Annotated in this window: 34 protein-coding genes and 1 pseudogene (2 of these 35 running past the window's edge); 22 read left to right on the top strand and 13 right to left on the bottom strand. The window is 51.9% G+C overall.

What is annotated here, in order from left to right:
* Positions 1-769, top strand: the end of a protein-coding gene (locus tag BMW84_RS09995; protein ID WP_091067274.1) for a DEAD/DEAH box helicase. It extends 1,109 nt beyond the left edge of the window; only the last 769 of its 1,878 coding nucleotides appear in the window; its start codon lies off the left edge, out of view; it ends in the stop codon at positions 767-769.
* A gap of 13 nt (positions 770-782) precedes the next feature.
* Positions 783-1,118 carry a hypothetical protein gene (locus BMW84_RS09990; RefSeq protein ID WP_091067272.1) on the top strand — a complete coding sequence of 112 codons (336 nt, stop codon included), beginning with the start codon at positions 783-785 and terminating at the stop codon, positions 1,116-1,118.
* A gap of 530 nt (positions 1,119-1,648) precedes the next feature.
* Here the strand turns inward: BMW84_RS09990 and BMW84_RS09980 are convergent.
* On the bottom strand, positions 1,649-1,858 hold the full coding sequence (locus tag BMW84_RS09980) for a hypothetical protein (RefSeq protein ID WP_091067269.1): 210 nt from the start codon (positions 1,856-1,858) through the stop codon (positions 1,649-1,651).
* A gap of 363 nt (positions 1,859-2,221) precedes the next feature.
* Here BMW84_RS09980 and BMW84_RS09975 point away from each other — a divergent pair, with 363 nt between their 5' ends.
* Entirely contained in the window at positions 2,222-2,437 is a 216-nt protein-coding gene (locus BMW84_RS09975) for a helix-turn-helix domain-containing protein (protein WP_091067267.1), read from the top strand.
* Positions 2,438-2,514: 77 nt separating this feature from the next.
* Here the strand turns inward: BMW84_RS09975 and BMW84_RS09970 are convergent.
* Positions 2,515-3,296, bottom strand: a pseudogene (locus tag BMW84_RS09970) (ATP-dependent DNA ligase).
* A gap of 67 nt (positions 3,297-3,363) precedes the next feature.
* Complete coding sequence (locus BMW84_RS24750) at positions 3,364-4,206, bottom strand: hypothetical protein (protein ID WP_175498722.1); 843 nt, start codon at positions 4,204-4,206, stop codon at positions 3,364-3,366.
* 296 nt (positions 4,207-4,502) lie between these two features.
* Between BMW84_RS24750 and BMW84_RS09955 the strand changes: the two genes are divergently transcribed.
* Positions 4,503-4,862: a YhjD family protein gene (locus BMW84_RS09955; RefSeq protein WP_139209607.1), complete on the top strand. Its 360-nt coding sequence runs from the start codon at positions 4,503-4,505 to the stop codon at positions 4,860-4,862.
* Positions 4,863-4,877: 15 nt separating this feature from the next.
* On the opposite strand, the gene BMW84_RS09950 is transcribed toward BMW84_RS09955, so the two are convergent.
* Complete coding sequence (locus BMW84_RS09950; protein WP_091067257.1) at positions 4,878-5,297, bottom strand: zinc-ribbon domain-containing protein; 420 nt, start codon at positions 5,295-5,297, stop codon at positions 4,878-4,880.
* Between the two features lie 496 nt (positions 5,298-5,793).
* Between BMW84_RS09950 and BMW84_RS24480 the strand changes: the two genes are divergently transcribed.
* Positions 5,794-5,997, top strand: coding sequence for a hypothetical protein (locus tag BMW84_RS24480; RefSeq protein WP_139209606.1), 204 nt, complete (start codon positions 5,794-5,796; stop codon positions 5,995-5,997).
* Between the two features lie 361 nt (positions 5,998-6,358).
* On the opposite strand, the gene BMW84_RS09940 is transcribed toward BMW84_RS24480, so the two are convergent.
* From BMW84_RS09940 to BMW84_RS09930, 3 genes are read right to left on the bottom strand one after another with little or no spacing between them, the layout of a single operon-like run.
* A complete protein-coding gene (locus tag BMW84_RS09940) occupies positions 6,359-7,471 on the bottom strand; it encodes a GerAB/ArcD/ProY family transporter (protein WP_091067252.1) in 1,113 nt (370 codons plus the stop codon).
* A gap of 31 nt (positions 7,472-7,502) precedes the next feature.
* On the bottom strand, positions 7,503-8,735 hold the full coding sequence (locus tag BMW84_RS09935; protein WP_091067250.1) for a Ger(x)C family spore germination protein: 1,233 nt from the start codon (positions 8,733-8,735) through the stop codon (positions 7,503-7,505).
* A gap of 2 nt (positions 8,736-8,737) precedes the next feature.
* The gene (locus tag BMW84_RS09930; protein ID WP_091067248.1) at positions 8,738-10,375 is read right to left on the bottom strand and encodes a spore germination protein; all 1,638 of its coding nucleotides are present in this window, start codon (positions 10,373-10,375) and stop codon (positions 8,738-8,740) included.
* A gap of 456 nt (positions 10,376-10,831) precedes the next feature.
* Here BMW84_RS09930 and BMW84_RS09925 point away from each other — a divergent pair, with 456 nt between their 5' ends.
* From BMW84_RS09925 to BMW84_RS09900, 6 genes are all read left to right on the top strand, one after another.
* Positions 10,832-12,073 (top strand): sugar ABC transporter substrate-binding protein, encoded by a 1,242-nt coding sequence (locus BMW84_RS09925; RefSeq protein WP_091067246.1) that lies wholly within the window; start codon positions 10,832-10,834, stop codon positions 12,071-12,073.
* A 108-nt stretch (positions 12,074-12,181) separates the two neighbouring features.
* Entirely contained in the window at positions 12,182-13,081 is a 900-nt protein-coding gene (locus BMW84_RS09920) for a carbohydrate ABC transporter permease (protein ID WP_091067243.1), read from the top strand.
* 41 nt (positions 13,082-13,122) lie between these two features.
* Entirely contained in the window at positions 13,123-13,947 is an 825-nt protein-coding gene (locus BMW84_RS09915) for a carbohydrate ABC transporter permease (protein WP_175498721.1), read from the top strand.
* 42 nt (positions 13,948-13,989) lie between these two features.
* Entirely contained in the window at positions 13,990-14,982 is a 993-nt protein-coding gene (locus BMW84_RS09910) for a LacI family DNA-binding transcriptional regulator (RefSeq protein WP_091067240.1), read from the top strand.
* Positions 14,983-15,230: 248 nt separating this feature from the next.
* A complete protein-coding gene (locus tag BMW84_RS09905; protein WP_091067239.1) occupies positions 15,231-17,396 on the top strand; it encodes a glycoside hydrolase family 3 N-terminal domain-containing protein in 2,166 nt (721 codons plus the stop codon).
* 63 nt (positions 17,397-17,459) lie between these two features.
* Complete coding sequence (locus BMW84_RS09900; protein ID WP_091067236.1) at positions 17,460-20,843, top strand: GH36-type glycosyl hydrolase domain-containing protein; 3,384 nt, start codon at positions 17,460-17,462, stop codon at positions 20,841-20,843.
* Between the two features lie 138 nt (positions 20,844-20,981).
* Here the strand turns inward: BMW84_RS09900 and BMW84_RS25215 are convergent, their stop codons facing one another.
* A complete protein-coding gene (locus tag BMW84_RS25215) occupies positions 20,982-21,296 on the bottom strand; it encodes a DUF5060 domain-containing protein (RefSeq protein WP_091067234.1) in 315 nt (104 codons plus the stop codon).
* A 213-nt stretch (positions 21,297-21,509) separates the two neighbouring features.
* The gene (locus tag BMW84_RS09890; RefSeq protein WP_091067232.1) at positions 21,510-22,445 is read right to left on the bottom strand and encodes a hypothetical protein; all 936 of its coding nucleotides are present in this window, start codon (positions 22,443-22,445) and stop codon (positions 21,510-21,512) included.
* A 187-nt stretch (positions 22,446-22,632) separates the two neighbouring features.
* Between BMW84_RS09890 and BMW84_RS09885 the strand changes: the two genes are divergently transcribed.
* Complete coding sequence (locus BMW84_RS09885) at positions 22,633-24,324, top strand: M3 family oligoendopeptidase (protein ID WP_091067229.1); 1,692 nt, start codon at positions 22,633-22,635, stop codon at positions 24,322-24,324.
* A gap of 120 nt (positions 24,325-24,444) precedes the next feature.
* Here BMW84_RS09885 and BMW84_RS09880 read toward each other — a convergent pair whose 3' ends face one another.
* Positions 24,445-25,158, bottom strand: coding sequence for a glycosyltransferase family 2 protein (locus tag BMW84_RS09880; RefSeq protein ID WP_254772913.1), 714 nt, complete (start codon positions 25,156-25,158; stop codon positions 24,445-24,447).
* A 172-nt stretch (positions 25,159-25,330) separates the two neighbouring features.
* Between BMW84_RS09880 and BMW84_RS09875 the strand changes: the two genes are divergently transcribed.
* The 9 genes from BMW84_RS09875 (at position 25,331) to BMW84_RS09835 (ending at position 42,108) form a co-directional block, all read left to right on the top strand.
* Complete coding sequence (locus BMW84_RS09875) at positions 25,331-26,299, top strand: LacI family DNA-binding transcriptional regulator (RefSeq protein WP_091067225.1); 969 nt, start codon at positions 25,331-25,333, stop codon at positions 26,297-26,299.
* A gap of 190 nt (positions 26,300-26,489) precedes the next feature.
* Positions 26,490-27,422 (top strand): ABC transporter permease, encoded by a 933-nt coding sequence (locus BMW84_RS09870; protein ID WP_091067223.1) that lies wholly within the window; start codon positions 26,490-26,492, stop codon positions 27,420-27,422.
* A 13-nt stretch (positions 27,423-27,435) separates the two neighbouring features.
* Complete coding sequence (locus BMW84_RS09865) at positions 27,436-28,332, top strand: carbohydrate ABC transporter permease (protein WP_091067221.1); 897 nt, start codon at positions 27,436-27,438, stop codon at positions 28,330-28,332.
* A gap of 126 nt (positions 28,333-28,458) precedes the next feature.
* A complete protein-coding gene (locus tag BMW84_RS09860; RefSeq protein WP_091067218.1) occupies positions 28,459-30,093 on the top strand; it encodes an ABC transporter substrate-binding protein in 1,635 nt (544 codons plus the stop codon).
* Between the two features lie 24 nt (positions 30,094-30,117).
* A complete protein-coding gene (locus BMW84_RS09855) occupies positions 30,118-32,562 on the top strand; it encodes a PfkB family carbohydrate kinase (protein WP_091067216.1) in 2,445 nt (814 codons plus the stop codon).
* Positions 32,559-34,832, top strand: a complete 2,274-nt coding sequence (locus BMW84_RS09850) for a GH32 C-terminal domain-containing protein (RefSeq protein ID WP_091067214.1) — start codon at positions 32,559-32,561, stop codon at positions 34,830-34,832. The genes BMW84_RS09855 and BMW84_RS09850 overlap by 4 nt, the downstream gene beginning before the upstream one ends.
* Before the next feature lie 106 nt (positions 34,833-34,938).
* Positions 34,939-40,323 carry a GH32 C-terminal domain-containing protein gene (locus BMW84_RS25030; RefSeq protein WP_254772912.1) on the top strand — a complete coding sequence of 1,795 codons (5,385 nt, stop codon included), beginning with the start codon at positions 34,939-34,941 and terminating at the stop codon, positions 40,321-40,323.
* Positions 40,236-40,577 carry an S-layer homology domain-containing protein gene (locus BMW84_RS09840; protein ID WP_091067209.1) on the top strand — a complete coding sequence of 114 codons (342 nt, stop codon included), beginning with the start codon at positions 40,236-40,238 and terminating at the stop codon, positions 40,575-40,577. The genes BMW84_RS25030 and BMW84_RS09840 overlap by 88 nt, the downstream gene beginning before the upstream one ends.
* 109 nt (positions 40,578-40,686) lie before the next feature.
* The gene (locus BMW84_RS09835; RefSeq protein WP_091067206.1) at positions 40,687-42,108 is read left to right on the top strand and encodes a glycoside hydrolase family 32 protein; all 1,422 of its coding nucleotides are present in this window, start codon (positions 40,687-40,689) and stop codon (positions 42,106-42,108) included.
* 474 nt (positions 42,109-42,582) lie between these two features.
* Here BMW84_RS09835 and BMW84_RS09830 read toward each other — a convergent pair whose 3' ends face one another.
* Complete coding sequence (locus tag BMW84_RS09830; RefSeq protein ID WP_175498720.1) at positions 42,583-46,902, bottom strand: S8 family serine peptidase; 4,320 nt, start codon at positions 46,900-46,902, stop codon at positions 42,583-42,585.
* A gap of 39 nt (positions 46,903-46,941) precedes the next feature.
* On the bottom strand, positions 46,942-50,166 hold the full coding sequence (locus BMW84_RS09825; RefSeq protein WP_175498719.1) for a S8 family serine peptidase: 3,225 nt from the start codon (positions 50,164-50,166) through the stop codon (positions 46,942-46,944).
* Positions 50,167-50,527: 361 nt separating this feature from the next.
* Here BMW84_RS09825 and BMW84_RS09820 point away from each other — a divergent pair, with 361 nt between their 5' ends.
* The gene (locus tag BMW84_RS09820) at positions 50,528-53,275 is read left to right on the top strand and encodes an AfsR/SARP family transcriptional regulator (RefSeq protein WP_175498718.1); all 2,748 of its coding nucleotides are present in this window, start codon (positions 50,528-50,530) and stop codon (positions 53,273-53,275) included.
* 105 nt (positions 53,276-53,380) lie between these two features.
* Here the strand turns inward: BMW84_RS09820 and BMW84_RS09815 are convergent, their stop codons facing one another.
* On the bottom strand, positions 53,381-57,671 hold the 3' portion of the coding sequence (locus BMW84_RS09815; protein ID WP_091067194.1) for an S-layer homology domain-containing protein. The gene runs 776 nt beyond the window's last position; 4,291 of the gene's 5,067 nt are visible here — the last part of the coding sequence; its start codon lies beyond the right edge, outside the window; its stop codon occupies positions 53,381-53,383.

Genomic DNA, 57,671 nt, shown 5'->3' with positions numbered 1-57,671 from the left:
CGCTCCGTACTCGCAGTTTATTGGACGGATATTAAGATTTATTGATAGCCCAGATGCAGTAAAACCCTCTGATAATATTGGTACAGTTATTGCTCATCGAGACTTAGGGCTGGAACCGCTTTGGAAAGAATATCAAAGGGAACTTAAGATAAGTGAAGTAATTCGAAAAGTTAAAGAGCAAGAAAAAGCCGAAAAAAATCTAACAAAGCAATTGGACGTAAAAACCTACGATAAAAGCGTTGCTGAGGTAGAACTATTAGGTGAATTGGATACAGAGTCGGAATATTATTTGACTACTGCCCTGACTGAAGAAAACGAAAAATTTGAAGCTGAATTAAGAAATAAAATAGACTCATTCAAAAACTTGCTTCCTAATACTGCTGAGGAGGAGATTAGAAAATTTATTATTTCGCAGGAAAAGCCCAAGGAAGAAAATCCTTTATTAAAGTCTCCTAAAAAATATCGAATGTTTATTCGTAAAGAATTCCATGAAAATGTTTATGCTAATATTCCTGCAAGGCTCATTAGCGAATTCGGGGTTGAAAAGGAAGGGAGGGAATTTGCAAAGGCTTTACCAGCGAAGTATTTTTACTTGAAGAATGATTTGAAATTGGATAATGCTGCGCTGGTCACGAGATACTTAAATGAGAAGCTGAAAGAAGAATTTGGTTCAAGGGATGTTTGGGCTCTTGATGATTATTTTAGGGCACAAGAGTATTTAGGAGATCTTGTTAAGCATTTAGCTGAGATGATACAATCCTCATTATGAAGGAGTGAGCGAGATGAAGAACATTACAAATGAATTATATGATTTGGTTTACAAAAACTCAGTTTGGCCACAAGATTTGTTGGATAACCTCAAGGATCCAGATTACTTAAGTGTGAAGTTTGACGCTTATTTAAAAGGAACTATGGCGGAAGTTATTTTTATGGATGAAGGTAAAAAAATTGTTGCGAATTATTACTTTAACAGTAAAGGACTCGTTCAAAAAATAGAAATGATCGAAGATGAGAAGGTGTTTGTTATTTACAGTCGCATTGATGAAATTGCAAAGGTACTGTTAGAAACAAACAACATGAAGTATTTTGAACAAATATATGAACTGATTGCAGCTTAGAGATGCTGCCTTTAGTTTAGAGCAATCTATCTAAAACGAAACCCGCCAAGCACTAGCCTGACGGGTTTCGTTAATTTAAGGGTGAATTTTGGTTTGGGTAAGAAGAACAATGAGTAATTTAGCATAGATCTGAGGTGATAATGTTGAGCGTATACAAAGTGCTAAAAACAGATGATGAATTCCTCACAGCTGCCCTCGATCAGAAGCGTGTCACGGTCTTTGAATAGCGCGGCGATTTGGCTGGCTGCATTGTTGACTACGGTGGGCCTGTTGAAAGGTACACACCGGTAAGCATAAAGATTGCCGGAGCACATTACTTCCGTGGCGAGTATGAATTCAGAATGATTCTGGCATAACATACATAAACAAAAAGCCTCTGCGCGCGCAGGGGCTTTTTTGCGTTTCGAGGATTATACGGTATTTGGCCGCATTCCCCGGCGGCCACGGACGTCATCAGCGTTTCCGAGCTTTCAGCAGCGCGGCTACAGACACGATAGCCGCAACCCCGATTACGATCCAGGTAATGATATTCAGCATGGCGATCCCTCCTGAGTTTCTGCGGTACGAATCTCGACACGATGCTTCCAGTATTCTTCAGCTTTATCTGAACCGTTCGGCTTAATGAATACACATCTACGTGATCCTTCTTCGTAAATCCCGCCCATCCACTCACCGATGTGACCTTCCCATCCGCCGACTTTGCGGAATTCAACATCCTGCCCTTTTTTGAACTCAACCATCGTTATACCTCCGCGTAAGCCCGCCGGCAGATTGTATCGGTAAATCCTTTATGTTAAGATTGGGAAGAAGAAAGGGGCTGCAACCCCTCTCTCTCCTAGGTACTGTTAACGAAGCCGCCGCCAGCGTATTCGATCAGTGCCTTTTTCTTTTTCACGGCGGAGGTTAATCCAAGCGGTGTAAAGATTTATGATCGCCGTGAGCAGTAGGACCCAATCCTTCATGTTCCCTCTCCTTTCAGGAAGCAGTTTGTATCAACTTCCTGATATAAAAACACCACTTCCTAATCGTAAAGTCAACACAAAATATTAGTTAGTTGATACTTTTGATTATTTAGTTTATATTTTTATGTGGAGGTGAAAGGATTGATTAAAAATAACCTTAGCGAGATAATGGGACGCAAGCGCCTCAAGGTTCGTGACGTGGTTCGCGGAACAGGGCTTGCTATAAATACCGTATCCGGCCTATATCACGACACTTCTAAGCGAGTGGATATAGATACGTTGGACAAACTTTGTACTTTCCTTGATGTAAGTACGGGAGAGTTACTGGAGCATGTAAAAGAGCCACCGCAGGAATAATTCTCGGTGGCTCTTATTTATTAAACGATGAACTCCGTAAACACTGGGCTCCGCAGCATGCCGGACTTGGTCCAGTTTCACATTCTGACCTGCGCGCGCAGCCGGGGCTCCAGCCGGTCACAAGCTGCCCGGCCACCCCGCGGAACGCCTGTTTATGCAGCGGGCTTGCTCCCAGTTCGATGATCCCCGCCGGGCGCAGCCTGCCAGACGGATCGGGCACGGCCGCCAACCACCCAAACTCCTGTTTGCGAAATCCAGTAATGTACACCTCGGCATACACCCAGTTAATGACCTTTTGCCATGCGTGGCTGCGGCGGCCGGTTTCGTACAGGCTGTGCTTTCGTTTGCCGACAACGCCCTCCATGCCCCGCGCCTCAATCTGTGCAAACAGCGCCTCGCCAGCGCCTTCCACATGCGACACAATGACAAAGCTTGCAGAAGGTAGGGATAACCCCGCGAGTACCTCTTTGCGGCGCATAAGCGGCAATCCGCGCATGTCCTGCCCCTTATAATGCAGCACGTCAAAGATTGCGTAATAAGCCGGCAGCGTGGCTGCGAGCTGCTTCACCTTGTCGGCCCGCCGCGCCTGGAAGCGGCTCATGACCGACTCAAAATCAGACACTCCGGTCACTGGATCGACGCAGGCGACCTCACCGTCCAAGATAATGTCATCGTCAAACGGTAGCTGAAGCTCGGGGTACTGCCGGGTGCAGTCGTTATTGTGCCGGGTATACAGCCGGACGTTTCCGCCCTGTTGAGAGTAAATCAACCGGTGCCCGTCGACCTTAGGCTCATATATAAAATCACTGTGCGAAAACGGACCTGGAGCCGTCTGCAGTAGCATAGGGGATATAAACATAACAAACCTCCTCAATCCAATTATAGCGCTGTGCCATAATGGAATGAGGAGGTAAGTATTGGATTGCTTATTCGGTTACATTATACTCGCTTACTTCGAAGTTGAGGATTTTGTCATGGATGACATATTCGGTCCGCTTGCTGAACGGCCCTTTGTTGTTGTAGTGCTTATCGATGCCATATCGTGCAGTTCCGGTAGCCGAGTCGTACCAGGTCATGAACGCGTTGACTTCAGTCATTGGCAGGTCAAATTCTTTATCTTCACCGGAAGTCAGCTTAATCGTCAGAATTGCACGATCACCCGAAGGAATTTCAGGGGTCGCGGAAGGTGATGGCTCAGGTGTTGCGGTTGGTACTGGCGTCGCTGTTGGTGTTGGTACTGGCGTCGCTGTTGGTGTTGGTACTGGCGTTGCAGATGGTGTTACTGTTGGACTTGTACTCTGAGAGAACACATCTATTTCATAAAGGGAATAGACTGAAGCGGTAGTATTTGCAAATTCTATGTATCGAACATTTGATATTGGCGAATCTAAAGTGGTTAAAGTATTAGTGCTGACGGGACTTACAATTGCTTTTAATAAGTTATTTGAAGAATCGTAGAAACGTAAAGTACCTGCATCTTTACTCGCATAAATTTGATATTGACTTATGGTTTGATCAGTTGGGAATTTATAATATACATTATATCCAGCGGAAAATGCTACTGCAGTTGAAGTATTGTTATCTGTAGCATTTGGGGCAGTGTTCCCACCGGTTAGTGTTCCGGCTGGGCTCATGAGCATAGTCTTTCCATTAAGTAATCCGCCCGTGTAAGCATAAGCGGATTGTGACCGGAAGGTTGAATAAAGTAGAGATGAAGTAAGTAGAACTGCAAGAAATGAGAGAATAATAACTTTTGACTTTTTTGACACTAGAATATTCCACCTTTTATAGAAGTTTATGATGGAATTTTATTCTTTTTGGAGAAAAGTGTCTAAACATTAATTCTTAATTATGGGATATATAGTTGATGTTCAAATAACGTACATAAAATGGGTCTCGTGGAATATGCTTGTGATTGATTGGGGAACATTAGTTTGGTTATAATACAAACAAATGTTCTTGTTTTTTTATGGAGGCGCAGCGATGACAAAACTGGAAGGCAACGAGCGTTGGAAGACGAAGATGATCACGCCGGAATTTGCGGATACATACGAGGCCGCACATATTGCCGCACCTGGTGACGATGCTGGGCAAGACCATTAAGGATGTGGAGCAATCGGGCAATCTGCTTTCTCGGGCTTATTCGATAGCTGGCCGATTTATCGAAAAAAGAGTATCGGCTGATCTGTATCAGCTGCGGCGGGATCTGCAGCAGCGCAGCATCAGGATCGCGCCGGATGCGGAGGAGGATTCGATACCTCAATATAAGATATTCTATAGAGGACAGCAGGAGAGAATGGGCTTAACCCGGGAGGCGATCCGGGTGGAGATATCCCGGCGGCTGACGCAATACCACTTGGAACTCGCCGAATTAATGAAAGAAAATATGAAATGGGACAAAACCCCTGCCGGCCGCAATGGCTGACAGGGGTTTTTCTCCTCAGTTTTTTTTCTTTGTAATCATGCCTCCTACAATGCCGCCTGTCAAAGCTCCTAATAGACTGAGAGTAAATAATGACCCTCTACCCTGTCTTAATGCATCGGCTATGTGGCTATTACTGTCTTTGGTCGTCACTAATTCATATGCAACAGTATCATAATAGGTACCTTTAATGAGGTCGATTACTGATGGTTTTTCTCCACGTCCTTTACTTTCAGGAGCAAGGCTATAACCTAATGCCCCTCCAAAGAATAAACCGGCAGCGAGGCAGAAAATAATTATCAACCGTTTGTCGATTTTTAAGGTCGTTGCTTCACTAGCAGTGGAAGTCTCTTTAATTTGAGAGGATATTTTAGTGCCGCAACCCGAACAAAATAGATCATTTTGTTCATGTTCTTTTCCGCAGTTTGGACAGTGCATCTGAACGGACCCCCAGTAGAAGTTGTATTTAAATATTATAAAGGAACAATTTTACAGGGGATAATGACATAGTTCACAGATTCACCAATATCTGCGCAGCAAAAATAAGGCTTCTTAACTCACTCGCTTGATGGTGGTATAACTTACATAATGTGTAAAAGTCATATTCTTAGTCTTCCGTTATAGTCTTTTAGGTGAATATAACTAGGAGGGAAGGTATTTTGAAATATTTCAAAAAATAGCATTATTGATGCTGATTGTTGTGATGTCCCTGAGCTTTATGGGTTCTGCATCAGCAAAGGTTTATGTTCACGGCTATACTAAAAAGAACGGTACTCATGTTGCTCCGCATTACCGATCCAATCCAGATCATAGTTTTAAGAATAACTGGAGTACAAAAGGGAACACAAATCCTATAACGGGTAAAAAAGGCTATAAGACGCATCCATAAATAACAAGCCCCTGCTGGCCTTAATGGCTGACAGGGGCATTACTTATGTTATACGTCGTATTCGGCCCAACCGGGCAAGAGTGGATCGTCTGGCGCCGGCTCCAGGTGCTCCGGCAGCTCGCTGATCAGCAGCGGCTCACAGATGTCGATAACAGCTTTGCCATCCTTCATATGCCGGATGAATCCAGTGCGACCAGCCCAGTGGCCGGCAGTGATGCGGACACGCATACCAAGTGTGATCTCGTTTAGGTTCATTCGATCGCTCCTTTATTCTGGGGACGAATTGGGGACGCAATCCTCTCGTGAGCACCAATATTCATAAAGATTGACACGTGAATATTTATGAAATTCTCTTATATATCAGCAGATTCACAAATATACGTGGACGTATTCGGACACTTCAGCATGACTTAAAATCCTGCGATGGGTGACCATCGTACGGGTTCGACCCCCGTCCTCGGCATCCTTTATAAGTTTTCGTCAGCGATGTTGTGTATTCGCGGCTAGAGCCCTCTTTTGAGCTATCTGTTCACAGAACAGGTAACGAAATGGAGGGCTTTTTTCATGGATTCGCCAACGAATACAGAGGTGTCGCATATTTTGCTGAAGGTTAGGTTTTTTGGCGGCCAGTACCCATTCTAATGGATTTGCGTATGAGTATTACCATCAAAAGAAGAACGGGAAGGGCGACTTGAAAAATGGGCCACCAGTACTTTACGGCAATTTCTCTGCCCACTTTAATGAATTCCGTATAGGTAGGCGAAAGGAAACCCAAAAAATAGATACCTGCGCCAATAAGAGCAGCGGATTTTTTGTGCTTTATTCCTGTAATTCTGCTAGTACCGATCGCTGCCCCGTTGAAGAAGGTGGCCATTTTGATCCCTAGACTCAGAAACAGAATAATCGTAAATAGGGGATCAATTCTCTCCAATACCTCCGTCATCTGGATCAACTGTACGGTTTGAAGCAGAGGAAGCGCGCTGTTGGATGCAAGAACGGGACCAAGAACCAATACATTGATCTGGTTAATGAATATTAAAAAAAGGGAGATCCCGCAGTAGGTCCATATCATCTTCCTGCCCATCTGGCGTCTGGAAGCCGTTAAGGGGTAAAAGACCAGAAAAACGACGATTTGCCCAAAAGGAAAAGAAAGGATACCCGGGATTGCCGCTTTCAGTATAGGGATCCATCCGTGTTCAAGCACAGGCAGCATAAAATGGAAATGGATGAGACCGTTTGCGGCAAGCAGAATGACGATGATCAGATACCCTGTGGTAATCAATGGGAAGAGTACAATGCACATTAAGAACAGAGTCTCTGGACCGTAGCGAATCGTATTGCTCACCACAAGAATGATGATCAGCATCACCGACCAGAGCGGAGTTTCGGGCAGCAGGGTCAATATGGTGACTTCAGCGATATCACGCAGGTTTCTGGATGCCTCTAACATGAAATAGCCGACGAAGCCCAGACTAAGCAAGCCGCCTATGGATTTCCCTGTATAGCTCTGAAAAATCTGAAACAGATCAAGGCGTGGCTCGATCCGGTGTATCGTTAGATGTATTAGAAGGAGCAGGAACCCCGCCAAAGCTCCGATCAGCATGGCAAGCCATGCATCCTGCTTAACATCCCCGCCGATAAGAAACAGGCTTGTACTTCCTATCTCAAACAAAGCAAACGTAATGGCGAGTTCGGAGACTCGGACATGGGATTGGTTATACATCGTCTGCTCCTTTCTAATCCAAGGAATTTGGTTATTGCTCTGTCTGCTTTAACAAATGCTTGAAGGAGTCAAGGAACATGCGGGTTCGGACCACTTTCATCTTGACCTCTGCCTGCAGCTCCATCTGAGCCAATTCTTGATCCCAATCGGATTTGAGCCTATTCCATTCCTTCGGATTCCGTTCATGAATCCGGTTGCCAATTCCCAGAATGTCCACCTTCATTGCTTTTGCAGCTTCCCACCCTACCTGCATTTGCTCCAAGATGATCTTTTCAATGGAACGTTCCAGTTTATGTATGCCAGCTGTATCCGTCAGATCCTCCTGTGTTGTGGTTTCAGCGAGTTCCCCGCGGACCTCAGCTTTCAATTTGATGGTATAATGCGTGGACTCTTTAACGGGAGTAATCTTGACTTTGGCCTTAAATACTCTCACAGCAGACTGATTTGGCTCTTCAGATGAATCGGGATTAGGGAATGAAAGCATGGTGCCTTTAACGCGGTTGGTTAACCATGCCAAGCCCAAGCTTTCTTTTAGATTCATTTTTCCTACGACGCGGTCTCCTTTAAAAATGACAAGTCCCGTCATTCTTACTTTGGCATCCTGTGATGTTTTTGTCATAGCATCGGCAGTCTCCAGCGATTTCGGGTTTTCCCCGGATATACCGATTTCAGGTACGCTGGCGACTTGAGATTCCGAGGTGATCCCTAATGCCAGTTGGAATACAGAGGTGGCTGGGTAAAAGGAAACCAGAATCTGTTCCTTATCAACAATTTCAGCGATTGCCCGTCCAGGCAGCTTCTCCGGAGGGATGTTTTTGGTTAAAATATCCCGGGCTTTTCCGTCAGTCACCATGACATCAACCATTTCTCGGGATTCGGGATTACGAAAATAGGAATCCAGGACGGTACTGATTCCCGATTCCGCCGTTTCTTTGCTGATAATCAGTACATTATTATGGGCGAAATAAAGCCGGCGCGGATGTTCCACCGCACTCATGAATATGGTATCCCTGATTGTTTTACCCGTCGTCGAAAAGACATGGACCCCGCTTTGGGAAGACCCTCCCGATGCACCTCCAGCTGCTGACGCATTAGCCGAGGCAACGCTGACCTGGTAAGTAACTGTGTAGTTTCCCTCTTTGCCGTCTATACCTGATCCGGTCACGATACTAAGTTCGTTCAACTCGTTAGCCCTTCCGCAGCCATTTAACAGCAGGGTTGTGGCAATAAACATACAGCTTATACGAAGCAGTGTGGCTGACATGGTTAATTCTCCTTAGGTTGCTGCTTATCCTCGGCTTGCCAAACTCCGGCTTCATCTGAACTGGTAGGATATTGATTCGGTGCTTGTCTGAATTTGTTCGGTCCTGCTTTCCGGTTTGGTCGGGTCTTCATGGCCCACCAGGGCACCCGCAAAAGTAAGTCTTTCAGGTTGGATTTAAAATAAGGAGCGTAAGGCATAAAATAATTGATCCCAAAGGATCGCAACGAAACCAGGTGAGCAAGCAAGGGGATGAGGCCTGCCAAAATACCGAATAACCCAAAAGTGCCGGCAAGGATCATCAGGATAAAGCGCACCAGACGTACGGCCGAAGCCATATTGATGGATGGAATCACAAAGTTGGCAATAGCGGTAAATGAAACCACGATTACCATTGCGCCGGATACAAGGCCCGCCTGAACGGCAGCCTGACCAAGCACCAGCGCTCCGACTATTGAAATTGCTGGCCCGATAACCCGCGGCATGCGGACGCCCGCTTCCCGTATCACTTCAAAAATCAATTCCATGGCCAAAGCTTCATACAGAGCGGGAAGAGGCGTACCCTCTCTTTGGCCTGCCAGCGTAATCAGCAAGGTGGTAGGTATCATCTCCTGCTGAAAGGTGGTTATGGCGATATAAAGCGAAGGCAGGAGCAAGGCTACAAAAAAAGACATTAGACGTATCGCGCGCAGGAATGTCGAGATGTCATAGCGCTGATAATAATCTTCACTGGACTGAAAGAAGTTGAAAAAGGTGACGGGCGCGATCAATACGAAGGGGGTACCGTCTACCAAAATACCAACCATTCCGTCCAACAGACTTCCTGCCAAGGTGTCGGGGCGTTCCGTATTCAGCATCGTGGGAAAGGGCGTAATCGCAGCATCCTGTATAAATTCTTCAATATATCCGCTCTCGAGGATGCTGTCTGTATCAATCGCCATCAGGCGTGCGTTCACTTCTTTTACAACTTCGGGCCTTACAATACCATCCAGGTAGGCAACGACGACACGGGTTTGGGTATAGGTCCCGATGATATGCTGTTCAAACTTTAGGTCGGGGGTCTTTAACCTACGCCGAAGAAGTGCAAGATTCACGGATATGTCTTCGGTAAAGCCCTCCTTAGGTCCGCGGATGACGGTTTGCGAGGTCGGTTCTTCCACGGAGCGGCGAACTCCGCCGGCGATAGACGCACCCAATATACAGTTGTCGTTCTTCAAAAGGATTAACGCGCCGCCGGCCAGAAGGGTACGAACGGCTTCCTCTTCCGAATACAGAGGCTTAACATGCCCAGTCGGGATTTTTGATTTTAAATTGGCTGCGCTTATGTTTTTTTCGGTAGAGAGTGCCGCGATCACGGCTTCCATTAAATCGGTAAGTAAAGCATTGTCAATAATACTGTCAATACAGCAGACGACAGCGGGTAAAGCATGATCGTCATCCGTTTTTAATTCATTGATTACAAAATCAGGACTTTTTCCAAATATCGCACGTAAGGTTGAAAGATTGCTATCCAAAGAAGAGGATAAAGGGACAAATGCCGATTTTTGATGTTCTTCGGTTGTTTTCTTAGGTTTATGCTTATTTTGGCCGTTTTCTGAATTTCGTGCAGGCGCGAATACTTTTTTTAGCCGGTTGAACAACAATCCTCGGCCTCCTTCCTCAAATATCCAATAAGTTGTCCGGTTTTTCCAAAAGTTATGTATGACAAACCGGGCAGCCTTTAGCTAGATCAAACCCAACGCAATGAGGAGGGAGGGTACAGCACCATCTGCTGGCGTTTAAGAAAACTTTTTAGTGCCTCCCCCTTGAAATCGCTAACACTTCGTCTTATAATAGGCCTATCGAAACGATTCGAATGATTGATTCGATAAACAAGTAAAAACGTTCAGATTTCCGCTTCTTCAACACGATAAACATCTATGGAAGCCGTTTCAACCCAGTTAGTAGAGGTTAATAATACCTGTATTCGCTAGAAAGACGGCTAAAGCGTAGGCGAGGATTCGAATTTTTTTTCGATAAAAATCGAAACGTTTCGATGTAAGGGCTTTATTCATAGCTATTTCAAGTTTGGCTCACACTAAAACAGGGGTGAAGGAAGAATGAAAAAGAAAACCGGATTTACGATTGCAGCACTTTTAATGAGCTTTTCCTTGGTCGCAGCCGGCTGCGGCAACTCTGGCAATTCAGCATCTGGAGACAACAAGACGTTGAAGGTATGGTTCATGGGTACAGCGGACACCGTTCAGCCGATTGCGGATATGTACGAAGCCGAGAACCCTGGGGTTAAAGTCGAGGTTCAAGCAATTCCATGGGATACCGCACATGATAAGCTGCTGACGGCTGTGGCTTCGAAGAGCGGTCCGGACGTGGTTCAGATGGGAACGACCTGGGTTCCTGAATTTGCGGCTGCCGGCGCTTTGAAGGACATGGCTCCATATATCGAAAAATATCCAAGCATGAAAGCGGAGAACTTCTTCGACGGTGCCGTGCAAACGACGCAATATGAAGGCAAAACCGTAGGCATCCCGTTCTATGTGGAGACGCGCGCCATGTTCTACCGAACGGATCTGCTCAGCGATGTCGGTTATCCGGAAGGTCCGAAGACCTGGGATGAGCTGAAGGATGCCAGCAAAAAGCTGGTAGCCAAAGGCGGAGCCGGCCATTACGCCTTGCCGATCGAAGGCAAAGACTCCATTTTCCCTGTCATCTTTGCTTGGCAGAACGGAAGCGACATCATCGACGCGAACCGTCAGCCGCAGTTCAATCAGCCGGCTTATGTCGATACGGTCAACTTCCTGAAGAGCTTCTACGATGAAGGCCTGTCGCCAAAAGGCACGGACCTGGATACGGTAGCCGCATTTAAAGACGGCAAGATGGCCATGTTCATCAGCGGTCCTTGGATGATCCAGACCGTTAAAGATAAAGCTCCCGAGATCGACGGCAAATGGTCCGTAACCACGCTGCCGGCAAAAGAAACCAACACCTCCTCCATCGGCGGCGCGGATCTGTCCATCTTTGAATACGCCAAGAACCCTGACGAAGCTGCGAAGTTCATCTCCTTCATGGCGGAACAAAAAGCGCAGCTGAAATACTACGAGACTTCCAACTCGATGCCGGCGCTGAAAGCAGCCTGGTCCGACCCGGCGCTTAGCGATCCGATGATTGCCGCATTCGGTAAACAGCTGGAGAATTCCCGTCCTGCACCAACCGTTAAAGAGTATGAAGAAATCGCCCAAGCCGCTATGGCTGCGTTCGAACAGATTACCATCGGCGGCGCGGACACGCAGACCGAACTGGATAAACTGAACGATAAGGCCAACGAACTGCTCGGCAATAAATAATTGCAATTCTTCTTCAGGCGGACTGCCGGAATCTCTCTCCACTGAGGTTCCGGCAGTAGGCTTGTTCCTTCCAAATGGAAGAAAAGAAAGTGAAAGGGTGTGAGGCAAGTGAGTTCATTTGTGAAGCAATGGAACAAGCATAAATATCCGTATATGTTTATCGCTCCGGCAGTGATTCTGTTAACGCTGTTCTCTATTATCCCGATTATTATTGCGCTGGTTATCAGCTTTACGGATATGGATTTGGTGGGCCTTGCGAATTACTCGAATATTCATGGGGTCAGAATCAGCAACTATCTCGATATTTTCAAGGATCCTGTTTTTTTGAAATCGATGTACAACACGATGGTTTACGTTGTGATCGGCGTTCCGCTTGTCGTGGTTGTGTCCATGGCCGTAGCGATGCTGCTGAATTACGGGACCGGCTGGCTGTTCAAAAGCTTCCGGGTCATCTATTATATGCCTTCCATCACCAATATTGTGGCCGTTGCCGTGGTATGGGGCTACTTGTATAACGGTACTTACGGATTATTTAACTACGTACTCTCCTGGTTTGACATCCCGGCGCAGCAGTGGCTTCAGGACCCCGTTCTGGCTAAATTATCGCTGATTCTGCTGGCGTTCTGGAAATCGATCGGTCTAAATATGATCATTTTCTTGGCGGCGCTTCAAGGCATTCCGCGTTCCTACTACGAGGCGGCGGAAATTGACGGGGCGACCGGCTGGAAAAAGATTCGCTTCATCACGGTTCCTCTGCTCGGATTCGCTACTTTCTTTGTGACCATTACGACGTTGATCGGCTGGATTCAATTCTTCGAAGAACCGCTGGTCATGACCAAGGGCGGACCGCTGAATTCGACGATGTCCATGGCGCTCTTCATTTATAACAACGGGTTCCAGCTCAGCAAATTCGGTTATGCGGCTGCGGGTTCGTTCGTGCTGTTCATTATCATCATTATCGCCACACTGATTCAATTCGCGGTCAAAAAGAAAGAAGTGGAATATTAAGGTTCAGCGGCTGCTGAAGGCTGAAGTAGGAGGGAACTGGCATGGCACTGAGAATGAAAACACTAGAAAAAGGATTGATGATCGCGCTGCTCGTTATCGGAGGACTTCTGATGATGGTGCCGTTCATCTGGATGATCGGCTCGTCGTTTAAGCCGGAAAATGAATTTACGGTAATTCCGCCGGCGCTTTTTCCGAGTCACCCTACGCTGGACAATTACCGCGATTTGTTCGTGAAAATGAACTTTTTGATCTATTTGAAAAACACGCTGATTATCGTGCTCTGCTCTTTCGTCGGGTTGTTCCTGAATGCGATGGCGGGCTACGCGTTTGCCAAGTTTGATTTTCCGGGGAAAAATAAATTCTTCTATGTCATTCTGGCAACGATGATGATCCCGGGTCAGGTCACCATGATTCCGACGTATCTGATTATCAATAAAATGCATCTGGTCAATACGATGGGCGGGATTGTGCTTCCGGGTCTGGTCGGGGCGTTTGCGATCTTCCTGTTCCGCCAGTTTATGACGACGATTCCGATGGATCTGCTGGAGGCGGCAAGGCTGGACGGAGCGGGCGAGCTGCGGATCTTTTTTCAGCTGATGGTGCCAATCGTGAAGCCGGTGTTTGCGGTACAGGGAATTCTGACGTTCATCGGAGCCTGGAACAGCTTCCTGTGGCCGCTGATTATCGCCAATGACGAGCGGCTCTACACGTTGTCCGTCGGACTGTCGCTGCTGAAAGGCCAATACGGTACAGAGTTCGGCCTGCAGATGGCCGGGGCTGCCTTTATGGTTATTCCTATTATTATTATATTTATCTTCTTCCAGAAGCATATCATAGAAGGATATACGATCTCTGGCATAAAATAGTATAAAGTAACTAATGCACGGCTTAAGGAAGGGTTGAAAAAGATGGCAACGATCAAGGATGTGGCCAAGCTGGCAGGGGTGGCGCTGTCGACGGCCTCGTATGCGATGAGCGGGGACAGCAAAGTCAGCGCAAAAACAAGGGAAAAGGTGCTGGAAGCCGCAAGGCAGCTCAATTACCAGAAGAACGGGTTTGCCATGGATTTGAAGCGCAGCCGGACCAATACCATCGCTCTAATTGTAAGAGACCTGTCGGGTCCCTATTACTCGGAATTAATCCGCAGCATTCAGGATGTGGCCTTATCCAATTCCTATGATCTGATTGCCTGCAGTTCCATGGGGGGCAAGGATTCAACGGCTGTCCGGTATTTGCTGGAAAAGCGGGTGGACGGCGCCATCGTGCTCGCCCACAACATTACGGATGAAATTCTGCATCTCGCCGCCGGTCCGCGATTCCCGATCGTGGTGATGGACCGTCTGATCGCCGGTGAAGGCTTGATTAATGTCGTGGTTGACGGGGAACAGGGAGGCTATGACGCCACCCGGCATCTGATCGACAACGGTCACCGTTCGATTGCTTATATCAGCGGGCCGCCGGATTCCTACGATAATGCCTTGCGCTACCAGGGATTTCTGCGGGCCATGCGCGAAGCCGGGCTTAGCGAGAAGGCGAAATGGAAGCTGAGCGGCAATTTTATCCGCGAAGGCGGTTATAAGGCGACCAAAATGATGCTGATGCAGGGCGAGCTGCCTTCGGCGGTCTTCTACGCCAACGATGAGATGGCCGTCGGCGGAATGAAGGCGTTCGAAGAAGCCAAAGTTTCGGTTCCGGACGATATTTCGGTCATCGGGTTCGACGATATTCAACTTGCGGAATATATCCAGCCCTCGCTGACAACGATCCGCCAGCCGATGTACGAATCCGGCTCGCTGGCCGGGCATCTGTTGTTCCAGATGCTGAACGGCGACCTTGTGAACGATTTTTATAAGCTTAAGATTGAACTGATGGAACGGAAATCCGTGTCGTCCCGAAGTTGACCGGAGATGAATCATCATGAGCCCGGCGGGCATGAATGGGACAGCTGGGACAGGCAGGCCAAAGAGATGCTGGACTGCCTGTCGCTATAATACGACGTACCGGTTAGCGGACGTTCGTGGAACTTCTATCGAAACTAATTGAAACGTTTATGAATAAAATAACAAAGACTATAAATAAAACCTTATAAATAAAGGGATATGGAGAAAGAAACGATTCGAGATTTCGATTCGATGGAGGGATTACAGCGATGTCTGAGCATTTGTATCATAAATACGTACAGCATATGACGCTTGAAGAAAAGATAGCCCAGCTTCTGCAGCTCGCAGCGCCGTTCTACGATGAGCCGGGCGACGACTCGGAGATTACGGGTCCCTTGGAAGAGCTGGGCATCGGCAGCGATACGGTGCGCAATGCCGGTTCTGTGCTTGGCGTAGCCGGCGCGGAGAAGGTAATGGCCGTTCAGAAGAAACATCTGGAGAACAGCCGGCTCGGCATTCCGCTGCTGTTCATGGCCGATATTGTTCATGGGTTCAAGACGATTTTTCCGATCCCGCTGGCGATCGGCAGCTCCTGGAATCCGGAGCTGGCCGAGCAAAGCGCGGCCATAGCGGCAAGGGAAGCAGCGGTTTCCGGCCTGCATGTCACGTTTGCCCCGATGCTCGATCTGGTCCGCGACCCCCGCTGGGGACGTGTCATGGAATCCACCGGGGAGGATCCTTATCTGAACAGTGTCTTTGCGAAGGCATTTGTGGAAGGGTTCCAAGGAAAAAATTTGACCCAAGATATGTCCCGCGTGGCTGCTTGCGTCAAGCATTTTGCCGCCTACGGCGCGGCTGAAGGCGGCCGGGATTACAATACGGTCGACCTGTCGGAGCGCCAATTGCGCGAGTATTATCTGCCTGCATATAAAGCGGCTTTGGACGCCGGCGCGGAGATGGTGATGACCTCGTTCAATGTCGTGGACGGCATCCCGGCCACCGGCAACCGCAAGCTGCTGCGCGGCATCCTGCGCGCGGAATGGGGCTTCGACGGCGTAGTCATCTCCGACTGGGCTTCGATTAAGGAAATGGTGGCCCACGGGGCGGCGGAAGACGATAAGGAAGCTGCGCTAAAAGCCATTTGGGCCGGGGTCGATATCGACATGATGACGGTAAGCTACCTGAATCATCTGCCGGAGCTGGTGGAAGTAGGACTGGTCGATGAAGCGCTGATCGACGAAGCGGTGCTGCGCATCCTGCAGCTTAAAGAGAAGCTCGGATTGTTCGAGAACCCAATGCGCGGCGCGGACCCGGCGCTGGAGAAGGAAATTGTATTCAGCGCGGAACACCGCCGGGCGGCGCGCAAGCTGGCCGAGAAATCAAGCGTGCTTCTGAAGAATGAAGGCGTGCTTCCGCTGAACATCGAGCAGCGCGTGGCGCTGATCGGCCCGTTCGCGGACAGCGGGGACATTCTCGGCTGGTGGTCCTGGACCGGTTCCAAGGAGCAAGTAGCGAAGCTTAGCGGAGCAATGCGGTCGCTGGCCGGCAATGCCGGGCTAGTCACTGTTGCCGAAGGCTCCGGCATTCATACCATCACTGCCGTACAGAAGGAAGCCGCTTTGAAAGCCGCAGCGGCTGCGGATGTGATTGTCCTTGCCGTCGGCGAAGCCTCCGAGATGAGCGGCGAGGGCGGCAGCCGCACCAACATTAAGCTGCCGGATGCGCAGCTGGAATTGATCCGGCTGATGAAGGGGCTGGGCAAGCCGCTGGCCGTCGTGCTATTCAACGGACGTCCGCTCGATCTGCACGGCGTATACGATCAGGCGGACGCGGTGCTCGAAGCCTGGTTCCCGGGCAGCGAAGGCGGAGCGGCCCTCGCGGATCTGCTCTACGGCAAGGTGAACCCTTCCGGCCGTCTGAGCGTATCTTTTCCGGATTCCGTCGGTCAGGTTCCGGTCTACTATAATGCATTCAGCACCGGCCGTCCGAAGCCGCAGGTCGAAGACGGGAACCGGTATATCTCCAAATACATCGATGCACCTAACGAGCCGCTCTTGCCATTCGGATTCGGCCTTAGCTATACCTCCTTTACCTATGAAGGCTTGACGTTGTCTTCGGGTATTTTGAAGGACGATCAGCCGGTTGAGGTTAAAGTGAAGGTGATCAACACAGGCAGCCTGGCGGGTACGGAAACCGTACAGCTGTATCTCCGCGACCGGTCGGGAGAGGTGGTCCGTCCGGTCAAAGAACTGAAGGCCTTCAAGCAGGTCGACCTGGCGCCCGGCGAAAGCGCCGAGATGATTTTCGCCATCGAAGAACGCCAGCTCCGTTATCACCACAGCGACTTGACGGTGTCGAGCGATCCCGGATGGTTCGATGTTTACGTGGGCGGCAACAGCCGTGATGTACTCGCCGCGGAGTTCCGGCTAATCTAATGCCGAAATCGCAAGGATAGATAAAAGCGGCATATGCCGCAGCAGATAAGGAAGTGAAGAGAAATGGCAACGATAGACAACTCCAAACTGTCGCTTCAGCAAGATGAACTTCAATTTACATTCCTCGGCACAGGCGATCTCTATCAGGCCATCGGCGGCCAGATGATGATCAACCAGTTGCTCTCCAACGGCGTGGACGGTGCGCCGGGCAATCTTTATCTCCGCCTGCATACACCGGAAGGGATTCAAGCCTGGCCGCTGCTTGGCGTACAATCGGGCAGCCGGTTCAGTCAAGAAGGCAAGCGGCTTCTCTGGCAGGGTGAAATACGTGCAGGCTCCGGCGCGGGCGAGCGGGGAGGCCAGCTTCGTTATCAGGTCGCATTCACGCTGGAAGAAGGCAATGTTTGGTTCTGGCATGTGACCATGGAGGGCCGGGCAGCCGGTCTGGATGTCATTTATACCCAGGATGTCGGCATTGCTTCGCCGGGTGCGGTGACAAGCAATGAAGCCTACCTGTCCCAATATATCGACCATACCGTGTTTCAGGATCAGGGGGGCAGATATGTTGTCTGCTCCCGCCAGAACCAGCCGCAGGGCGGGAAGTTCCCGTACCTGCAGCAGGGGCTGCTTGAAGGAGCTGCCGGTTATTCCACCGACGGCTTCCAGTTCTTCGGGTTGTCCTACAAGGAGACCGACAGACCGGAAGCTCTCTACCGTGAAAAGCTTGCCAGCGAAGTGTATCAATACGAATTCGCATATACGGCGCTGCAATCGGCCTTAATCGATCTAGACGGCAAAGCTTCCTTCACGTTCTACGGATTGTTCCGCGAGGATCATCCGGCGGCCATCACCGAACTGGAATTCGCCGATGCCTTGCAGCTCGCTTGGAGCAAAGCCCGGGGCAGCCTTGCGGCTCCGGCGCCGGGCGAATGGGTGGAACGTACGGCTGCTTCGCCTATGATCGGCGCGCCGCTGCAGACGGAGGAATTGTCCGATGAAGAGCTGGATGCGCTGTATCCGCAGCGATTCCAGGAGGAATGGGACAACGGAGAGCTGCTGGCCTTTTTCACGGATACTTACGAGCATGTCGTGCTGAAACGCAAAGAGCTGCTGGTGGAACGGCCGCACGGGCATATTCTGATGAGCGGAGACAATGCCCGGCTGAACGCCGAGGTGATGACGACCACTTCGTACATGTACGGGATTTTTAATTCCCAGGTAGTGGTCGGCAATACCAATTTCAATAAAATGCTCTCGAACGCACGCAATGCGCTTAACGTATACAAGACCTCAGGCCAGCGTATTTACGTAGAGATGGACGGGCAGTTCCGTCTCTTGACGATGCCTTCGCTGTTTGAAATCGGCTTTAACTACGTCCGTTGGCACTATAAGACGGCGGAAGATACATTGATCATTACCAACTACACCGCTGCGTACGCGCCGGAGATCCGGCTGCATGTTCGTTCGGCATCCGGTAAAGCGTACCGCTTCCTGGTCAGTAACCAGGTAACCATGAATGTCGCGGAATACGAGATTCCGTTCCACATGTCCCGGGACGAGGACGGAGCGCTGAGCTTCCGGGCTGACAAGTCCGGTATGAGCGCAGACGTTTATCCGGAGCTTACCTATAAAATAATGGTAGACGGCGCGGACTACCGGCTGGGGGATGAATCGCTTCTGGCAGCCGGAGCGGCGGCGGGCAGCGCCTCGCTCGCCGTGCTGGAGCTTGCGGCCAGCGCCGAATGGACGCTGACCTTCCAGGGGCTGCTTGATGGACAAGCGCGCCCGTACGGCGGAACAACCTTTGAAGCCGAGAAGGCGAACTACCGCGATTTTTTTACCGGGGTGATGAACGGGTTCAAGCTGACCGGAGCTGACGGCGGAGAAGACGGACTGTTCAAAGTGAACGCACTCGCCTGGTGGTACACCCATAACATGCTCGTTCACTATTCGGTGCCGCACGGACTGGAGCAATACGGCGGAGCAGCCTGGGGGACGCGCGATGTATGCCAGGGGCCGGTGGAGTATTTCCTGGCCACCCATAAGTACGGACAGGTGCGCGAAATTTTGCTGACGGTATTTGCTCACCAGTATGAGGATGACGGCAACTGGCCGCAATGGTTCATGTTCGACAAATATACAGCCGTGCAGCAAGAAGAGAGCCATGGCGACATTATCGTCTGGCCGCTTAAAGTGCTGGGCGACTACCTGCGGGCAACCGGGGATTATGCCGTTCTGGACGAGTTGCTTCCTTACACCCGCAAACACAGCTTCGACTTTACGGAAGACGTTTATCCGCTCAGGGCGCATGTGCTGAAGGAGCTGGATTACATCAAGACCCATTTCCTGCATGATACGTTCCTCTCCGCATACGGCGACGGCGACTGGGATGATACGCTGCAGCCGGCGAATGCCCAGCTGAAGCAGTATATGGTCAGCAGCTGGACCGTGGCGCTGACGTATCAGACCGTTCGGGGGCTGGCTGGCGTCCTGCGGGATCAGGATGCCGGCTGGTCGGCTGAGCTGCTTAACATGGCGGAGGGAATCAAAGGCGATTTCAACCGATACATGCTGGGCACCGAGGTCATTCCCGGCTTCCTGTATTTCGAAGATCCGGAGCATGCCAAACTGATGCTGCATCCACAGGACAAAGAAACGGGCATTCAATACCGCCTCTTGCCGATGACCCGCAGCATGATCGGGGAGCTGCTGACTCCGGAGCAGATGGAGGCGCATTATAAGCTGATTCAGGAGCAGTTTCTCTGCCCTGACGGCGTGCGGCTGATGAACCATCCGGCGCAATATGCCGGCGGCGTCAGCACCCACTTCAAACGTGCGGAGCAGGCGGCCAACTTCGGCCGGGAGATCGGCCTGCAGTACGTGCATGCCCATATCCGCTTCGTCGAAGCGATGGCGAAGATCGGCAAACGCGATCAGGTCTGGAAGGGCCTCGCGACCATCAATCCGATCGGCATCCGCGACGCCGTGCCGAATGCCGAGTTGCGCCAGAGCAATGCTTATTTCAGCAGCTCCGACGGCAAATTCGCCAACCGCTATGAAGCGCAGGAGCGGTTCTCCGAGCTGCGCACCGGTTCGGTACAGGTCAAAGGCGGCTGGAGAATCTATTCCAGCGGTCCGGGGATCTATATGAACCAGCTGATCTCCAACGTGCTGGGCATCCGCGAGGAAGGCAGCGATCTGATCATTGATCCGGTCCTGCCGGATGAACTGGACGGCACGCGCTTCGACTTCGAATACGGCGGAGCGCCGGTCACCTTCAAGTATCACTGCGGAGAGGGAGGCCTGCGCCGCGTTGCGGTGAACGGACAGGACGTGCAGGCAGAGCGGCTGGCCAATCCGTACCGGCTGGGTGGGCTGCGGATTGCCGGCGAGGACATTAAGCGGCTTAGCGGCACGGAGCACGTGGTCATCGATATTTATATGTAATAAGCAGCTTGATCGTATTAAAGCCGGACTGACGAATCGTCTGTCCGGCTTTTAAATTGCAGGAATATTCGTACGCAGCTGTGGAACAGCTACGCGGATTTCAACCCCCGCGTCTATTTGCACCGCATAAACCACCGGTTAAGATGCACTCGGCACCGTACACCGGAACAACCCCACCACATTGTTGAGCGAAGCTGAATTGCTCCTCGTGCAGTATGTCCAAATCCCTTCGCAGTCGGGATAGATTCGAATTTCAAATGTACCGTCGCCCAGATAACAGCCTTTGATTCGGTGTTGCTTCAAATTGCTGAGGCAAATGAATTCCGCTATTGAGCAAAGGTTCATCTTACGATTCGACGGTTCGGAGTCTTTGAGAATCAGTTTGAATTCTCCGAACTTTTCGACGTTAATCAGATCGTGTTCATCATAAAATGTATCTCCGAGATACAACATGACCACCCCCCTTGATTTCCGATGTTAAGGCTTAGAGCTTACTGTAAGTCAACAGTTTTTTGCCTTTAACCGGGTACAAGCCGGAAGCGAATCTATATTACGGAAAACATAGGCCATGTATGGCCCGAACCCGTGCTGCGCAGTCTTAATCTAGCAGTTGGCCAAACTCTAGCAAAAATCAAACAATAGCGTCTTTTTTTCGTAATGTCAAAACTAGCTTTTATACAGAATCACGTAATCAATCCCCTGACCGTCTTTGGCATTAATCATATAGAAATCATAAGAATCCCCGGCGTCAAACCGCTGCATGTAATATTCCCCGTTTCCATAGTATCCTCCGTCGGGATGATCCTCCTGGAAGATATCATAGAAGTCTTGAGCCGTTTGACTGCCCCCAAGGTACGTGAAAATACCGCTTACCACACCGTCATTCAGCAGGTACGCCACATCCATGTATGTAATGACGTCATCAAAGCCCAGAAAAGAGATGTCATGTTCAGCGGTGATATCCGCTTGGGACCTGCCTAATGCGTTTTCGATTTCTGTGGCAGGGGTCCCGATGCCAAATTCGATCCCGCTAAGTTTACCTTTCGCAGCAAGAGTAGCGTAATCGCTGTTCCCAGCACTCAACGAATCTTCCGAGGCCTCCGTGGGTTCCGGGGTTGCCGAGGGTTCCGGGGTTGCCGCGGATTGCGGAGACGCCTGCGATCCAGTGGCCGGCACCTGGCTTAAAAATTCAGCCGTATCGGTTTTTGCCATTGCAATGGATTCAAGAAATTCTTCGTCCTGCAAGTCGCCACTGAGATCAACCGCATTAAAAGCATTGAGATAATCCGTCAACACCAGATTATAGGCCAGCACCGTATAACTCGGGTTATCCAGAAACCCGTCCCGGTCTTTCTCCTGCAATGTGGACTGGAGTCCTACGGCTGCCGCTTCCTGGCCGGCTTTCAAGGCATCGACATGTTTACCCAGTTCATTCAAAAATGCAGCGCCGTTGGCAATAACATAGGCCTCCAGTTGCTGATGCTCGGGCGTAGGAGTATGGGCGGCGAAGCCGATCTCGGCTGCCGGAGTGTCGGTTTCCTTATTTCCCCCGCATCCAGTCAAAACGAATACCAACACCACAGTAACCATTAAATATTTCATTACGTGTAGTCCCCCCGCTGTAATGGATATGATTACAAGATTCCAGTTTATCATCAATCGCCCAAGTAGGGAATCCAGAAAAAGGAGAAAGATATTGCCGCGGTTCTCTCTTTCGATGTCAAGTTTTGGTTTTCTCTTCCATATAGTATAATCAATTCATCTGGTAGAGAAAGGATGTTGAACTTTCATGAAATTTACGGAGTATCCCTATGAACGTCCTGATGTGGACAAGCTGAAACTGGAATTTAAGGCGCTGCTCAAGGGCTTCGAAGCAGACACAGCCGAGGAGCAAAAGGCGGCCGTCGTTGCGATAAACCAGCTGCGCAGCGAATTCGATACCATGGCCAACCTGGTTTATGTCCGGCATTCGATTAATACGGAAGACGCATTCTACAAAGCGGAACAGGATTATTTCGACGAAGTCGAGCCTATTATTCAAGAGTACATAACCGATTATTACAAAGCCCTGGTCCATTCCAAATATAAAGCCGAATTCGAGCAGGAGTGGGGCAAACAATTGCTGGACCTTGCCGAAATGTCGCTGAAGACGTTCAGTCCTGAAATCATCGGCGATTTGCAGTTGGAGAACAAGCTGTCCACGGAATACACCCAACTTATCGCCTCTGCCAAAATCATGTTCGAAGGCGAAGAACGCAATTTGTCCCAGCTTATTCCTTTTGAAATGTCCACCGACCGCGAGATGCGCCGGCGCGCTTTTGACGCCCGATTCGGCTTTATGGCTGCCCACGAAAGCGAACTGGACCGCATCTATGATGAACTGGTCAAGGTACGGGCCGGCATCGCCCGGAAGCTCGGGTATCCGAGCTTTGTGGAGCTTGGTTATGACCGGATGAACCGCACGGCTTATAATGCGGATATGGTGGCGAATTTCCGCAAACAGGTACTTGAGCATATCGTTCCGGTAGCAACGAAGCTGAAGCAGCGCCAGGCGGAGCGCCTCGGTCTGGACGGGCTGAAATTTTACGACGAAAGCCTGAACTTTAACAGCGGCAACGCTGTGCCTAAGGGCGATCCGGATTGGATCGTAGCGAACGGTGCCCGGATGTACAAGGAGCTTTCGCCCGAAACGGATGAATTTTTCTCCTTTATGCAAAACAACGAGATGATGGACTTGCTGAGCAGACACGGCAAGCAGTTCGGCGGCTATTGTACCTTTTTTGAAAAATTTAAAGCGCCGTTCATCTTCTCCAACTTTAACGGAACCTCGGGAGATATCGATGTGCTGACCCATGAAGTGGGCCATGCATTTCAGGCGTATTCCAGCCGAGATCTGAACGTGCCCGAGTATACGTTCCCGACCTCCGAAGCTGCCGAGATTCACTCGATGAGCATGGAGTTTTTGACGTGGCCGTGGATGAATCTGTTCTTCGAAGAAGATGCGGACAAATACCGCTTCACCCATTTGGCCGGCAGTCTGGAATTTATCCCGTATGGCGTGTCGGTCGATGAATTCCAGCATTATGTATACAGCCATCCGGAAGCGACGCCGCTGGAACGCAAGCAGGCCTGGCGGGCCATCGAGCAGAAGTATCTGCCTCACCGCGATTACGGCGGCAATCATTATTTGGAGCAGGGCGGATTCTGGCAAAAGCAAACGCATATTTACCGCAGCCCGTTCTACTACATCGATTACACTTTGGCTCAAATCTGCGCGTTCCAATTCTGGAAACGTTCCAACGAGAATTTCACGCAGGCCTGGAACGATTACCTGCGGCTCTGCAAAGCCGGAGGCAGCAAGGACTTTGTCGCTCTGGTCGAGCTGGCCGGATTAATTTCGCCGTTTGAGGACGGCTGCGTCAGCTCGGTTATCGGTGAAATCGAAGCCTGGCTGGATTCGGTCGACGACAAAGCGATGTAACAGATCATCGCAGCTTGTCCTTGAACTGGCCGTCATGCAAAGTCCCATTATCCGCCAAAATGCGGGTAACGGGACTTTTTTTCATGCGTCGATGGTTAAGCGGGGTCTTGCTTGATTCTGCTAAAGCTTGCGGTCGGCGATGCTGCGGTAGTTGCGGGTAATGGCCACGGGAATGCTGCCTTCTAAGTAAAAGCTGTCTTCGGCTTTCCAGGTGTGGCCGTTTTTGTTTTTTCGGCGTAGATAGACATAGTTATACGGTGAGGTGGCAAAGGCGCGGTAGCCCTTTCTTCGGCATCTTCTCAGGAAGTTAACGTCTTCTCCCACCGAACGGTCCGGAAAAAGCACCTGCTTCGTCACAGCCTTCCGGAACAGCACCGTGCCTCCCGACAGAAAAACGACCGGCTTATGTTGCTCCCCGGGCGACCGGATGATCAACCGGCGGGACGCTTCCAGGTATACGAGGCAAGCGTGTTTGCCGACGATATCGCTCCCGGTCCGTTTCAACGCCTGGAGCTGCTCCTTCAGATAATAGGGGGAGTAGTAATCGTCATCGTCGAACTTGGCGATCAGCGGATAACGCGCTTTGGCGATTCCGCAGTTGAGGCATTGACCCAGCGAGGTTCGCTCAGGTACCTTGTAGACCGTAATCTCCGGATAAGCCCGCACCCGCATCCGGTAACGCTCCAGATTCATGCTGTCTTTGTTCAGAATGATAATCAGCTCTTTGCGGCCCGTCTGCTGTGTCCGGTAGTTGGCGATGATATTGGCGAAGAATCGGGGGCGGTTCGTGCATACGATGATCGAGACCCCGGGGGTATCCGCTCTATTTTTCAAGGCGCTCGCTCCTTTCCTGCCATCCATTCAGCATATGTGGAGGTGGCGGGTGCCCGTACGGGCGGTGCAACCCAAGAGAATAGGAATAAATATTGAAACGTTTCCACTTTTCTATTGAAACGTTTCCAACTTGGTGCTATGATATTCCCATAAGAGCGTGCGGGGAGGTTACATGACAAGCATAAAGGATGTTGCAAATTTAGCGGGCGTTGCAGTTGGAACGGTGTCAAGGGTCATTAACAACTCTGGCGCCGTAAAACCGGGTACACGCAGAAAAGTAGAAGCGGCCATACAAGAGCTGAATTATTTTCCGAATGAAGTGGCGCGGAACTTCAAGATGCAGAAATCCAAAATGGTGGCTTTACTGCTTCCGAGTATCTGGAATCCTTTTTTTTCGGAATTGGCTTATTACATTGAGGATGAACTGGACCGGGAAGGATATAAGCTGATGCTGTGCAACAGCGGCGGCAAACCTGAAAAGGAGCTCTATTATCTTGATATGCTCCGGCAGAACAAAGTGGCCGGCATTGTGGGCATAACTTACAACGATATCGAGAATAATGTGAGCAACGACATTCCGATCGTAAGCATCGACAGACATTTTAACAAGAAGATTACCTGCGTGACCTCGGACAATTACGAGGGGGGAAGACTGGCGTTAAGAGAGCTGGTCAAAGCGGGAGCACGGAAGCCGGCTTTTTTGGGCAGCGTGACCTCCGTGTTCAGTGAAACGATGAACCGGCGAAGAGGTTTCATAGATGAGGCTGAGGCGCTGGGCATTGATTATGCAATTTACGAGAAACCCGACCCCATCGTGGATGACGATGCCTACTTTAACGAATTCCTGAGCACACACGGCGATAGGGACGGTATCTTCGCGATTACCGACATGTTGGCTGCGAATTATATCGAAAGGGCAAGGAAGCAGGGCATCCGGGTTCCGGAGGACGTAAAGGTCATCGGGTACGACGGCATTCAGGATAACCCATTTTTCCATCCGATTTTATCCACGATCAGGCAGCCCGTGGAGGAGATGGCGCGGACGACCATCCGGCTGCTGTTTAACAAGATCGATGGTCTTACTCTGGATCGGCAAATATACCGCATTCCCGTCCAGTTTAAGCAAGGCGAAACCACTTGATCCCATTTGGGTAAGAAAAACATCAGTTTATTTAACGGAATGTTTAAAACTGACGTTTTTCTTTACTAAATTGGAAACGTTTCAAGTTGAGCTTGATGTGGACGTTTTTCTTATCCTAAATTGGAAACGTTTCAAAATACCCGATTACTTTACTTTGAAAGGGCGTATAAGCGTGAATTCAAGAACCAGCATGGCGGATTCTTCCCTGATCAAACCTAAACGTAAAAGATGGAGCCGGATCAAACGCGACTATGAACTGTATCTGTTTTTGCTGCCGATTCTTATTCTCTATCTGGTGTTCAAATATTATCCGATGTACGGGGTGCTAATTGCCTTTAAAGACTTTTCGCCAAGCCAGGGGATATGGGGAAGCGAATGGGTAGGTTTGCAGCACTTCAAAGATTTCTTTGATGCTTATAACTTCTGGGCCATTATCAAAAATACACTAACACTCAGTTTTTTATCCTTGCTGTTTGGTTTCCCGGCTCCCATTATTATCGCAATCATGCTGAACCAGATGCTGGGCAAAACCTATAAGAAATTTGTGCAGACCGTAATTTATGCGCCGCATTTTATCTCTACCGTCGTGCTAGTCGGGATGCTCAACGTCTTCCTATCCCCGAACAGCGGGATCGTGAATCACATCATCACATGGCTTGGGGGCGAGCCTATTCTTTTTATGGCCGATGCAGGCTGGTTCCGCCCGTTGTATATTTTGTCAGGGATTTGGCAGGAGACCGGCTTTGCTACAATCATTTACCTTGCTGCGCTTGCCGGAGTCAATCCCGAATTGCATGAAGCCGCTATTATGGACGGTGCTAGCAAATGGAAACGTGTCTGGCATGTGGATATCCCGAGCATTTTGCCGACGATTGTCATTCTGCTGATCCTTGCGCTAGGCAACATTATGAGCATCGGCTTTGAAAAAGCGTTTCTGATGCAGAGTGATCTGAATTACGCCACCTCCAATATCATTCCAACCTATGTATATGAGATGGGGATTCAGAAGGCCCAATACAGCTTTTCTACGGCAGTTGGCCTGTTTAACTCATTCATCAATATTATCCTGATCTTCACCGTGAACCGGATCGCTAAAAAACTGACAGAAACCAGCTTATGGTAAGGAGGAATTACCTGTGAATTCATTGTTGAAGCGCAAGAGCAGAGGGGATATGTGGTTTGACGTCATCAACTATATTCTGCTCACCCTCATTATGCTGCTCGTATTGTACCCGCTCTATTTTGTCCTGGTCGCCTCGTTCAGCGATCCCAATTCGATCTACTCCGGGGAAGTTTGGCTATTTCCGAGAGGCTTTACGCTGGACGGTTATGAGCGGATTTTCGGCGATTCCTCCCTGTGGATCGGGTACGCCAATTCGATTTTATATGCAACGCTCGGAACGCTTATCGGCGTAACGGTGACGGTATTCGCAGCCTATCCGCTGGCCCGCAAGGATCTTGCCGGGAAGTCGGTCATTATGTGGTTTTTGCTGGTCACCATGTTTTTCAGCGGCGGCCTTATTCCAACCTACCTGCTGATCAAGGATTTGCATCTGCTTAATACGATGTGGGCGCTGGTTATTCCGGGAGCGGGCGGCGTATTCAATGTGATCATCGTAAGAACGTTTTTCCAATCCTCCATCCCGGATGAAATGTGGGAAGCGGCTTCGATCGACGGATGTTCCAACACAAGGTTCTTCTGGAGCATCGTATTGCCTTTGTCCAAGTCTATCCTTGCGGTCATGGTGCTGTATCATGTGGTCGGCTTCTGGAACGGATTCTTCGACGCCTTGATCTACCTGAACGATGAAAGCAAGTATCCGCTGCAGCTGGTGCTCCGTAATATTCTGGTCCAGAATCAGGTCAACTCCGGCATGATGATCGACGTGGAATCCTATGCCGCCAAGATGCGCGTTACCGAACTGATCAAATACGGGGTCATCATGGTCTCCAGCCTGCCTCTGCTCATCTTGTATCCGTTCCTGCAAAAGTATTTCGTTAAAGGCGTAATGATCGGTTCGATCAAGGGATAAGGCTGCAGCGAAGCCTTGAAAGGGGGGATGCCCGGACGGTAGGATGGCCGGCCTGGAGGAGAGGCAATACGATGGAATGGCTTGTGGACTAGCTTTATGGGGATGAAAAAAGGGAGGTTATGTTCAATGAAGTCTTTATTCAAAAATGCGGGAATTCTCGCGGTGGCTGGGGCGTTTGCGTTAAGCGGGTGCTCCGGAAACGGCAACGGAAACGGGGCTGCCGGCAATCCGTCCGCTAGCCCGGAGCAGGAAGCGAATTTCAATGCGTCCGGTCTGCCGATTGTGAAGCAGCCCGTATCGCTGCGGATGGTAGCGCCGAAGGCGGCGCTTGCGCCGGAGTTCTCCGAGATGGACATCTTTAAGCGGCTGGAGCAAGAGACAAACGTGAAGATCGAATGGGAGAACATTCCCGACACCGATTATACCGAAAAGAAAAACCTTCTGCTGGCTAGCGGAGATTTGCCGGATGCCTTTTACGCCGCAGGCTTTACTGACTATGAGCTGATCAATTACGGCAAAGACGGAACCCTGATTCCGCTGGAGGATTTGATCGATCAATACGCGCCTAATTTGAAAGCGCTTCTTGAACGCCGGCCCGATATCAAATCATCGATCACGGCACCGGACGGACACATTTATGGACTCCCTTCCTGGGAAGAGAACAACCTCGGGACGAACCCGTTTTTCCACGTCATCAATAAAAGCTGGCTGGATAAGCTTGGACTAAAGGTGCCGCAAACGCTGGATGAATATACGAATGCGTTGCTGGCCTTTAAAACGCAGGATCCGAACGGCAACGGAAAGCAGGATGAAATTCCGCTCAGCTTCATGCACATGCAGTGGTGCATGGATATCGCCGGATTATTCGGGGCGTTCGGGTTGCCGGATAACCTGGAGCACCGCGTCGTGCGCGACGGGAAGGTGATTTTTACCGCGACCCAGCCGGAGTATAAAGAAGCTTTGAATTATTTCCATGAGAAATGGTATAAACAGGGCTTGATCGATCCGGAATCCTTCACTCAGGATGCGGCTCAGTATTTAGCCAAAGGCAAAACAGCCGATGAGACGCTGGGCTCCTTCGTCTGGTGGGAAATCGAAGAAGTTGTCGGAACTGACCGTGCCAAGGATTATGTCCTGTTGTCCCCGCTGAAAGGACCAAACGGAGACCAAACGATCGGCCGAGCCAATGGCGGGGGTCCGGGACGCGGATCATTCGTAATTACCAAAGCGGACAAACAACCGGAAGTTACCATGCGCTGGGTCGACCAGCAATATGAACCGTATATGGCAGCACAAATCCACTGGGGTCCGCTGGATGTTGTCTACAAAAAGGATGAAAACGGCAAGCTGGTGAACCTGCCGCTTCCTGAAGGTACCTCCGCAGGCGAATTCCGGCAAAAAGTGGCTCCGGGATCGGGCGCGCCGGGCGTCATTACGTTCGACGATTTTGGAAAAGTAGTGGATATGGAACCCCGGGCGCAGCAGCGCGCCAAGGATCTCGAGCAATACTACAATCCTTACATGGAAAAGGAAAACTATCCAAGCATCTTCTTTGAGCCGGAGGAACTGGATACGATCAACAAGATCGAGCCGGAACTGATCAAATACGTAAATACCCAAAGAGGCAGATTCATTGTCGACGGCGGTGCGGATGAAGAGTGGGACAACTACCTGAAGACGCTGGACAAAATGGGGCTTAAAGAACTGATGGATATTTATCAAAAAGGCTTGGACCGCTATAATGCAAATCTGAAAAAATAAAGATAGGACAGGTGGGGAGAAACTGTGCTGGATGTTATTGCGATTGGGGAAGTGTTGATCGACTTTACCCCCGCAGGCCGTTCGGCCGCGGGTAACGAGCAGTTTGAATGCAATCCGGGAGGGGCACCGGCTAATGTAGCCGCAGCGTTGTCCCGTCTGGGCGCCAGATCGGCGCTCGTCAGTAAGGTAGGAGAAGATGCCTTCGGTTCGTTGCTTCAACAGACCCTGCTTAGCAGCGGGGTCGATGTATCCGATGTTTCAACGACAGAGGAAGCGAGTACCACGCTGGCCTTTGTCCATCTGGATGAGCTGGGAGACCGGTCCTTCAGCTTCTTCCGCAAACCGGGGGCGGATACCTTCCTGCATACGCAAGATGTTCCGCTTGAGCGGATTGATGCCTGTAAGGCATTGCATTTCGGGTCTTTGTCGATGACGCATGAACCCGCCCGTTCGGCAACACGATCAGCCGTGCTTCAGGCGAAGGAAGCGGGAGCTCTGCTTTCGTTTGATCCGAATATCCGTTTTGCGCTATGGCAGAGTCCGGAAGAAGCCCGGCAAAATATTTATTGGGGCCTCAATTATACGGACATTCTTAAAATTTCAGAAGAAGAGCTTTCTTTCATAACAGGCATCGACGACATTGAACAAGCTTCGCTGGAGCTCCAGCGGCAATTCGATATCACGCTTATTGTCGTCACTTTGGCGGAAAAAGGCTGCTATTACCGTTTGGCCGGCCAAGGCGGATATGTACCGGGGTTTCAAGTGAAAGCCATCGACACGACAGGTGCGGGCGACGCTTTTCTGGGCTGCCTGCTGTACCAAATTCTGAAGGCGGGATGCCCTTTGCAAGAACTGTCTCCTCCCCAAATCATCGGCATGCTGACATTTGCCAATGCGGGCGGAGCAATCGTAACGACACGGAAAGGGGCTCTTGGATCCATGCCGACGACAGATGAAATTAACCGGATGATAGAGTCCGGCATGCTGCGGAATGATGAACGGTTCAGACCGGGGTTTCACTTTTCTCCTCCGGCCAACTGGGCAAATGATCCGAACGGATTAGTCTATTACGAGGGAAGCTATCATCTCTTTTATCAACATCATCCATACAGCAATAAATGGGGCCCGATGCATTGGGGACATGCCGTAAGCACGGACTTGATTCATTGGGAGCATGCACCGGTTGCTTTATTCCCGGATGAGCATGGGGCGATTTTTTCCGGATGCTGCGTCGTGGATTGGAATAACAGCAGCGGTTTGTTCGAAGATTCCCATGGGCTCGTAGCCATCTTTACTCATGCGGATACCCATCCCGAAACCGGCCAGCCGAGGCAGCGGCAGAGCTTGGCGTACAGTGCCGATAAAGGCGAAACATGGCATAAATATATCGGCAATCCGGTACTCTCGGAAGAACAATTAATCGATTTCCGGGACCCGAAGGTGTTTTGGCATCCGCAAAGCGGCCGTTGGATCATGGTCATCGTTGCCGGAGACCACGCCCGGTTCTACGCATCAACCAATCTGCGCGAGTGGCAGTTGACCGGAGAATTCGGCAGGGGAGAAGGCTCTCATGACGGAGTTTGGGAATGCCCGGATCTGTTTGAATTGCCGGTGGAGAACTCCGGAGACTCCAAATGGGTGCTTATCATCAGCATCGGAGACAATCCCAAGGGCGTGGAAGGCTCACGCACGCAATATTTTATCGGACAGTTTGACGGTAATACGTTTATCAATGACCATTCGGCGGATCATATCCGGTGGCTGGATGACGGCAGAGACAATTATGCGGGAGTCACCTGGTCGGATATCCCGGAACAGGACGGACGGCGTGTCCTCATCGGATGGATGAGCAACTGGAAATATGCCAACGAGACGCCGACAGGTTCTTGGAGAGGTGCAATGACGCTGCCCCGCGCCTTGTCGCTTACGAACAGGAATGGAGAGGTCATCTTGACTCAAATGCCTGTTCGCGAGGTTGGGGAGCTGCGCCAAGCTTCAATGGGCTGGAGGGAAGTTACGGTGATGCCGGAGACCCCTTTTAGACATAAGACGGATTCGGATCTGATCGAAATGGAAGCGGAGCTGGATGTGCGGTCTGCGGATGAGGTACGGCTTCATCTGAAATCTTCAGGTCAGAGCGAACTTGTAATCGGATACGACATTGCCGGGAAACGGCTCTTCATCGACCGCTCCATGTCGGGGGCGACGAACTTCCATCCGTTGTTCGCGTGCCGCCACGATGCCGGTCTGGCTGTAGAAAACGGACTGCTCAAGCTGCATCTCTGGGTGGACCGCAATGCCGTTGAAGTGTACGCAGATCATGGATCTGTTGTGCTGACCGATCAGTTTTTCCCGGATGCCCCTTTAGAGAATATTGAAGTGAGCGTGAAGACAGGGCAGGTTGTGCTGAAGGCGCTGCAGCTTTATTCGCTTCAATCCATTCAAACGCATAGGGGGGACGGGGCATGAGCGGCGCGGCGGGCGAACGGGGATTGTGGAAACATTGGACCTTTGATGAAGGCGCCGGAGCAAGCGCTCTGGAGAGCGTATCGGGAATCCGGGACGAAATTGGTTACGTGTTAAATCAAGCAGAGTTTACTGACCCTTGTCCTCCGGCGTGGAGGCGGGGGGTGGCGGGAAGCGGACTTCTGTTTGACGGATATTCGACATCCATTGCCCATCGCATACACAAGGAGAGCGAAACGAAATACCGGTCTGCCCTAAGCATAGGAGTATGGATTGCGCCCCGCACCTATGAGTGGGGTCATGCAGGCAAGCTCGCCGCCATCGTCAACCGCTACGACAGGGAACGCAAGCAGGGATTTTTGCTGGGGATGTTCCGTCACGGCTCCTGGTCTTTTCAAGTCGGGCTGGAAGGCGGGGATTGGCGGGAAATTTGGTCGCCGGACGGCTGTGAACTGCCCAAGCAGGAATGGTCTTACGTGAACGCAGTATTTAACGGGGACGAGGGCGAACTCAAACTGTATCTGAACGGGAACGAAATCGCTTCGCTCCCCGTGCCCCGCGGCTCCCGCCTGGCTGAGGCTACGGGAACCGAACTGCTGATCGGGAAGAACAACCACGGCAGCAAGCTTGCCGGAGTGTTCGACCTCCATATGTTCAGCGGTATCATGGATGAGCTGAAGATATACTCTCGTGCCTTGAGTCGGGACGAAGTGGCAGCTTCCTATCAAGCCATGCTGGATTCCGCGCATGGAGGCATCCGGCCGCAATTGCAATACGATGACATCAAGCTGGACCGTACACCTTTGCTGACGGACCGGCATCGACCGCAATATCATGTCAGTCCGCCGGCCCATTGGATGAACGAGCCTCATGCGCCGATCTATTTCGACGGGCAGTACCACCTGTTTTATCAGCATAACCCGCAGGGACCCTTCTTCCATCATATCCATTGGGGACATTGGGTTAGCAAGGATCTGGTCCATTGGCGCGATCTCCCCGTGGCGCTGGCGCCGGAGAAGGACCGGCTGGCTCCGGACGGGATTTGGTCTGGCAGCGCAAGCTATGATGCGGAAGGGCTTCCCGTCTTGTTTTTTACGGCAGGCAATGACAGCGCTTCGCCGAATCAGAGCGTGGCGCTTGCCCGAAGCACTTACTCCCAAGACCGAGACCCCGATCTGGTCCGCTGGATTAAACATCCGGAACCGCTTATTGTCCAGAAGCAGGGAATGGGGCTGTTTGGGGATTTCCGCGACCCGTTCGTGTGGAAGGATGAGGACGGCTGGTATGCTTTGGTCGGTTCGGGCATAGAGGGCGGAGGTGGAGCCGCGCTGGCTTTTGCATCGGAGGATATGCTGCACTGGACGTACAAAGGGCCCTTCCATCAGGCGGATATTCATAAATTCCCGTATCTTGGACCGGTCTGGGAACTACCTGTACTGCTGCCTCTCGGAGCCAACAAGCAGGGCAAGAACAAACATCTTCTTCTGGTCAGCCCCGTGGGAGCTGGCGCGGATGTCGAGGTGTTCTACTGGATCGGGGAGCTGGACAAACGCAATCTTTCGTTCTACCCGGATCAGGAGGAGGCGCAATTGATCGATGTAGGCGATTTCCATTTTACAGGTCCAAGCGGAATGGCCGATCCGCAGACGGGCCGGAATATTGTCTTTACCATTGCCCAGGGCGACCGCACCTCTGAACTGGAATACCAATCGGGTTGGGCGCATAATGCCGGGTTGCCGCTGAGTGTGTACTTGCGGGAGGATGGTCGCTTGGGCATCGAGCCGATCCGGGAGCTGCAATCGCTGCGCGGCCAGAAACGGTTGTCGCTCCGCGACATGTCGCTGGCCGAAGCCAACCATCTTCTCAAGGACGTCCAAGGCGACATGCTTGAGATACAGTTGGAGCTGGAACCGGAAGGTGCAAGCCGGCTCGGAATCAAGGTGCGGAGGTCTCCGGACGGCGAGGAAGAAACCCTGCTGTTCTATGACTGGACTACATCCACGCTTGCCGCGGACCGGACACGGACGACATTGCATCCGGGCGAGAAGTGCAGAGGGATTCAAGGCGGCAGGCTGGAGCTGGACGGAGAGAACCTGAAGCTGCATATTTATCTGGACCGTTCCATGGTCGAGGCCTATGCCAACGGGCTAAAAAGCCTGACAACCCGCGTATATCCAAGCCGGCAAGATGCCTTGGGGCTGGAAATATGGGGAGAGGGGACCGCGCTAGTGAAGTCGATGGACATATGGGAGATGAGGTCCATATGGGAATGAGAGCGCATGGGCGCTCTTTTTCCCTATGGATCAAGCAAAACGCATTGAGTTTTATGTAATTTGGAAGCGCTTCAATTATTCGCTCGAATAAGAGGGAGGCTTGTGAATGAGGATCGCAGATAGAAGAAAAATGTGGATTTCGGGTTTGATTGCAGGAGTAATGGTTCTTCAGCTTTTGGCACCGGTAACCCATGCCGCAAATGCAACCGCAGCCGAAGCAGGTGTTGAAGCTGCAGGAGGGGAACCCTCCCCGTTAGCGGCCGATATCGGGCCGTCGGTTACGGATGCGGTCTACCAAATTGAGAATCCAGGGTTCGAAACTGGAGATATGTCAGGCTGGACGGTTGTCAGAGGTCAAGCGTTTGGTGCAAACAGCGTATCAAACGAAACCACCTGGTGGGCTGAACAAATCCCGTATAACCAGGAGGGCACCTATCATTTAAACGGTTGGAAATATAGCGAAGGCGAGACTGGCGTGCTCCGATCCAGTACCTTCGAGCTTGGTGGCAGCGGCTGGATCAGCTTCAAGTTAGGCGGTGCCAAAAACGCTGACAAGGTATATGTGAATATCGTAGAGGCAGATACGGGTGAAGTTGTCGCCAGGTATGGCAATAGCAAATTTTCAGACGCTGGCTTCCCGAATCCCGCTCAGGGCATGCGACTTGCCAATATGGAACAGTATAAGGCGAATCTTTCCGAGTATTTGGGCAAGAAGCTTTATATTGAAATCGTAGATAACGCAACCTCAGACTGGGGATTGATTTTTGCAGATGCATTCTTTATGTATCATGAATCAGAGCCGGATGAAGGCATTGTTGCGACGGATATTAAGCCGGATTTCAAGCGGTATCAAATCCAGAATCCGAGCTTTGAAACGGGCGACTTGACCGGATGGACCATTGAAGAAGGTGAGGCGTTTGGGCCGGGCAGCGTGTCAGACGAAACCACCTGGTGGGCGGAACAAATTCCATATCACCAGGAAGGAGCCTATCATCTGAACGGGTGGAAATCCAATGAAGCAGCAACAGGCGTGCTTCGGTCCAGCACGTTTGAGTTAGGAGGAACAGGCTGGATCACCTTCAGACTGGGCGGGGGCAAGCACACGGATCAGGCCTATATCAGCATCAGCGATGCGGATACAGGAAATCTGATTGCCCGATACGGCAACAGCGAATTTAACGACACCGGCTTCCCGGATCCGGCGCAGGGCATGAGGCTCGCGAATATGCAAGAATACAAAGCCGACCTGTCCAAGTATATCGGCAAAAAACTATATATCGAGATCGTCGATCAGGCTTTTTCGGATTGGGGTGTGATTTTTGCGGATGCCTTCCACACCTTTAATGAATTGGTTCCCGAAGAGGGGGTCATGGCTGAAAACATCATTCCGACCGAAATCGCTAACCGTGGTTTTGAGACGGGCACTCTGGAGGGCTGGACGTTTGAAGGAGATGCCTTTCAAGTGACCGACCAAGCCGCCGCCGGTAAAGAAGGCAGTTTCTATGCCAAATCGACCGTTGAAGGAGAAGGTTCCATTACTTCCAGCGCCTTTACCCTTCAAGGGAACGGGACGATTACCTTTTCCATTGTGGATATTGATCAACCTGCGGATGCCTATGTCGCACTATATGATGCAAGCAGCAATGAATTGCTTAAACGAACCGGCAATATCAGTGCAAATGAGAAGATTTCCTGGAATGTATATGAATACTACAATAAGAGGCTCTATATCAAGGTAGTCGATTCGTCGAATCAGTCCCGTATCTCCGTTGATGCTTTCCAGGCAAACAGTACGGGCAACATCTTCTATATGAATTTTGACGAAGGCGCAGGCAAGAAGGCGCTTGAGCAAGTGAGCAGTCTTGAACACGAGGTAAACTATGTGTTTAATAGCGCCAGGTACATGGACTCCAAGGATCCGAGATGGACTCCGCGCGGAGTAAAGGGCGGTGCACTGCTGTTTGACGGTTATTCGAATGATGTTGAGGTTAACGCGAAGGATATTATTCCCGTAAGCGACGCGCTGACGGTCGAAGCCTGGGTGGCTCCGCGCAGCTATGAATGGGGAGACGGCAATAAGCTGTCTGCCATCGTGAATCAGTCGGATCAGGATAAGGCTGAAGGCTTCGCGCTCGGCATGTACCGGCACGGCACATGGTCATTTCAGGCTGGAATCGGCGGACAGTGGATTCAGGTATGGGTGAATGATCATCCGCTTGAAAAATACAAGTGGAATTATATCGCCGCGACTTTCGATAAGAGAACCGGAGAAATCAAGCTGTACCTTAATGGGGAGCAGGTTGCCTCTCAGGCAACCCCCCTCAATGTTCCGATTACATCGTCGACAGCCAGCCTGATGATCGGCAAAAACAATAAATCCGTAGAGTTCGCGGGCCTGTTCTCTTACAACATGTTCAGCGGCCTCATGGATGAAGTGAAGCTGCAGAACAAAGCACTCACAGGCCAAGAAGTTCTTGCTGAATATGAAAGTGTAAAGACGCTTCACGGCGGCGTGGTCCCGGACATTCCAAACGGAGATATCGACGAGGATCCTAGTGTGTATGACGGGGATCAGCACCGTCCACAATACCATGCGATGCCACCACAAAACTGGATGAATGAAGCGCATGCACCTATTTATTATAACGGTAAATATCATTTGTTTTATCAGCATAACCCGCAAGGTCCGTATTGGCACCAAATCCACTGGGGACATTGGGTGAGTGACGATATGGTGCATTGGGAAAATGTGAGACCCGCGCTTGCCCCTGAAGCAGGCACCCTTGATCCGGATGGGGTATGGTCAGGCAGCGCCGCGTATGATCGCGACGGAAATCCGGTTCTGTTTTTCACCGCGGGCAATGATTCTCTATCGCCGAACCAAAGAACTGGGCTGGCAACTCCGGCTGATTTGTCGGACCCTAATTTGGAGAAGTGGGTGACCTATCCGGACCCGGTTACCGAGCAGAACGGTAATGGTATCCATAACGAGTTCAGAGACCCGTTCGTGTGGTATGACCAAGAGACGGATAAGTGGTATCAGTTAGTTACGTCTGGCCTTAAAGACTTTAGCAGCGGTACAGCCCTGGTGTATGTATCCGACGATATGTACAACTGGGAGTATAAGGGGCCGCTTTACGTCAGTGACAGAAACTTGTATCCGGAGCTCGGTACCGTTTGGGAACTGCCGGTGCTGCTGCCGTTAGGCAAGGATAGCACCGGTAAACAGAAGTATATTTTCATGATCAATCCACATGAGAAACCGGAGCAGGTCCCGCCGGCAAACGATGTGCAACGGGATGTTGAGGTGTTCTATTGGATTGGAACCTGGGACCGGGATAACTATAAATTTATACCCGACCAGGATGCGCCTTCCAAAATGGATGTCGGCGACGGCTATTTAACCGCAGAGAGCGGTATGGTGACCCCCGACGGAAGAACGGTCGTATTTTCCATGGTGCAGAATGTAAGAACACCCCAGGCTGAATACCAAGCCGGATGGGCGCATAATCTGGCGCTGCCGGTTTCCTTGAGCCTGGATGAGCACGATGAATTGCGCATTGAGCCGATTGAAGAATTACAGAGTCTGCGGGGCAATAAGTTGGCTGACTTTACAGACAAAAATCTGCAAGCAGCCAATCAGTTGATCCAAAATGTCAAAGGCGACATGCTGGAGATCGTGATGGAGATCGATCCTGGTGAAGCCGAGAAATTTGGCCTTAAAGTACGGCGCTCCGATAACGGCCAGGAGGAAACGCTGATTTACTATGACAAGACCGACCATACATTCAATGTGGACCGGACCAAGAGCAGTATCGACCCGGATGTCCGTGTGGATGGCATTCAGGGCGGATATGTAGATCTGAACGGAGAGAATCTGAAGCTCCATATTTTCCTGGACCGCTCGGTAGTCGAAGCCTTTGCCAACAATAAGAAAAAACTGACCACTCGTGTCTACGTAGGAAGATACGATTCCTTGGGCCTCAAGGTATGGGCCGACAACGATATTACGGTCAAGTCGATGAAAGTATGGAATATGAATGCCTTGACGGGTGAAACGGCAGCACCGGTCGATGTTCCAGACAACTGGGATAATTCCGTATACACCGATATTACGGATCTGCCTAACCATGATTTTGCTACCGGCGACTTAACGGGCTGGATTGCGGAAGGAGACGCCTTCCAGGACGTCCATGTGACCGATGCCCAGTTGTTCTGGGATACGATCTACTTTAATCCATCGCATAAAATTCCGGGCGGCTATCATTTGTGGGGCTTCAACGAGGCAGCCGGCGGTGACGGGTTAACGGGAACGCTCAAGTCGCAGAAGTTCGTCCTTGGCGGCAACGGCAAGATCAACTTCCTGGTCAGCGGCGGGCGCGATATCGATAAGCTTTATGTTGCACTGGTCCGGGCTTCGGACGGCAAGGAGCTGTTTAAAGAGACAGCTACGAATTATGAGGAGTATCAACGGAAGATCTGGGATGCATCCCCTTATATCGGCCAGGAGCTTTATATCAAGGTAGTTGACCAATCCACCGGCGGATTCGGACATATTAACGTCGATGATTTCAATGTACCGGTTAAGGTGCAGAACGGGTCGGACCCGACCAGCCCGAGCGATCCAACCAATCCTCCGAGTCAGCCTGTAAATCAGGACAGCACACCGGTTAGCCCGGGCAGCTTATCATTCGAGCTGGCTAAAGGGGAGCGGCAGGTACAGTTTTCTGCGGCCCTGGCAGCAAATGACGGTAAGAATGCACTGAAGATTAAAAATACAGATGTGGAAATTGAAGTTCCCGCAGACGTATTGAAGGATTTACAGGCAATGGTTACGGGGAATGAGCTTGAGCAGGCGAAGATCTCTTTTGAAATGGAGGCTTTACCTTCAGAGCAGAGCAAAGAGCTGATTGGGCAAGCCGCACAAAGAAATCAGGCAGCCATTTCAGTGGCCGGAGAGATCTACGATTTCAAGTTGTCTATTGTAAAGCCCGGCGGAACGAAACAGACGCTTGCGAAGTTCTCTAAACCTATCACCGTCAAATTGAGCGCACTGGCCAATTCCCGCCAAGATTTAACGGGTATATATTACATCTCGGATGACGGCAGACTGGAGTATAGGGGCGGAACCTATGCAGACGGTAAATGGACGGCTGAGGTGGGTCATTTCAGCAAGTATGCTGTCCTTACTTATGATAAATCTTTTGAAGATGTGAATGCCTCCTACTGGGCCTATGATGTTATAAAAAGGATGGCTGCAAAGCAAATTGTCCTGGGAGTGAGCGAAACGGCATTCGCACCGAAGCAAAAGGTAAGCAGAGCGGAGTTGGCTTCCTTGATCACTCGTGCACTCGGAATAACAGGAACAAACTCAACTATGTTTAAGGATGTAGCACCCGTGAAATGGTATGCTTCTTCGATTGCAGCAGCTACGAAGCGGGAATTGTCACTGGAAGAAGCAAAGATACCTTTGCGCCGGAGGACACCATAAGCCGTGAAGAAATGGCGTCCATGATATACAAAGCATACCTGTTTCAAACAGGACAGAAGGCTGCTCTTCATCGGCAAAGCAATTTCAAGGATACCGGTACGATAAGCGGTTGGGCTTCAGATGCAGTGGCTGCCTTACAGGAGCTTGGGGTAGTTGACGGGCGCGGCAATCAGTTATTCATGCCTCATGAAACGGTGGATCGTGCGGAGAGCGCGCAAATGATCTCGCTGCTGCTGGATGAAGTCAACAAATAACGATTAAGAGAGAGCCGGGGAAGCAAGGTGATGTCCACCTTCGCCATGACTCCGGCTTTCTCTGATTTACTTTGACCGGAGCTCTATGTATAACGGGGAGGAATAACAAATGAAAGAATTTTTTTATCGTCCGGAGAATGCCTGGGTGGGGGATGTAATCCCCTACTATGAACACGGGGAGTTTAAACTATTCTATCTCCATGGCTGGAGAGAAAATAATCAAGAGAGCCTTGAGCAAGGCTGGCATTTGCTTGGAACGAAGGATTTCATTCATTTCAGGGAAGAGGGAGCTTGTAAAATTGAAGGCGGGACTGGGCATATTCTCAAGGTTGATGATATCTATCACATGTTCTATTGCATCTTTCCAGAAGGCAAACAGTTTGCCTGTCATGCCATCAGTAAGGATCTACGGACATGGGAGCCGATTCCCGAAGACACTTTTGGTCCGGATGGCGAAATTTATGAGCTGGCGGACTGGCGTGATCCCTTTGTTTTCTGGAATGAAGAAGAAGGGCAATACTGGATGCTGATCGCAGCACTGGCCAAAGGACCGACAAACCGGAAAGGCTGCACAGGTTTGCTGTCATCTAAGGATCTCAGGCATTGGGAATACCGGGAGCCGCTGTATGCGCCGAAATTACATGTCGGAGCTCATGAATGCCCAGACCTGTTCCGGATGGGGGACTGGTGGTACCTTATCTATTCTTCTTATACGGGGCGTTTTGGTACCTTTTACCGGATGAGTCGTTCCTTGAACGGGCCGTGGATTACACCGCCGGAGGAAGCCTTTGATGGGCGGGCTTATTATGCCGCGAAATCCGTATCCGATGGACAAAAACGTTATTTGTTCGGCTGGAATCCGACAAAAAACGACGATCTGTTTGGCTGGAATCCGCCTGAAGCCTCCGGCAAAGATTATGATACATGGGATTGGGGAGGCAATATGGTTGTGCATGAAATCCTACAACGCCCGGATGGGACGCTAGGTGTAAAAGTTCCGGAAACCATAGACTCGGCTTTCGCCTGCCAAGCACCTGCCCATTTTATTGGAGTTGCCGGAGAGTGGGCAATAACAGAGACTTCGATCCGATGCGACTCTCCATATTCCTTTGCCGGCTGCATCACAGAGGAAGAATTGCCGGATTTATGCAAAATATCAGCCGATGTTTCTTACTCCGGTTCTACTCAAGGTTTGGGGATCATGCTCAGGGCAGAGGAGGGGCTGGATATTGCCTACTATATCACGCTGGAACCCGAACGAAGCCGGATTACCTTCCGTGGATCAATTATGCAAACGGAAGAGGGAGGCAAAACTTTTCCTTACGATGTAGAGCTGGAACGTCCGCTTATGCTGCAGCCGGATCGGAAGTATGAACTGAAAATATTCGTGGACGGAACGATCTGTGAAATTTATGTCGGAGGGGAAGTGGCTTTGAGTGCAAGAATATATGATATTCAGCACGGGAAGCTTGCCTTATTTGTTAGTCAAGGGACAGCAGAGTTTAATCGTGTCAAGGTAGAAACTCTGTAACCGTCTTAATAAAAACTTATGATCCCATCTTGAGGAAAGTTAAGGTGAGATCATAAGTTTATTTAAGAGTTCCTTAAATCGAATTCGTGTTTATCGCCGTAGTATTTGCTGAAATACTCTATCTTTTCGAATGGTATCCAATGCAGGTGGTGTGGGCGTACTCGGACCAAATGCTGGTCAAACCGAAAAGGCGACGAGTGCAGATGATATGGCAGTCCGGTTAATCAAAGAAATTCGCAAGTTAAAAGCTTTTAACGAGTAAACCATTTGCAGTTAACTACATTTTCCCGATGGGCTATGTCCAGAATCACATGAATTTGATCATATCTAAGCGTATGACGGCAGCGCATTATGGAATCCGGGATTTTCAGCATCGTTTTGAATTAAGCGGACGAATAACAGCTAAAGTGCTTGAAAAAGAAAATCCCCCTGCCAACAGTCACCTGATGGCAGGGGGATTTGTGCGTGATGGCGTTAAATCGATCCCGCTAAGCTAAGCAATTGATACAGCACCTTGCCTGCTGCTTCGCGGGTGGTCGGCAGGGCAGGATGGAAAAGGAACTGGCCTTGTTGACCTTCGCCCTGCATCAGTCCGGCATCGCTGACCGCCTGGATGCTGTCCTTGGCGTAGCTGCTGAATGCGGCGGCATCGGCGTAAGGCTTGCGGACCGCTCCGCCGGAGAATTGGATATCCAGCAGCTTGATGGCTCTGGCCAGCATGACGGTCAAATCCTGGCGTGTAATCTCATCGTTCGGTCTGAATGTTCCGGCGTAGCCGGTGATCAGTCCGGCCCTGTAGGCGGCATTCACGTCCCGGGCATACCATTCGCTTCCTTTGATATCCGTGAATGCATTGGTTGGTACGGATCGATCCAGCCCGATCGCGGTTACGAGCATGGAGGCGAACTGGGCCCGGGTGACCGGACTCTTCGGCTGGAATGTATCCTCGGAAGTTCCATTCAGAAGGAACTTGTCGGACAACAGCTGAATCTGATCTTTGGCCCAGGAAGATCTGATGTCCGTAAATTCGACGGTTCGGGTTGCGGCTGCATAAGTGGAGAAACCCGGACGGCTGATGATGACCAAGGTCGATCCATCCGGCAGCGTCTTGAATCTGGCAGGAACAGGGTATACGTCGCCGGCCTCGATATAAAGGACGCCCGCGTCCGACGCGTCAATGCCTTTATCCAGCAGGAAGGCTCTGTGGACGATCTGATCCGGTGCGAAGGTCACTTTGGTAGTGACGCCTGCAGCCGTGGAATAGGCCTCGAAGGTATAAGGCGTTCCAAGCAGTGCGGCGTAGCCCTCGTTAAATGCAGCCTTGCTATTCGCGTCCGGCATGATGGAGACGGTCAGATCGGCATTTGCTGCAACGCCGGAGAGGGCGGACAGCGGTATGGATAAGGATGCGCCGTTCCACGAAAAGGCAAGCGAGCTGCCCGCGGGGGCCGACTGCAGCAGGTCCACCTGCCCGGCGGTCAGCTTCAGGCTGGCTTGGGTTCCGTGATCTGCCGTAGCGGCGGTGACGCTGTAGACCGTCGCCGCCGACTTAACTTCCAAGGCTTTCATCAGCGTATCATTGCTGAGCGTAATCACGGTCTGATCTCCATCCGGCGTTGAGACTCCCGTAAGGGATGCAAGCGTCTGGTTCGGCTCAACCACTGCCGCCAGCGGCGGCGCGGCAGGGCTTGACGGAGCGCTGCTTGCGGTTGGAGACGGCGTAGCGGAAACGCCACCGCCACCGCCGGTGTTGCCGGGCGCGGGCGTCGGCGTCGGAGAAGGCGTCGGTTCGCTGGCTCCGCCCTCGTCTTCGCCCATCATGTAAAATGTCAAATTCACACTCTGAACATCTGCAATCTCAAAGCTCTCGTCGTACTGAACGGCGTAGGCACTGAGCTTATACTGTCCCGGCTCCAGTTGTTTGATCACGTAATTTCCATACTCGTCTACGGTTCCGTCTGTGTAGCTGCCGTCGATATTTTCGAAGGTTACCCTGCCTTCAGGAAGAAATGCCAGCTCTTGCGTTTCGGCATTCAAATCATACCATTCGGAGATGCGTCCGATATACTCCCCGTCAAGGCCGTTAACCTCAACGACCATAAAGTTGGTATGGTCATTCGCCAGCGTTACCGATAAATCGGCGGGAGTCGAAGGAGAGATTCTCTTATGGGTCAGGAATCCGTCAATCAGACCGAAGTCGTTGTCGGCAGCATCGTCGCCGACGTGGATCACAAACGGCAGATGAAGCGAAGGAAGCCCGGTGCCCTGCAGCAGAATCTCGCCTTCATATACTCCGTGGGCCGCCTGATCCGTGGCCCGGGCGGTAAGTGCAAAAGGCGTGCTGGCGCCCGGTTCGGCCGTAATCGTGGAGCCTGCCCCCAACCCCTCTAGCGCCAAAACGATATTGTTTACATCCGGTGTCGGGATCGGATCGGAAGGATCGGAGGTTACGCTCGGGTGCATGACTACCGAAGCGGTATAGGTTACCGTATCCCCGGACAGATTTTTAATCCGCAACGGTTTGGAAAGCGCCGCCGCGCCCGGATCGATGGCGCCGAAGCTCAGGCTGCTGGCCTCGCTTTGGATCACCGAAGCGTTCATTTTGTCGTCATAAACGGTTATCGGATCCAGGGACTGCACGACAGCCGGCGTAATCAATGCATCGGCAACATCGGCCCGGCCGGCGCCTTGCGAATACACATCGTACGGCGTACCGTTTTGATCGGAGATTTCATCCGCCGTGTTGGCCAGGGCGGCGCGGATCTCGAGCGGCGTCCAGCCGGGATGCGCCTGAGTCATCAACGCCGCCAGACCTGCAATGTGCGGAGAGGCCATGCTGGTACCGCTGGAACGGTGATAGGCGAGGCCGTAGCTCGGCTCTCCATGATCAAAATAATAGCTGTATTCCGGGTTGCCGTAATAGGCCGCGTATTCGGGCAGCGTGGACAGAATGTTGACGCCCGGTGCGCTAATGTCCGGCTTGATGCCGTAATTATCGTCGGAATTCGGTCCGCGCGAGCTGAAGTCGGCAATGGTGTCGCCGGCCTCCAGAGTCATTGGATAATCCTTGCCAAAGGTAATATGCAGCGGCTGATCCGGATGCTCCAGAATGGTCCGGGCCAGGGCGCGACCTTCTATACCCGGCATATCAAAGGTGGGTATGAAAGCATAATCATCACCCAGATAGCCGATGTCGCCAATCGGCCCGTCTCGACCGGGAATGCTCTCCGAAAGATCGGCTTCTTCCGATCCGCCAAGCGAATTCCCGTTAAAGAGGATCAGCGCTTTTGCCCCGTGGCTCTTGGCAATGGCAACCTTATCGACAAAGGTCAGGTTGCCGCGGGAGACAATAACCACCTTGCCCGTAACATCGCCAACATTGCTGTAGTCGATGTAATCGCCCAGTCCGGCATAAACCGCATCCACAGGCTCGGTTCCCAGCAGTTCCCCGAAATTCGCTCCGTTATAGCTCCATCCAAGAAGATCGGAGTAGACCATATCCGTCACGCTATATACTTCCTCCGTTACCGTATTCGTCAGCTGCGCGCTGAAATTCGCCCGGTAGTGGGTACTGGTGCTTGTCGCGGCAGCTACGGAGATCGCGAGCTGGGAGCTGGCCGGAGAGCCCATGGAATAGTAGTATTTGCCGTCCGCTCCCGCATTGCCGTTCGCGACAACGGCGACAACGCCGGAAAGCACGGCATTATTCACGGCGATCGAGTCCGGGGAGTCCGGATCCTTTTCCATATCTGAACCGAGCGACAGGTTAATAACATCCATGCCGTCCTTCACGGCGTGCTCGATGCCGTCGATCACCTGGGCCGAGGTGCCGGAGGTCTCATAGATTCCTTTGCTTTCGTTATAGGTGGCTCCCAGCACTTTATAGGCATAGAGATCCGCCTCATAGGCAATCCCTTTCTGGACGACTTCAGAATCCTTATTCTCGGCGCGTCCTACAATCGTACCGGCTACGTGAGTTCCGTGGCTGGTACCCTCAAAGCCGAATATGGCCGGTATCTCTTCATAGGGATCATTGTCCTGATAAAAGGAATCGTAGCCGCCTTTGTAGGCATTCTTCAAATCGGGATGCAGATAGTCCACGCCGGTATCGATAACCCCAACCTTTACGCCTTTGCCGGTATACCCGCTCTGCCAGGCCGTATCCACGCCGATCTGCGCCAGCGGGTCAATCTCGATATTCGGTCCGGAGCCGTTCTCGTCCGCCGGAGTTTCGATTAAGGGAATGGGATAATAAGTGCTGTTTAAGCTGATGGACTTAACCCCGGCGAGTTGCGCCAGCGCTGGAATTTGATCGGCTCTGACGGTTATTTCCATGCCGTTCAGCACCGTGTCGTACTGGTAGTTCACCTTCATGGCGATGCCTTCGACCCGGGCCGTATTCTTAAATGCGGATTGCTCCGACACGACCGACTGTTCGGCCGACTGCAGGGAGAAGGATCGTCTGGAGAGGCTGGCCGAGTGCTTCGCCTCGGATACGGCCTGACCGCTGAGCTGGACGATGACGCTTATCTTATCGGAGGACGACGTGTCGATATTCGGGTCTACAACCGCAGGCGCTGCGGCGGCGGACAACATTCGGGCCGGGCTGCCGGAAGACTCCGGACCGGAGAACCCTGAAGATAAGATGAGGGGCCGGGCCGGGTTCAGCAGATCGGCAAGGGAGGCCGGAGCGTCCGCTGTCCCTGCTGCCGCTCCCGGGGTTCCCGGAAAAGCAGCCAGCAGAAGGGCGGAGGTGAGCAGCGCCATGGATGGTTTGAATTTGAATTTAGCCAATTTCGGATTCCCCATTTCTTGAAAAGATAGTCAACGTTGTTACGGCGTGACGGAGATGGCATCCACCGAGATGGAAGTGCCGCTGGAGGCTGCGCTTTTCTGCCCGGCCGCCACTACTTTCAGGGTGTGCTTGCCTGCCGGTAAAACGCCCGATGTGAACACGGTCTTCCGGAAACCCGGAGCCGCACTGTACAAGTCGACAGAGACCACAGGCTTATCATCGATATAAATGTCCGCCAACCCGCGGCCCGGTCCGGTATAAGCCAGCAGCCGAACCTGGCTGCCCTCGAATTTGAACTGCGCATAGGCTCCTTCGCGGTCCGCGTATTTGGCGATTCCGCCAAAATGCTTCAGGCTGAAATTGGTCTTCCAGGCACCTCCGTAAGTGGTCGTAGCATTGTCTTCCTGAATGAGATGCTCCACGGCGAGCGCATCGACGTTGATGAAGGCGGTGCCGGTCTTTTTAGCGTCCGGATCGGTCTTGCCGGTCCATTCAATCGAGAAGGTATGCTGCCCGTAAGGGACGATTTTCTCAAAGACGATCTGTTTGTCCAGCGGGGTTGCACTGAACAGCGAAGGGGAAGCAGCCTTGATGCCGTCAATATAAACATTGGCGATGCCCTGCTTGTCGTTCTTCGAGCCGATCCAGCCGATATAGCTGCCGACAAACGCGAACTCGACCTTGCCTTTTTCGTCGATTTGCTTGGCGGTCGAACCGGAATAGGCGCTGCCGCTAAGCGCTGCCCAAGGGCCGGTGAAGACCAGCGAATCGCTGGTATCTTCATAGCGACCCGTCAGATTGCCGGTTGCCATGCTAAGGGTATAGCTTCCGCTACCTTTAAAGGCATAGACGTCGAGGTAGTAGGTGCCGCTCTTGGTCACCGTATACGCTATGGATTCGGCCGAAGTCCCCTCATGTTCCGAATAAGCCAGGAGATTTTGGTTGCCCTGAACGGTTTCCGCTTCTGGAGCGAACAGGTACAGGTCAAAGTCGGTCCCTTTATCCCCGCTCAGTTCGATGCTGATATCCTCGCCGGCATGGAGTTCAAGGGCATACACATCGTTTACGTCGGAGGCCTCATCCAGCCGGTTCGTGAGGCTGCCGCCCGCATAAGGCGTGCCGGGGATGTCGTCATCCGTCAATGCCCGATAGGCGTTGACCATGGCACCGCTGGCCACGCGGCCGGTCAGCGAGCTCAGGCGCGTACCGCTGCTCATGATCCGCTGCTTAACGGCGAGCGGGCTGAGCGACGGTTCCTGGCTGAGCAGCAGCGCGGCGGCGCCGGAGGCATGGGCGGCGGCGAAGGACGTGCCAATGACGTAGCCATAAACGCTCTTAGGCACGGGCATGACGAATTCAAGGTTGATTTTGGCAATGGACGGATCTCTGGAGATCACCCAGTTATAGCTGTCTTTGTCCTCGTTCAGCGGATAGTTCACGCCTTCGTAGATCGTGCCGGGAATCCCGACGACATTCTCCCACATGAACTCCTCTTTGAAGTACAGATGCAGAACATCGCTTACGAATGAGGAATCTTCGATTTTATGCAGCGAATGAGAGCCGGTGAGCAGCAGTCGTCCACCATTCTTCAAATACTCCGTGAGATGGAGCTGGTCGTTTTCGGTGATGTTCGGATATTTTTCGAAGGAGGCTGTGCCCGTAAACCAAATGACCGCGTCGTATTCCTTCATCTTCTCTACGGAAGGACCATCGCCGCCGTCGGGAGCGGAAGTCACGATATCGCTGTCTTCGTCAAAGCCGGCATAATCCTCAAGCAGCTCCAGGTACTTGGATCGCTTGGAGCTGGACGGATAAGGGGCGATATTGGAGCCGTCATCCTGAACGAGAAGGATTTTGGCCGAAGGGTCATCCTTGGCCGCGCCGAGATACTCCATCGCCCGGTCAAAGGCATCCTGACGGTAATTCTGGTCGGCATCCTCCTCGTCAAGTATGTTCTCAAAAGCGATGCCGTTAAAAATAATCCGGGAGTTCCCCTCTTCGATCTGAGCGGAGAGACCCGGGTTGCTTATGGGCTCGGTGGTCCACACCTCGTAGCCGGGAGCTGCCACGTCGACGGATTCGGCCCCGATATTCGATCCCGGAACCAGGTTTCCTGTATTGTCCACGGCCGTTACGGAGAGAATGCCGGGATTGTCAAAGGCAGCCGGATAAGCCGGAGTGGCGTCCGTGTTCACGCCATAGTTGCCGGAAGGGGCGACGACGAGCATGTTCGAGGCGTCGATTGCATCCTTGAGCGCCTGGCTGTAAGAATAAAGCTCCGCGCTGATATTGGCGATTTTCGCCCCGTTATCCTTGGCGTATTGGATCGCCTCGATCAGATCGAGCACGGATCCGTTTTCGCCTTTGATGAATTTGAGCGGCATGATTTTTACGTTCGGGGCGATGCCCGATACCCCGATGCCGTTGTTGGATGAAGCCGCGATAATTCCGGCTACGGCCGTTCCGTGCCAATCTCCGTCCACCGCATCAAAAAGCTGGTCCGAATCATCGGCGAAATTCCAGCCGTGGACATCGTCCGCGTAGCCGTTATGGTCATCGTCCAGGCCATTGCCGGGAAAATCCTTGGCGTTGGTCCAGAGGCTGCCCGCCAAATCGGGATGGTCGATCGCAACGCCGGTATCGATGACGGCAACCGTGAGATCGCTGCTACCCCGGGTAATGCTCCAGGCATCCGTGGCCTTGATATCGATTCCCGGGGTGCCCGGGGTGTTGAAGCCCGCCGGATCCTGTCCGGTGTTGAGCAGCGCCCATTGGTTCTGGAAGTATGTGTCGTCCGGGAGCGTGCCTGCTGCGGCGGGATATACCTTGTAGTTAGGTTCGGCGTAGAGCACATGAGGGTCCTGATTCAGCTTGGCAAGCAGCGGCTTAATGTCTGTAGAGTCGGGGAGCGAAAGGGCGTCGGCATGAATGCCGGAGAGCGTGACCCGGTTCTTGAGAATATCGTTATTTAAAATGGAACCGGATGGCGAGGAGAAGCCGGATTTGTACTTTACGATAATTTGGCTGCGGTCATACGCGGCTTCTCCGGCCGGAATCGCCGGGGTCCCGCTCTGCTCCGCTTCCCCGCCTGAAGCCGGCGGTATTTGAATGACCTTTTCCTCCGGGGCGGATTCCGCCGTCCATGCGCTTTTTCGCGGCTTGTCCGAAGGCGTCGGGGCGGCAAAGGCGCTGCCGATCGTACCCATCAAGAGCGAGGTGAAGGCCGTGACCAGAATAGACTTGCTAACCCATTGTTTTTTCAAGTTTTTACCCTCCTGATTGAACGAAAAATGTACTTTGATTCGGGAGTTCAGCGGTACGCGCATCCAGTAATCAGGCAGATCGGTTCATGGGATACACCTCCATTATGGATTCAGCCGGTTTTAAGTCTTGAGTCAATATATATTACATGGAGGATATAATAATGGGTTAACCTTACTGTGATCTTACAAAAAACATGGGAAAGGTTGATGAAAGCGTTATAATTTCCTTTGAAAGGAGAAAAATATCATATTATTTCTTAAAAATAGAAATGAGAAGAGGTATAATGGTGTCAGGGATCCTGACTCATTCTGATGAAGTTAAATGATATGGAAAGATGCCGCAGAGCGAGGTGAAAGCCGATTGAACCAACATGAACACAATAGCAGAATCTGCATCCCGGATTATATGCATTACATGCCCCGTCCCCGCCTGTTCGAGCTGATTGACCGCCACCGGCAGGTAAAGCTGATGACGGCGGTTGCGGAGCCCGGTTACGGCAAGACCGCCTTGCTCTCCAGTTACTTTATGGATCGGAATATGCCTGCGATCTGGTATCAGCTGCATGATAACGGCAATTCCGCCGGCAGCTTCGTGGCCCATTTGCTCGCTGCCCTCGGCAAAGAGCTGAAGCTTCGTCCCCATCTGCGGGTGCCCAAGTTTATTCATGCGGATGCGGAAGGACTATTGCATACATTGTCCAATTGGCCGGAGGAGCTGCATATTATTCTGGACCATGCGCATGTCCTTCAGGAGTCGCGGGATATCCTGGATCTCGTGGAGAGGCTGATTCATGAAACCCCGCCCGGGATACACTTTGTTGTGATCGGGCAGACCCTTCCCTCTCTTCCTTACGCTTCCTATAAATTACGCCGAAACTATTTTGGTATCGGTCCATCGGAGCTTGCCTTCACGAAGGAGGAGCTGGCCTTGTTCTTTCAGGACCTGCCGGCGGCGCCGCTGACAGAGCCCGAAATCGAATTTATCCTGCAATCGACCGAGGGCTGGCCGGCCAGCCTGGAGCTTCTCCATGACGCGCTGAAGGGCAAGTCTATGGAGGAGCGCAGCCGCCTTCTGCCGAAACTTCCGAAGATCCCGCATCTGTACGACTATATCGACAGAGAAATGATTAAGCCGCATCCCCCTGAACTCCGTTCTTTATTGCTGAAGACAAGCATTATGAAGGAGCTGGAGCCGTCTGTTCTGATGCAATATTTGGACACGGCCGACACCGAGTTGCCTGCGCTTTTCGTTCAACGTTTTACCTTTGCCGTCGATCCGCAAGAGCGAACCTTCCGTTACCATAAATTGTTCCGTTCCTTCCTGCTGGAGCAGTACCGCCAAGAAACCAGCCGCAGCGCAATCAACCAGGATCATTTGAGGCTGAGCGCCATTTACGAGGAGAACCATCGGTTTTTTCCGGCCTTTGCCCATTCCATTCTTGGCAGGGATTTCGTGAATGCCGGGAGACTGATGCGAATACTTCAGGTCCGATATCAGCCTCAGGAATTTATGGAGCTGCTCCAAAGCTGGCTTGAGGAGTTTTTTGATCATCATTATCTGGAATCCTCCATTTTTCTGTACCGCTGCATCCCCTTGTATATTTTGCATAGTCTGATTGCCCGGCTGGAGAACCATCTGGTCGATCTGGATAACAGGCATCAGCAGCTATGGGCCGCCCGCATCCGTCAGCAATTGGCGGGGATCTATAAACTGATAGGAGACCTTGGGCACGCCAGGGCGCTCTCGGAAGCTGCGCTGCACACCTTCGAGGCGGTGCAGGATCAGCCGATGATGATGTTAAGCCTCAATTTTCTGGCCGATTTGCTGCTAAATCTGGGAGAGCCCGCAGAGGCTAAAGCTTGTGCCCAGCGCAGTTTGTTCCTCGCCGAATCGGTGGGCGACCTGAATTTCCTTCCTTATGCCCTGAGCGGAATGGCAGACACCTTGATTGAAGACCAGGTTCCCGAGGCGGTGGAGTATCTGGAAAAGGCCCTCGAACGCGGCCAGGGAAACGATGATGCGCTCCGGTTCTTTCTGCATTGCAGCCGCTGCAAGCTTTATACGCTCCTTAACGATGTCCCGATGGCGGTGGAGTGGGCGCGGCAAACCGTCAAGCTTGCCGAGGAGTTCGGGTTTGATCGCGATATCGGCTTAGCCAACCTTTATCTGGCCAGAGCCTATGTCAGCGCGGGACGCCTGTCAGAAGCGGAGGCCTGCCTCGAAACCGCCCACCGGATGCTCCAGCCGTTCAGGTTTTTGTTTGCGCATGTCGTTTCCGCTCAGTATGCGTTGCTGCTCCAGCAGCACAAGCCCGAGGCCGCCGGCTTGAAGTGGCGTGAACTTCATGAAGTGTGCGAGAAGAATGGCTATCCTTTCATTATCGGCCGCTACAAGCATGAACAGCGGGAGAAAACTGCGGTCATGATAGAAGCAGAAACGGCGCCTCTGCTGCGGATTCAGGTGCTTGGGCCGTTCGGCATTACCATTAATCAGCAACCGGTTGCGATCCGGCGAAAAACCAGTCTAAGACTCCTGCTGTATCTGATTGTTAATCACGGGGCAAGGATACCTCAGGATATGATCATCGAGGAGCTGTTTAAAGACCAACCGCTTGGGCCAGCACAAAATCAGCTATATGTTGCTTTATCCGTCCTCAGAAGCACGCTTGAGCCGGGGGTTAACCCTGGACGCAATTCCCGTTACATTAAAAATGCCGACGGGCTCTACGCCTTAAACACCGGACTCGTAGAGCTGGATCTCGCCGATTTTTTAGAGGCAGGCAGGGAAGATGGCCCTATCCGGGACTTCATGCGGGCGGAGCAGCTGTATAAAGGCGATTTGCTGGAGGAATACAGATACGAGGCTTACATTGAAGCGGAGAGAGAGCGGCTGCGAATTAAATATCTGCATATTTTGAGTACGTTGGCAGAGCATTTCGCGAGGGAGGGAGACCATTACAGGAGCATGGAGTATTATGAAAAACTCTGTGCCAAGGACCCCTACAATTCCAAGAACGTTCAGGCTTATGTGAACATGCTGAGGTCGTTTCACTTACATGCTTACGCCCAGTCCGTTGCCGAGCGGATGAACCGGTTATCGGCGGAATGAAACAACTCAGACAGGAACGTGTAATCAGCCGCGAAAAATAAACAAGCTGGCAACGGTGTAACCCGATGCCAGCTTGTCGTTTGTAATCCCAGATGTTCGTTTACTTTATTGCGTCACGAACCGTATCCACTGCTCTTCCGTGTCGCTGATGCGGGTGGATTCGTGGGAATGGGAAGCTTCCTCGATCTGTGCATAGTTCCAATGGCTCTTGGCCACATCGGGCCAGGTCGGCGCGAAATCGCCGGTAAGCCCGCCCCGGTGCAGCACCTTGTTTAAGGCCGCAACGGCTTCCGCCCGGGTCAGATTATCGTACGGATGGAATAGCCCGTCCGTGCTTCCGATCATGATTCCTTCATTTTTCAGCTCCTCGATGGCGTATTTCGCCCAATGGCCGGCCGTATCACTGTAAGTAACCGGAACGTTTGAACCCGCCGTTTTTCCGGTAAAGGCCTGAATCACGGCAGCCATCTCTCCGCGGCTGATTTTCTTTTCGGGATAAAACCGTCCGTCCGGATAGCCTTTCATGATTCCGGTATCCTTCATGCGCTGAATCCCCGCCGCGGCCCAGTGCGTTGCGTTCACATCCGGATACGGTTTGCCTGCGCCCTTCGCCGGGGCGGCCCCCAGCAACCGGGCCAGAATTGCGGCCATCTCCGCCCGCGTGATCGAATTTTCAGGTTTGAAGGTGCCGTCCGGATAACCACTGATATATTTCTGGTGAACCGAGCTGTTCAGGATCTCCAGCGCAAAGGAATCCAACGTGCCGGAAGCAGCTGTGCCGCCTGTCACCGGCGCCTTGTAGCCAACTTTCAGAAGCGTTCCCGCCGGGATGGAGGCATCCACGGTCAGAACCAGCCGGTTGCCGGCGGTAATCTGAGCGCTTAGAACCTTGACGGTTCGACCTGCCATCGTAACCATAAACCCTTCTGTAGGCAGCGTGCCTGCGGTAAGCGGCTGATCCAGCACAAGCTCGATCTGCTTATCATTCACGCTGACGGTCCCGGAGGTTGCTTTCGCGTTGACCGGCGCCGGGGTACTGGATGGCGCAGGATTCGAGACCGGCGCCGGATCCGTGACCTGGAAGAAGGTAAAGGTACTGAACTTGTCGATCGTGAACTTCAGTCCGGTCGGCGTACCGTTGGACGTGACGATCTGGGCGGGAAGGGACGAAGGGCCTGTTCCCCCGACAATGGCCAGCGTACCGTCCGAGTGCTGGATGAAGACGCGCAGGGAATCCAGGTACTGTTGGCGCTGCAGGGGATCGCTCGGAATCGTAAGGTACGTCAAAGGCAAAGTTACTTCGGTTGCAAAACCTGAGTAATTAGTCTCGATTTCGCGCGGAATGTCGAGCGTCCGGATCGTTTTGCCTCCGGCCTCCGCCTTGACCAGCGTATTCTGCAGCGTATCGTCAAAGATCGCCTGGCGTTTCATCTCCGCCCGTACCGGAACAATCCGGAAGAACAAGTCGGTTCCGGCATTCTGCGTTTGGGCTACGGATGCTGCCGGGAGCCGGACAGAGCCTTCAGGTGTCGTAAGCTGAACGGCCTGATTATTGAGCTTATCCAAGGCGTCGATAGGAATCTCCATCGTGATCTCATCGGAACGATCGGCAAGATTCCCGCCCGGTTTATCGTTGAAGTTCATCTCCAGATCGGCACCGGGTCCGGCTAACAGCAGCAGCTGGTCCATAGATGCCGGAGACACGATCAGTTTGTCGATCCGGCTGCCGTCCGACAGGGTCGTGCGGTTGATCGAGATCGGTATTTCTGTATCGTTTACCGTAATATTGCTGTCGCTCCGCGGGCTTGTCGTTTTGCTCTCCTCGACGTTTGTGCTCTTGACGATCAGCAGGAAGCTGCGGGACAAGCTCAGATTGTCTTTGCTCACGGTGGCTGTCAGAATGACGCTTTCGTCAACGTCCTGCCGTTTAATCTCCGCCTTGAATTCTCTTCCCTCGGCATTCCCCCAGTCTGCGGGGGCCTCTTCGATGGAGATAATATCCGGCTTATTCGAGGTCCACGTAATATCGGTATTGTATTTTCCGTCCTTCAGCAGAAATGCCGGCAGCGTTACGCTTTCCCAGATATCCCCCGGGCTGTAGCGGATCCAGAGGCTGCGCACCACTTCCTTCAACTGGTTTTCGCTGAATCCGGCGACCGTCACATTCCCTTTGGCCTTAACTGATCCTTCATTGTCCACTCCTTCCGGCAAAGGACCAAGGGTGCCCGTGAAAGGATAGGTTGCCGCCTGATTGCCGTTGTACTCGGGCGTGGTTTCGTCGGATACGTTGTCCCATATGACGGGAACCACGGCCTTGCTGCCGTCTTCAAGCGTTACCTTAACCGTGCCGCCCAAAGTCTCCTTGGCTTTTGATAGTCCGGTGGAATAGGAAACCGTTACGTTGACTTCTCCCGCGGAAGCGATCGACGTGGTGCCCGGGGGCAGTACGTGGACGGTTCCGGTTGCGCTGACGGAGTTGTTGTTATTGACGCCAACCGGCAGCGGCGTTTTGAAGCTTCCTGTGAAGACATAAGTGCCGGCTGTAGCACCGTTATATGCCGGTTCCGAATTCTCACTCCACGAGACCTGGACCGTCGCCGTTTCGCCGCCGGTCAAATTGACGTTGACCTCGGAGCCGAGCTGGCTCTTTGCTTTATCGGCAGCCGTCCCGTTAATCACGTTGATTTCGGGTTCGGATACCACAGAGGCGATGCTCTTGGTAATCTGCGGAAGCACGGTTACCGTTCCTTTAGGCGCTGGAATTTCATTGCTGTTATAGATGCCCTCAGGTAGCTTACCGAATGTGCCTGTAAAAACATAGGCACCAGGAGCAGAACCGCTGTATGTCGGGTCGGAATCTTCACTCCAGGTGATGGGAACCTGAGCGGTGCCGCCGCCTTCCAGATTAACGGTCACTTCCGTTCCAAGAACAGCAATGGCGTCGGCAAGAGCGGTTGCGTACGGTACACTTTGGCTCACATCGGATACGGAAGCGATGACGGCAGTCCCGACCTTGAACGTGGTCGCGGCCGATGCGGTGTTCCCCGCCTCATCGGAGGTCGTTGCTTCCGCGGTATGGCTGCCGGTCGTCCAGTCGGCAGAAGGCGTATAGCTCCAAACGCCGTATTCATTGGCTGCTACCTCGACTGTGCTTGTCTTGTCGAGGTTCAAGCTGATGTTGGCATTCGGTTCGGACGTTCCCGTAATCGGGCCGCGGGCATTGATGCGCGTGTCGGGCGCCGGGCTGCTGACCGCGATCGACGTCTCCGTTTTTACGCGTACATGCAAGGAAGCCTGGATGGCGCCATTGTTTTTGGCGGACGCGACTACGGTGTAGTTTTTCCCGTTAGCCAGCGTAAATTGCGAAGGGACCTTTACCGTCCATTTGCCGGAATTCACCGGTACATCGGACCAGGTATAGGAGTTCGAATCCTCGCTGTCATCGGTGATGGTTACATTAACCGCGGTATCTGTCGATCTGCCGCGGAACTGCGGTTCGGCGTTGGTCAGATAGATGTAGGGATGCGAGCCGTTTTCAATGCTGACGTCCAGCGCGCTGACCCCATAATTCACGATATTGCTCGCCACTTGGCTGGTGCCGTCAGTAACTACGGCCTTGAAGGCGTGGTAACTGTTCACCGGCGTAGCCGTAAGCGGTTTATCGACGCTGATCTTCCAGTTGCCGCTGCCGTCGGCCACGGTTTGCTGATAAAACGTATTGTCGATATACAGATTCACTGCCTCGCCGGGATTCGCCGTTCCGGTTACGTCGGGCGTCGTCACGTCGGAGCGCGTATTATTTGCCGGCGAGCTGATGGCAATGCTGCTGGACAGGTACTTGATGATCTGCACCGCTTTGGCGTTGGCGTTATCTTCGTCTACGGCAGTGATCTTGTAAGTAGATCCTGGCGTCGGTGTGCTTCCGTTCAAGTAGCTGACCGAGGATGTAGACCAGGCTCCCGGATTACCGGTGACGCCGAGCCTCATGCTTGAAGTCAACAGCGTCTCCGTGGCTAAATCGGTGCCCGATAAACGGTGGACCGAGAACAGGACGTTTCGGTTGCCGGTAGCCGAACGCACGAACGTTCCTGCAAAGCTGGTCGGGAACTGGTAGGTGGAATAACTCGGATTCCCGTTGATCGTCACCTTAGAGGCGCCGATTCCGGTAAGCTGGGATGCGGTAGCCGTATATCCCTTTTCATTCACTACGCTGGCCGTAACCAGATAAGAGAATCCGGAAGGCACGCCCGAGATCCCGGTGACGCTCCAGGCATTGTCGGTTGCGGTTGCCGTTTTGGTGATCGCGGAACCATTGCCGGAAGTCGGGGTCAAGGTTAAGGTAACGGTTTGTCCGTTGGCCACATTGGCGGTAGTGCCGCTTACCGAAGCCGGGAAG

It is taken from the genome of Paenibacillus sp. NFR01 (assembly GCF_900111565.1).
Lineage (GTDB): Bacteria > Bacillota > Bacilli > Paenibacillales > Paenibacillaceae > Paenibacillus_AQ.
This window is presented reverse-complemented; position numbering and strand designations above follow the sequence as displayed.

What these genes read in the sequence shown, in the direction of transcription:
- BMW84_RS09900 (WP_091067236.1), top strand. Translation starts at nt 17,460, where the DNA reads ATGGCAACGATAGACAACTCCAAACTGTCGCTTCAGCAAGATGAACTT.
- BMW84_RS09905 (WP_091067239.1), top strand. Translation starts at nt 15,231, where the DNA reads ATGTCTGAGCATTTGTATCATAAATACGTACAGCATATGACGCTTGAA.
- BMW84_RS09935 (WP_091067250.1), bottom strand. Translation starts at nt 8,735, where the DNA reads ATGTCAGCCACACTGCTTCGTATAAGCTGTATGTTTATTGCCACAACC.
- BMW84_RS09925 (WP_091067246.1), top strand. Translation starts at nt 10,832, where the DNA reads ATGAAAAAGAAAACCGGATTTACGATTGCAGCACTTTTAATGAGCTTT.
- BMW84_RS09990 (WP_091067272.1), top strand. Translation starts at nt 783, where the DNA reads ATGAAGAACATTACAAATGAATTATATGATTTGGTTTACAAAAACTCA.
- BMW84_RS09940 (WP_091067252.1), bottom strand. Translation starts at nt 7,471, where the DNA reads ATGTATAACCAATCCCATGTCCGAGTCTCCGAACTCGCCATTACGTTT.
- BMW84_RS09885 (WP_091067229.1), top strand. Translation starts at nt 22,633, where the DNA reads ATGAAATTTACGGAGTATCCCTATGAACGTCCTGATGTGGACAAGCTG.
- BMW84_RS09860 (WP_091067218.1), top strand. Translation starts at nt 28,459, where the DNA reads ATGAAGTCTTTATTCAAAAATGCGGGAATTCTCGCGGTGGCTGGGGCG.
- BMW84_RS09910 (WP_091067240.1), top strand. Translation starts at nt 13,990, where the DNA reads ATGGCAACGATCAAGGATGTGGCCAAGCTGGCAGGGGTGGCGCTGTCG.
- BMW84_RS09915 (WP_175498721.1), top strand. Translation starts at nt 13,123, where the DNA reads ATGGCACTGAGAATGAAAACACTAGAAAAAGGATTGATGATCGCGCTG.
- BMW84_RS24480 (WP_139209606.1), top strand. Translation starts at nt 5,794, where the DNA reads ATGTTATACGTCGTATTCGGCCCAACCGGGCAAGAGTGGATCGTCTGG.
- BMW84_RS09850 (WP_091067214.1), top strand. Translation starts at nt 32,559, where the DNA reads ATGAGCGGCGCGGCGGGCGAACGGGGATTGTGGAAACATTGGACCTTT.
- BMW84_RS25215 (WP_091067234.1), bottom strand. Translation starts at nt 21,296, where the DNA reads ATGTTGTATCTCGGAGATACATTTTATGATGAACACGATCTGATTAAC.
- BMW84_RS09835 (WP_091067206.1), top strand. Translation starts at nt 40,687, where the DNA reads ATGAAAGAATTTTTTTATCGTCCGGAGAATGCCTGGGTGGGGGATGTA.
- BMW84_RS09870 (WP_091067223.1), top strand. Translation starts at nt 26,490, where the DNA reads ATGGCGGATTCTTCCCTGATCAAACCTAAACGTAAAAGATGGAGCCGG.
- BMW84_RS09890 (WP_091067232.1), bottom strand. Translation starts at nt 22,445, where the DNA reads ATGAAATATTTAATGGTTACTGTGGTGTTGGTATTCGTTTTGACTGGA.
- BMW84_RS25030 (WP_254772912.1), top strand. Translation starts at nt 34,939, where the DNA reads ATGAGGATCGCAGATAGAAGAAAAATGTGGATTTCGGGTTTGATTGCA.
- BMW84_RS09950 (WP_091067257.1), bottom strand. Translation starts at nt 5,297, where the DNA reads ATGCACTGTCCAAACTGCGGAAAAGAACATGAACAAAATGATCTATTT.
- BMW84_RS09840 (WP_091067209.1), top strand. Translation starts at nt 40,236, where the DNA reads ATGGTATGCTTCTTCGATTGCAGCAGCTACGAAGCGGGAATTGTCACT.
- BMW84_RS09980 (WP_091067269.1), bottom strand. Translation starts at nt 1,858, where the DNA reads ATGGTTGAGTTCAAAAAAGGGCAGGATGTTGAATTCCGCAAAGTCGGC.
- BMW84_RS09875 (WP_091067225.1), top strand. Translation starts at nt 25,331, where the DNA reads ATGACAAGCATAAAGGATGTTGCAAATTTAGCGGGCGTTGCAGTTGGA.